This window comes from Rhizobium mongolense USDA 1844 (assembly GCF_000419765.1).
GTDB classification, from domain to species: Bacteria; Pseudomonadota; Alphaproteobacteria; order Rhizobiales; family Rhizobiaceae; genus Rhizobium; species Rhizobium mongolense.
The window spans coordinates 114895-172565 of the sequence record NZ_ATTQ01000011.1; the positions used below are offsets into that span (position 1 = coordinate 114895).

A 57671-nucleotide genomic window follows, 5' to 3' on the forward strand; every position below is an offset into this window, starting at 1 on the left:
GCCAGCCTCGACTTCGAGCGTTTGTCCGTCGATCGTAACGCTAACCATGCTTCCTCCAAGCCCGCCTCAAACGACTCTCAGTGAAACGGGCACCTCCGCTCCTCGATATGGGCGACGAACTCGTCGCGGAAATACTTCAGCGCCGCCCGCAATCCCATCGCGGCACCGTCACCCAGAGCACAAAACGTATTGCCGAAAATGCCTTTGCAGAGCATCTCCAGCTGCTCCAGATCGCCAGGCCCGCCCTCCCCGGCCTCAATGCGGCGCAGTACCTTTACGGCCCAGTTCAATCCTTCCCGGCATGGCGTACACTTGCCGCAGGACTCGTGATGAAAGAACTCGATGATACGGGTGGCGACCTTGACCATGCAGGTCGAGTCGTCGATTACGACAACGCCGGCCGAACCAAGCATCGAGCCGGCGGCAGCAAGCGAGTCGAAATCCATACCGACCTCCAGCCCGCCCTCAGGTATTACCGGCGCCGAGACCCCGCCCGGAATTACAGCCTTGATCCTGCGTCCCGGCAGCGGACCGCCAGCATGCTCCTCGACCAGTTCGCGCAACGGTATGCCCATCGGCAGCTCGTAAAGGCCGGGTTTGCGCACCTGCCCGCTCAGGCAATAGAGCTTCGGGCCGGGGCTCTTATCCGGGCCTATGCCCCGAAACCAGGCTGGCCCGCGCATCACGATATGCGGCACGCAAGCAAGGGTCTCGACATTGTTGATGACGGTGGGGCTGGAGTAGAGCCCGGCCACGGCGGGAAACGGCGGTTTCAATCGCGGCTGCGCCCGCTTGCCCTCGAGCGACTCGAGCATCGCGGTCTCCTCGCCGCAGATATAGGCGCCGGCGCCGCAGTGAACGTGCACGGTGAAATTGAAATCAGAGCCTAGAACACTCGTTCCGAGATAGGACTTTTCGTGAGCCTGGGCGATCGCTTGCTCCAGGCGGCGTATGGCCGTCACATATTCTCCACGGATATAGACATAGGCGGTTTCGGCACCGATCGCGTAGGCGCTTACCGCCAGCCCCTCGATGAGCTGGTGTGGATCGCGCTCCATGATGATCCGGTCCTTGAAGGTCCCGGGCTCGCCCTCATCAGCGTTGCAGCACAGATATTTCGGCTTGCCGGCCCGCTTCGGCACGAAGCTCCATTTCATGCCCGTCGGGAATCCGGCCCCGCCGCGGCCGCGCAGGTTGGACTGTTTGACGAGGTCGACGACCTCGTCCGGCGTATACTCGCGCAGCGTCTTGGCCAGTGCCTGATAGCCGCCGCCGGCCTCATAGGTCGACAGCAAATGACTGTCCGGCACGTCGACATTCTTGAGAAGAACCGACTCGAACATGGCACTACTCTCCCGGCGGCCGCGCAAAGGCTGGCTCAACACTTTCGACCTCGCTCGCCATGGCGCGGAGGCTGTCCAGGAGTGCGTCTATCCGCGCGACATCAAGGTTGCCGTGGTAATCGTCGCCAACCTGCATCACTGGAGCCATCTCGCAGGCACCGAGGCACTCGACGGTCGAAAGCGTGAACAGTCCATCCGGCGTCGTGCCGTCCTTGTTGATCCCCAGCACCTCCTCCAAATGCCTCAGCAGCTCCTCGGAGCCGCGCAGCATGCAGGAAACGTTGTCGCAGAGTTGCAGGTGGAACATGCCCACCGGCTCGATATGGAAGAGTGTGTAGAAGGTCGCCAGTTCGTAGACCCAGATCCGCTCGACACCAAGGATATCGGCGACTTCTTCCAGCACTGGACCAGGCAAATGGCCATGCTCCCTCTGCGCGATCAGAAGCGCGGGCATGATCGCTGAGCGCTGGTCGGGATACCGCGCCGCCGCCGCCTCGATTTGTTCGCGCATGGTCATCGCGTTTGAACCTCCCTGCTACTTGTCCACCTCGGCCATCACCGGGTCGAGGCTGCCGAGCACGGCGATCATGTCCGCCAGATAGCGGGCGTTGGTCACTCCAAAGAGTCCCTGAAGGTTGACGAAGGACGGTGCCCGCACCTTCATGCGGAACGGTTTGGGCGATCCATCGCTGATGATGTAGAAGCCTAGCTCGCCCTTTGGCGCCTCGATCGCCGAATAGACCTCGCCCTTCGGCACCTTGAAGCCGTAGGCCGAGAGGTCGAAATGCTGGATCAAAGCCTCCATCGAGCAGTGCACCCTGTCCTTGTCCACCGGGAAGGCGATTGTCGGCATGTCGATCTGGAACGGCCCCTCGGGCATCTGGTCGAGACATTGCTCAATGATCCGGATGCTCTCGCGCATTTCCTCGACACGGCACTGCCAGCGCGCATAGCAGTCGCCCTCCTTGCGGGTAATGACATTGAAGTCGAGCCGATCGTAGATCTCATAAGGCTCGTCGCGGCGGATGTCCCAATCGACGCCCGAGGCGCGCAGGTTTGGGCCACTCAGGCCGAGATCGATGGCATCCTCGGGGGCGATTACGCCGATCCCTTGCGTACGGTTCAAAAACACCCGGTTGTTCTCGAGCAGCCGGTCATAGTCGCGAATGCGGTTCGGGAAGATGTCACAGAATTCCCGGATTTTGGGGAGGAACCCGTCGGGCAGGTCCTCGCGCACACCGCCGACCCGGCAGTAAGAGGTATGCATCCGCGCCCCGGTAATCATCTCCAACAGATCCATGATCATTTCGCGCTCGCGCATCGCGTAGAGCAAGGCGGTCATGGCGCCAAGGTCCATCGGCAGTGCGCCAGTGATGAGGAGATGGCCCGAGATCCGTGCCAGCTCAGCCATCAACACGCGAATATACTGCGCCCGTACCGGTGCTTCTATGCCGAGGAGTTTCTCCACGGCCAGCGCAAACGCCAGGTTATTCGAAGGTGGGCAGAGATAGTCGAGCCGGTCCGTCAGCGGGAAAATCTGGGTATAGGTGAAGCTCTCCGCCAGTTTTTCGGTGCCGCGGTGGAGATAGCCGATATGCGGGTCCACGCGCTCGACGTACTCGCCGGTCAGTTCGAGGACGAGCCGAAGAACCCCATGAGTGCTGGGGTGCTGCGGGCCGAGATTGAGAAGCACTTCCCTGGTATTGAGCGCTTCGCCTTCAGGCCTGCTGAGTTCGGTGACTTCAGTCATCTCAACTCTCCGGCGCGGAACGGCCTCCTTGCGGAATATCCCTGGTGACGAGGTCCGGCTGTGTCGGCGGGGGGCCTTCGGCTCCAAACGGGTTCAACTTATCCTTGTATCCGCGCAGCGGAAAATCCTTTCGCTGCGGGAAGCCCTCGAATCCCTCCCACATATAGATCCGGCGCAGGTCGGGGTGGCCGTCGAACCTGATCCCGTACATGTCCCAGGCTTCGCGTTCATGCCAGTTGGCGGTGCGCCAGACGCCCGTAACCGAGGAAAGCTGCGGCGGATCGCCAAGCCGGCACTTGATGCGAATCCGCCACCGATTGGGGAGTGAGTAAAGGTGGTATACCGCTTCGAATCGCGGCGTTTCGGGATAGTGATCAACCCCGCAGATGTCGGAGAGGAAGTTGAATCGCAGTGCTGGATGTTCCTTCAGGAACTGGCAGAACTCGACGATCGCCTCGGGAGGAACAGCAAAGACGTGAATGCCGTGCACGGAGCCGAGATCCTCGATTGCTCCGCCGAAACGCTCCATGATCGGACCTTGATCGAGAGGTCGCCCAACACTCATGACGCTGCAACCCGATCCAGAGGCGTCCCGGCCAGCGCGCGGGTCCTCTTGATCTTCTCTTGAAGCAGGAGGAAGCCATGCATCAACGCCTCGGGCCGCGGGGGACAGCCGGGCACATGCACGTCTACGGGCACGAAAGTTTCCGACCCCTGCACCACGGCGTAGGTGTTGTAAACCCCGCCCGAAATGGCGCAGGTGCCCATTGCAATCACCCAGCGCGGTTCCGGCATCTGGTCGTAGAGCCGACGCACCACGGGTGCGAATTTCCGGGTCACGGTGCCGGCGATGATCATCACATCGGACTGACGTGGCGAAGGGCGGAACACCACGCCGAACCGGTCGAGATCATAGCGCGCGCAACCGGCTGAGATCATCTCGATAGCACAGCAGGCAATGCCGAAGGTCTCGGGCCATAGGGCTGACCTCCGGCTCCAGCTGATGATGCTGTCGGCCGTGGTGAACAGAACGCTATCGCGGATCGCGTTGTTTACTCCTCCCATTCCAACGCTCCCTTCAGCCAAGCGTAGGCGAAGCCCACGAGAAGCAGCAACATGAAGGCGAACATCTCAACATAACCAATGAACCCGATCTCTTTCAGAACGACGGCCCAGGGAAAGAGGAACATTGCCTCGACATCGAAGACCACGAGCAGTATCGCAAGGATAAAGAATGGCACTCTGAAGCGGCCCCCGGCGGCCTCGCCCGACGGGTCCATGCCGCATTCGTAGGGCATGTTCTTTGCGGGATAGGAATTGGAGGGGCGCAGCAGCGAGGAAACGAAAAGCGTCGTCATCGCCACCAGAACAATTCCGGCAGCCATGAAGAGAACCGGCAGGAATTCCATTGCAGACATGTCGCATTTCCCCGGTCACCCACCGAGGGCTTGCTCAGGCCGCGACCGGCCCCGTTCGGGCCGGCAATGCGGTCGCCCCAGTAAGTGACTTGGGCGCTCCTTTCTTTAAGTATCAGTGTATTCCCTTGGGGGAACCATTGCAAATCCAATAGATCAGCCTCCAAACACCGCACCTTGAGCAAGCCTCAGAAACCGTTCCGGAAATAGGCCGATTCCGAGAGTGCCGACGGCGGTGAAGGCGAGCGTCGCGCGAACCAGCGGCGTCAGAGCCGGGTCAAAGGCCCTTTGTGGTTCGCGCATGTAGATCACCATGACGATGCGGATATAGAAGTAGGCGGCAACGGCGCTCAGCAGGACTGCGATCACCGCCAGCATGACGAAACCCCGCTCGACCAACGCGACCAGCACGTAGAACTTGGCGAAGAACCCGGCCGTTGGCGGGATGCCGGCCAGCGAGAACAGATAGAGCAGCATCAGAAGCGCCAGCCCGGGATGCGACCTGGCAAAGCCCGCGTAGTCTTCGATAATCTCGCCCGAGAAATCGCCGTTCCGCATCATGATGACGATGCCGAAAATGCCGAGGTTCATCAAAGAATAGATCAGCAGGTAGAGCATCACGCTCGCGATCCCGTCCGCACTGCCGGCCACTACGCCGAAAATGGCGAACCCGGCATGGGCGATGCTGGAATAGGCCAGGAGGCGCTTGAAATTGTCCTGCACCAGTGCCACGAAGCTGCCGAGTGCCATCGTCACCACCGCAATGACTGCGACAACGAGCCAGGCGTCCGAGGCTGCAACCAGCGGGTTGAGGAACACCCGCAGGATCACCGCGAATCCCGCAGCCTTCGGCCCCACAGACATGAAAGCCGTGATCGTCGTCGGCGCGCCCTCGTAGACGTCCGGCACCCACATATGGAACGGCACCGCGCCGACCTTGAAGACCAACCCCGCGACGATGAAGACCACCGCCAGCAGCAATCCGGGATCGAGCGGGTCGCCGGTCACCGCAGCCGTCATGCCGTCCAGTTGCGTCGTGCCGGTGAGCCCGTAAACCAGCGAAACGCCATAGAGGAAGATCGCGGTCGAGACCGCGCCAAGGATCACATATTTCAGTGCCGCTTCGTTCGAACGCGGCTCTCGCCGCAGGAAGCCGGTCAGTACATAGGTGCAGATCACCATCAGTTCGAGGCCCACATAAAGCGACAAGAGATCGGTCGCCGAGGCCATGATCATCATTCCCGAAAGGGCGAAGAGCAGCAGAACATAGTATTCACTACTCCCGATCCCCTCAATGTCGGCATATTTTCGCGACAGGAAGAATGTCAAAACAGTGGCTAAGTAGAACACGAACTTGAAAAAGACCGCAAAGCCGTCGGCGACGAACATGCCCGTGTAGGCCGGCCGCACCTCGCTCGCCAGCATGAATGTCCCCAAGGCGGCAATCAGCACGACGGCGACGGACGCCCAGACAAAGAAATGTTCCTGCCCCTTCCGCACGAGCTGGCCAAAAATCAGCAGGATGCAGGCCCCAGTGATCACCACGATCTCGGGCAGGCTCGCTAGAGCCGACTGGAAAAGCTGGGCGGCGGTCATTGGCCGCTCCCCTTTGTGTGCACGTGCGCCAGCAGATGCTTCACCGAGACGTCGATGATGTTGAGAAAGGGTTTCGGATAGAGCCCGACCCAAAGCACAAAGACGGCCAGCGGCAGGATGGCAGCCATCTCGCGGGCGTTCACGTCGCTTATCTTGAAGCGAGCGCCGATGCCGGCCGGACCAAGTGCTACTCTCCTATACATGCCAAGAAGATAGGCCGCGCTCAGCAAGGCGCCCACGACCGCGGCCGCGCCGGCGGCCAGGTTGGCCGCAAATCCGCCCGACAGCACCAGCAACTCGCCGACGAACGAATTCGTTCCCGGCAGGGCCATCGACGACAAGGTGAACAGCGCCAGAAACCCGGTATAGACCGGCGCCACCTTCATCAGCCCGCCATAGTCGGCGATACTGCGCGTATGCGTCCGCTCGTAGATCAGGCCAACGAAGAGGAACAAAGCGCCCGTCGTTACGCCGTGATTGAACATTTGCAGGACGCCACCCTCGAGCCCGCGGAGGTTCAGCGCAAAAATCCCCAGCGTTACGAAACCCATATGACTGATGCTGGAATAGGCCACCAGCTTCTTCAGGTCGTCCTGCGCCAGAGCAAGCAATCCGCCATAGACGATGGCAAGTGCCGAAAGCCCCAGCATCAGCGTCGAATAATATACCGACGCCTCCGGCAGCATCGGCAGCGAGAACCGCAAGAACCCGTAGGCACCCATCTTCAGGAGCACTCCGGCCAGGATGATGCTGCCAGCCGTAGGCGCCTGCACATGAGCGTCCGGCAGCCAGGTATGAACCGGGACCATCGGCACCTTCACGGCGAAGGCGATCAGGAAGGCGAAGAAAAGCCAGGATTGGACCCAGAACGGCAAATCCTGACCTGTGAGCGCGAGAATGTCGAAGGTCCTGCCGCCGTGGAAATAGAGCACGATGACACCGATCAGGAACAGGAGGCTGCCCGCCAGCGTGTAGAGGAAGAACTTGAACGCGGCATAGACCCGGCCATCGCCGCCCCACACCCCGATGATCAGGTACATCGGGATCAGCATCGCCTCCCAGCAGACATAAAACAGAAACAGGTCGAGGGCGCAGAATACCCCCAGCATCAGCGCCTGCATGACGAGCAGGCTCACCATGAACTCCTTCACCTTGCTGGCAATCGCGACCCACGAGGCGAGCACGCAAATCCACCCCAGCAGTGCGGTCAAGAACACGAAGAGCGCGCTGATCCCATCGATACCGAGCGCGTAGGTGATCCCGAGCGTAGGCACCCACGGGTGTATCTCGGTGAACTGCATCTCGTGAGTCGTCTGGTCGAAGCTGACCAGCATTGCGATGCAGAGAGCCAGGTCGAGGACGGTGATGCCCAGAGCTGTCCAGCGCACCGCATCCTCGCTGCGGAGAAACATTAGAACCACTGCCCCGGCGGCAGGCGTGAATACAATGAGACTGAGGAGCGGCAATCCCATCGCACCCCCTACCGCCATGCCACGGCGAAAACGACGGCGGCCGCGATCAGACCGGCGATCATCGCCAGCACATAGTGGGTGACGACACCGGTCTGGAGCCGCCGCAACGCCGCGCCTGCGCGCAGGATCGAACGAGCGACGCCGTTCACGACGGCGTCCACACCGTTAAGGTCGATCCGCAATCCTTCTCGTGCCGACCCGTGCAGGAAAGGTAGTGCCGTTGTCTCAGACACCTCGCTCACAGTCTTCTCATAGCGCGCCAGCGGTCTTTCGGCGAGCCACATGAAGTACCGCGCACCCTTGCGGTAGAACCAGTCAGTGTCCAGGCTGATTGTATTCTCGGGATCGAGCGCTCGCAGGAACATGACAAAACCCAGTGCCGTGAACATCAGCACGCCGAGGCTCTCCGTAATATGGAGACCGGTATATGGTTCGAAGTCGACCGGATAGGGTAGCAATGCATAAAGCGGCCGCGGGAACACCCCGATCGCAATGCAGAGCACCGCCGCCATACCCATCGCAACCAGCATGTTGGCGGGCGGATCCCTGGCCCTCAGCCCTTGGTCCCTACCGAAGAACATGTAGTACGGGAGCTTGAGTCCGGTGTGCAGGAACGTCCCGGACGATGCCATCGTCAGCGCGAGCACGACCAGCGCGCGATGATCCTGCGCGGCGGCGGCCACCACCATCGACTTGGTGACGAAACCTGAGAAGAACGGAAATGCCGAGATCGCTAAGGCGCCGACCATGTAGAGCGTCAAGGTCAGCGGCATGGTCTTATAGAGCCCGCCGAGTTCGGTGAGCTTACGCCGCCCAGTGACATGAATCACCGCCCCCGCACCCATGAACAAAAGCGCCTTGTAGAGGATATGGGCGAAGGCATGGCTGGTGGCTCCGTTCACTGCCATCTCGGTCCCAATGCCGACGCCCGCCACCATGTACCCCACCTGGCTGACGATGTGATAGGCAAGGAGCCGCCGGCAATCGTTCTCCAGCACCGCGTAGATAACGCCGTAGAGCGCCATCGCGGTGCCGAGCCAGACAAGAAGTTCGGTCCCCGGAAACGCCCGCGCCAACACGTAGACGGCGGTCTTGGTGGTAAAGGCGCTCATGAACACCGCGCCTGTGACGGTCGCCTCCGGATAGGCGTCGGTGAGCCAGGCATTGAGCGGCGGCACTGCGGCGTTGAGGATGAACCCGGCAAGGATCAGGTAGACGGCCACGCCCATTTCTCCCTCGATCGGGCCGAAAAGAGATGAACCTGTGGTGAGCCCGTGGAGAACCACGCCGCCGAGCAGGCAGACCCCGCCGCTGATATGGACCATGAGATACCGAAACCCCGCCCGGATCGCATTGTCGCCTCCCTGGGCAAAGACCAGGTAGGCAGAGGAAAACGCCATGCCTTCCCAGAACAGATAGAGGGTCAGGTAGTCACCGGCGAACACCACGCCGAGTGCGCTGCCGACGTAGATGAATGCGGCCACATGCTGGCCGGTGCGTGTCAGGTGCAACGCGTAGACCATGCCGATCAGCGCCATGACGGTGAAAACGGTGGCGAAGACGATACTCAGCCTGTCGACCTTCGCAATCAGGATTTCCTGCCCGATAAACCTCGCCTCGCCATAACTGCCCGGCTCCATCGTGAGCACGGCAAGGATCGCCAGCGTCGGGATCAGCAGCAGATAGGCCTTTCCGATCGATCCCCTGAGGAACGGTATCGGCAGAGCACCGAGAATGAAAAGCAGAGCCGGATGGATGAAGTCAGTCATAATAGTCCTCGCGCCGCATCAGCCCGATCCGATGACCGAGAAACTTGGAAACGAAGATGAGCAGAACGCAGGAGCCGAAACCGTAGACGGCGGACCAGCCAGGCAGGCGCTCCCAAAGATATTCGGCGTGTTCGCGAGAAACCAGAAAGTCGGCGGCGACGATCAGAACGAGTGCCAGATAGAACAGTCGGCGGCGCTGCCTTGCCCATTCTTCGTCACCAAAGAAGTCGACCAAGCGCTTGATCATCTGACCACTCCGTCCGCCAGAATAAGAAAATAATCGGGGAAGATGCCCATCAGCACCGATAGGATGGCAGTCGCGACAAGCGGGATCGTGATCATCGGAATTTCCCGGACCGTCGTCCGGCTCTCCTGCGGTTCGGTCCCGAAAAAGGCGACATAGCTGACCGGCAGGAAATAGGCGGCGTTCAGGATCGAACTCACCAGGAGTACGACCAGGAATGCGATCTGTCCCGCCTCCACCGACCCCAGCGTCAAATACCATTTGCTGACGAATCCCGCAGTCGGCGGCACCCCGATCATGCTGAGCGAGGCGACGAAGAATGCCCCCATCGTCCAGGGCAGTCGGCGGCCGATGCCGGCCATGTCGCTGATGTTGCGTTTTCCCGACGCGCAGTAGATCGACCCGGCGCAAAAAAACAGCGTGATCTTGGAAAAGGCGTGCGCCGCAATGTGGATGATCCCGCCGACCATTGCGACCGGCGACAACAGGACCGCGCCCAAGACGATGTAGGAGAGCTGGGAAACCGTCGAATAGGCGAGCCTCGCCTTCAGGTCGTCCCGTGTCAGGGCGTAGACCGACGCCATCAGGATCGTGAATGAAACCAGATAGGCCGTGGCGATGCCGAGGCCCAGCTCTCCGACCAGCCCGACGCCGAAGACATGGAACACCACCCGCAGCACACAAAACACACCCATCTTGACGACAGCCACTGCATGCAAGAGCGCGCTGACAGGCGTTGGCGCCACCATGGCGGCCGGCAGCCAGGCGTGCATGGGCATCACCGCAGCCTTGGCGAAGCCGAAAAGATAGCAGAAATAGACGACCGTCAGCAGCGGCGCCGAGGCATTGACACCCTCCAATAGCCCCCCCGCCACAAAGTCGAGCGACCCCGCGATGGAATAGGTCAGGGCCAGCGCGGCAAGCAGCACGCTTTTCGACGCGCCCATCAGATAGACGAGGTACTTGCGGCTTCCCGCCCATCCCTCTTCGTCCTCGTGGTGGTAGACGAGCGGATAGGTAACGAGGCTGAGCACCTCGTAGAAGATCACCAGCGTGAAGAGATTGGCGGCAAAGGCCCCTCCAACGGCCGCCGCGAGGCTGGTGGCGAAACAGGCAAAGAATCGGGTCTGCGCATGCTCGTTCAAGTGCCGCATGTAGCCGACGGAATAGACCGCAGCGACGATCCATAGGAGTGACGAGACGGTAGCGAACACCATGCCGAGCGCATCCGCCCGGAAGGCGAAGTCGGCCCCCGGCAGGATCTCGAACAGGCGCAAATCGACGGTTCCGCCCGCCAACACCGTGGGCGCCATAGAGGCGACAATCGCAAACAGGGCGATCGCGGCCAACGGCGAGACGAGATCGCGGATTTTCTCGCGGTTGTTCAAAAGAAGAACTGCCACGGCGGTCAGGCCCGGGACGGCGACGGCAAGCAGCGGCCTGATCGATATCACCGGGTCCAAGCCGCTATCCTTTCATCATGGTCACGTCGTCGACCTTGAGAGTGGATTTGTTCCTCACAAGAGCGACCAGGATGCCAAGAGCAACGGCAACCTCCGCCGCAGTGATTGCTATGACGAAGATGGCGAAGATCTGCCCGCGCAAGTCGTCGTAGATGCGTCCGAATGCGATGAAATTGATGTTGACCGAGTTTAGCAGCAACTCCAGCGACATCAGCACGACCAGAATATTGCGCCTGAGCAGCACGCCCGCCGCTCCGATCACGAACAGAACCACCCCGAGCAGGATATACCACGACAGCGGAACCATCACCCCCGCTCCTTCCGCGCCAGCACGATGGCGCCGACCAAAGCCACCAACAGGATGACGGAGGCGACCTCAAACGGCAGAAGATAGCCGGCGAAAAGCGTCGTGCTGAGCTGCCTGATCTCATCGCCACCGCCCACAGGGACGGTGACCGAAAAGCGATCGCTCCAGAGCACCAATGCCGACATCTCGATCCCAAGCAGAACGAGCATCACCAGTGCCGGCAGGTTGCCCCCTGGCAAGAACCGCTGCGACATTGCCTCACGCACATCGATCATCATGATCACGAATAGGAACAGGACCATGATCGCGCCGACATATACGAAGATCTGGATGACCGCGAGCAACGGCGCTTCGAGCAGGACGAAGATTGCCGAAATCTGCAGGAAACATGCCATCAGCGCCAATGCGCAGTGAACCGGATTGCGCGCCAGGACCACGGTCAGGGCCGTGATCACGGACACCGTAGCGAACAGAAGAAAGAACCCCTGAGCCATCGACGCGACCCTCCCACGCGAGCTGTCACTCGGCGCGAGACGGCCGGATTTGAAATAGCTCCGCACTTCAGGTGCATTTATAAATTGTGCCCTAGTATCGGATTTTTCACAAGATTATTGTCGTCAGCACACAAACCACTGCGGGTCTGATGTCGCTGAGCCGCTCGCCAAGATCTCGAAGCGCCGCCGCCATGGCAATCCAGACACGCTTGCGTTGCCCGCCGGAAAGCTCGTCCATCGGTCTTTCGGCAAGATCTGAGGTTTGGTGCGACGGGCGCGCCGCCACGGCTTCCTCCCTGGTCTGCGCCGGCCAGCATCAACCGATCTTCTTGGCCGGCCGGCCTTTATGTTCACCCCCGATTTGCTGCCTTCACGAACATCGCCAGTTCGCGCCCAAAGCGGTCGGGTTCCTCGTAAAAGGGCGAAGGGCCGCTGTTGGCAACGATCGACAAGCGGCTGTCCTTGTGGATCGCTTTTACTCGTTCCGACATGGCCGGACGGACAAGCCGATCGTGCTTGCCGTGCGTCAGGAGAATGGGGCCGGAAAAGTCGGTGAACGCAGGCTCAAGATCTGAGGTTGGTTCTTCAAATAACCTTCGTTCCCTGCGCCAGGCGTCATGCCGTTGATGACAAACGCGGGGGTTCCAGGGTGGCGGGGTTCAACCTGGTCGACGCGGTCATCGAGCTGTCGCCGGATCGTCCGACCCGCTGGCGGGAGAATTTACGGGTGCGACGACGTCGCACTCGCGCGCCAGCGACGAAGCCACCGAGCGACCAGTCCACCAGCACCGCGCGACGCAGGTTGGATTCGGCTGTGACGGCAGCGATATCGTCAGCCCAGAGATCGGCGTCGGACACAGGCATCGAGCGCGGAGGGGCTATGCTCCGCAAAAATAGTCTTATCTATCTTTAAGAATCTCGCCGTCTATTTGCGGCATAAGTTCAGGGTCCAAATGAACCTTCATGAAAGTCGAACAAAAAGCCGCGGATTATCCTAGAGCTTTTTGTACTTTCTAACGGATGATAATTTGGATTATCCGCTCGCAGATAATATTTCTTGGCAATCCTACCAATCGAGTGCCAGAGATGTTATGTAATAGTTGCGGCCGCCCTATGCGCCGACCGCAGAAAGATCCTCATGACATTCCGTCCTCTCCACGACCGCGTCGTCATACGGCGCGCGAAAGGTGACCTAATATCCAAGGGCGGGATCATCATTCCCGACACCGCCAAGGAAAAGCCGCAGGAAGGCGAAGTGATCGCCGTTGGGCCGGGCTTGCGCGACGAAAATGGGCGGCTGACGGCGCCCGACGCGGAGACCGGCGATCTGATCGTATTGGGAAAGTGGACGGGAACCGAGATCGGGATCGATGGCGAAGATCTCCTGATCATGAAGGAGTGCGACATCATGGACATCGTCGAAAAGACCGAGGCGACCGCCGACACGACCGCCTGATCCGCCGAATTCCGACCCCGACTCTCAAGACCGAACTGGACCACAGACAATGTCTGCCAAGCAAATCATCTTCTCCACCGACGCACGCGATCGTCTTCTTCGCGGGGTCGAGGTGCTCAACAATGCCGTCAAGGTAACGTTGGGCCCCAAAGGCCGCAACGTCGTCATCGACAAGTCCTATGGCGCGCCACGCATCACCAAGGACGGCGTCGCGGTCGCCAAGGAAATCGAACTTGCGGACAAGTTCGAGAACATGGGCGCACAGATGGTGCGCGAAGTGGCATCCAAGACCAACGATCTTGCGGGCGACGGCACCACAACCGCGACGGTGCTCGCGGCCTCCATCTTTCGCGAAGGCGCCAAACTTGTTGCGGCCGGGATGAACCCCATGGATTTGAGGCGCGGCATCGATCTTGGCGTTGCGGCCGTACTCGCGGAAATCAAAGCGCGCGCCACGAAGGTTAGCTCATCGAGCGAGATCGCCCAGGTCGGCACAATCGCCGCCAATGGCGATGCGACGGTGGGCAAAATGATCGCTGATGCGATGGAAAAGGTTGGCAACGAAGGTGTGATCACAGTCGAGGAGGCCAGGACGGCCGATACTGAACTCGATGTCGTCGAGGGCATGCAGTTCGACCGGGGCTATCTCTCGCCTTACTTCGTAACCAATGCCGAAAAAATGCGCGTGGAGCTGGAGGACCCATATATCCTTGTCTATGAGAAGAAGCTCGGCAATCTGCAGGCAATGCTGCCCATCCTCGAAGCCGTGGTGCAGAGCGGCAAGTCGCTGCTTATTATTTCCGAGGATGTCGAAGGCGAAGCTCTGGCCACGTTGGTCGTCAATAAGTTGCGGGGCGGATTGAAGGTCGCTGCCGTCAAGGCCCCGGGCTTCGGCGATCGCCGCAAGGCCATGCTGGAGGACATCGCCATTCTGACGGCCGGCCAGATGATCTCCGAGGATCTCGGCATCAAGCTGGAAAATGTCACGCTGGATATGCTCGGGCGCACCAAGCGGGCACTGATCGAAAAGGATACCACCACGATCATAGACGGCGCAGGTGCAAAATCTGAGATCGCTCGACGCATCAGCCAGATTAAGGCGCAGATCGAGGAAACCACCTCCGACTACGACAAGGAAAAACTGCAAGAGCGCCTTGCAAAACTCGCCGGCGGCGTTGCGGTGATCCGCGTCGGCGGCTCGACCGAAATTGAAGTCAAGGAGAAAAAGGACCGCATTGACGATGCCCTGAACGCCACCCGTGCGGCGGTCGAGGAGGGTATCGTGCCGGGCGGAGGCGTCGCCCTGTTGCGCGCCAAGTCGGTCCTTGCGGGGCTAACTGCAGAAAACGCCGACGTGACAGCGGGGATTTCGGTCGTGCTGAGGGCGCTGGAAGCCCCGATCCGGCAGATCGCCGATAATGCCGGTGTCGAGGGCTCTATCGTTATTGGCAAACTCGCCGACAGCACGGATTACAACCAGGGGTTCGACGCACAGACGGAGACCTACGTCGATATGATCAAGGCTGGCATTGTCGATCCTGCCAAGGTCGTGCGGACCGCTTTGCAAGACGCCGGCTCGATCGCAGCACTTCTGATCACCGCCGAAGCGGTGATTGCCGATATTCCCGAAAGAGAATCTGCGCTGCCGGCCGGAAGCGCCGACATGAGTAGCATGGGATACTGAGGACAGTGCCTGAACCGCTCGGCCAGGACGGCCGCAGCGGTGAACCAAACAACATTGGCAAGGAGAATTCCAATGGTAATGCCGAGCAGCAGCAAAACATCGATTTCCCAACGTTTCGACAGCTATCAGCCATCGAAGACGATCCTCGTATGGGCTTGTGTCGTCACTGCAGTCGCCACGATCATCGTCGGATTTAACTGGGGGGGCTGGGTGACGGGCAGCACTTCCCTCAAAGCGGCGACGACTGCGGGCGAAACAGCACGTGGAGAACTTGCATCGGCCATATGCGTTGACCGGTTCAACAGTGCGACGGATGCCGCCGCAAAACGAATTGAATTTAAGGCTCTTCCAGACAGCTATAAGAAGCGCCAGTTCATCGAAGCCGGCGGATGGGCAACCATGCCAGGACAAACCTCAGCTGACAGCAAGATCGCCGAAGGCTGCAGCACCGCGCTCTCCGCCTGAAACCTCCTGCCTGAGACTCGCTTGGCGCCCCGATTCAGGGTGCTTCCTCTATCCGCCAACAACAACAGCATATGAAGCGTGATCCGTTTCGAAAAAAAGAAGCCTCCGCCGCTCGCCGAAGGAGATTCACCGATGGAGGCTTCTGGGTTACCTGTCTGCTTCCAAGGTTTGAGATCGTGATCGCCCTACGGTTTAAAGGATGCCGCGCGTCGACGTGCTCGATTGTCATGGAGGCCTCCTGAAACCTACCGCTTGGCTCGGGGTGACCCCGAGAAGGCACGTCATTTGCGGATGTTCCGCTTACGCGCATCATCGCTGAGAGCCGCGCAACTCGTCGGTGTGCGGATGCCCAGTGGAGGCGCTGGCCACCAGTTCCATGCCGCTTGCAAAACAACGACAATTCGATGCCCGCGGGATCTGAACCTGCGGTGGCCCTCCAAGCTAGCGCCTATGGGAGCTAACGGCGCCGTCTCACCATGGTAGCCTCCACAGCACTCAAACCGGAGGAAAGCGCCTTCAGGCCGTCTTCGCCAAGAAGGGACGCTACTTCCGCCGAATAGTTAACGGCGAGCATCGTCAGTTCGCGATAGGCAGTGCTTCCGGCAGCCGTCAACTCAAGATATTCGACGCGGCGGTCGTCCTGGTGCTGCGTTCGCTTCAGCCAGCGGCGTCTCTCAAGTGAAAAAACCGCCCGGCTGACCTTGGTCTTGTGCATCGTCGAATGGACGCCGACCTCCTTTGCCGTCATACGCCCTGAACTCCCAAGCGCTGCCAGCGTGCGCCACTCCGGCCGCGTCAGGCCATATTTGGCCTTGTAGGCGGCGGCAAAGCGCAGGGCGATGAATTCCGCGGCGCGATTGAGGCGAAACGGCAGGAACTGCTCGAGATCGAAATCGCCGGTGTCCATGGCTTCCTTGATAGTTACAAAATCGACAGTTACGTTTGTAACTATATCTGCAGAGGAGGTGCAAGCGATGCTGGACAAGACGAGGAGCACGGCTGCCGATGCCGTCGTCAACAATCCGAAATACATGCCGGGTTTCGGCAATGATTTCGAGACGGAGTCCCTGCCCGGTGCGCTGCCACAGGGCCAGAACAGTCCGCAGAAATGCAATTACGGGCTCTATGCCGAGCAATTGTCAGGCTCGCCTTTTACCGCGCCCCGCGGCACCAACGAACGCTCCTGGCTCTACCGCATTCGCCCGAGTGTGCGCCACACGGGCCGCTTTTCCGACGCCAGTTATCCCTTCTGGAAATCAGCGCCCTGTCTCGATGATCATTCGCTGCCGCTCGGCCAGTTGCGCTGGAACCCGATCCCGGCGCCGGCGGACGAACTCAACTTCCTCGCCGGCATCCGCACGATGACAGCGGCCGGCGATGTCATGACCCAGACCGGCATGGCGGCCCATGCCTATGTCTTCAATGCCGACATGGTTGATGACTACTTCTTCAACGCCGATGGAGAATTGCTGGTCGTGCCGCAGCTTGGCGCCATTTGTGTGTTTACCGAGATGGGCATCATCGACGTCGAGCCTTTGGAGATCTGCCTTATTCCTCGTGGAATGATCTTCAAGGTAGCGCGCCTCGGCGAGGGTCCCGAGTGGCGTGGCTATATTTGCGAGAACTATGGCGCCAAGTTCACGCTGCCGGATCGCGGACCGATCGGCGCCAATTGCCTTGCCAACCCGCGCGACTTCAAGACGCCGGCGGCCGCCTACGAAGACAAGGAAATCCCGTGCCGTCTCCACGTCAAATGGTGCGGCAAGTTCTATGCGACAGGAATCGGCCATTCGCCACTCGACGTGGTCGCCTGGCACGGCAACTATGCGCCGTTCAAGTATGATCTGCGCACTTTCGCGCCCGTCGGCGCAATCCTCTTCGATCATCCGGATCCATCGATCTTCACCGTGCTGACGGCGCCTTCGGGCGAAGAGGGAACGGCCAATGTCGATTTCGTCATCTTTCCACCACGATGGCTGGTGGCAGAACATACATTTCGTCCGCCCTGGTACCACCGTAACATTATGAGCGAGTTCATGGGGCTCATCCATGGTCAATACGATGCCAAGGCGGAGGGGTTCGTGCCGGGCGGGATGAGCCTGCACAACATGATGCTGCCGCATGGGCCAGACTCCATGGGCTTCGAAACGGCATCCAGCGTCGATCTGCAACCCGTGAAGCTCGACCACACGATGGCCTTCATGTTCGAGACCCGCTATCCGCAGCAACTGACACGATACGCAGCCGAGCTTGAGACGCTGCAGGATAACTATCTCGAATGCTGGGACGGTCTGGAGCGCAAATTCGACGGAACGCCCGGCATCAAGTGAAGCCGTTTACCGGCTATTCAAGAAACGGAACTCAAACGCATGAAGCTTGCAACGCTCAAGGACTCCACCCGTGATGGCCGCCTGGTCGTCGTCTCCAAAGACCTCAGCCGATGCTCCGATGTGGGCCATATCGCCCGCACGCTTCAGGCCGCGCTCGACGACTGGGCACACGCCGAGCCACGCCTAGCGGCAGTTGCGGAGGGTCTGGAAACCGGCGCGCAGCCAGCCATGCGATTTCACGAGCACGATGCCGCATCGCCGCTGCCGCGCGCTTATCAATGGGCGGATGGTTCAGCTTACGTCAACCACGTCGAGCTGGTTCGCAAGGCGCGCAACGCCGAGATGCCGGCAACCTTCTGGACCGAGCCTTTGATGTATCAAGGTGGCTCTGACAGCTTTCTTGGGCCGCGCGACGCCATTCTGGTGGCGGACGAATCCTATGGTATCGACATGGAAGCGGAGATCGCTGTCATCGTCGATGACGTGCCAATGGGCTCCACGATCGACGAAGCGCGTTGCGCCATCCGGCTCGTCATGCTCGTCAACGATGTTTCCCTGCGCGGATTGATCCCGGCAGAACTTGCAAAAGGTTTTGGATTCTTCCAGTCAAAACCGTCCTCTGCATTCTCACCAATTGCGGTGACGATAGACGAGCTTGGTGATGCCTGGGATGGCGGCAAACTGCATCTGCCGCTCCTTGTCGACCTCAACGGCCAGCCCTTCGGGCGCGCTAATGCCGGGATCGACATGACATTCGATTTCGGTGAGCTCATCGCCCACGCTGCCAAGACCCGACCGCTCGGCGCCGGCACCATCATCGGCTCCGGGACGGTCTCCAATAAGCTGGACGACGGGCCGGGCAAACCGATCTCCCAAGGCGGCGCCGGCTATTCCTGCATCGCTGAGATCCGCATGATCGAAACGATCGGGACCGGCGCGGCCGCAACACCCTTCATGAGGTTCGGCGATACTGTCCGCATCGAGATGAAGGACGTGCATGGGCGCTCGATCTTCGGAGCCATCGAGCAGGTCGTTGCGAGATACGAAAGGCAGTGAGGTCAGACATGGCGAGCGATGTCGTTCTTTTCGACTACTGGCGCTCTTCGGCAAGCTATCGCGTCCGGATCGCACTCAACATGCTGGCAATCCCTTATCGGTCGGTTCCCGTCGATCTCCTGGCAAGCCAACACAAGCAGGCGCCTCATCTTGCGCGAAATCCCCAGGGCCTGGTGCCTGTGCTTGCCATCGACGGCGAGATGCTGACTCAGTCGCTCGCCATCATCGAGTATCTTTCGGAAACGCGGCCGAACGCAGGCCTGCTGCCCTCGGATGCTTTGGGTCGCCAGCGCGTTAGGGCCCTTTCATATGCCATCGCAATGGACATTCATCCTATCTGCAATCTGAGCGTCGTTTCCCACGTCATGCAGCAATCGGGCGATCCGCACGCTGCCCGGCTGGCATGGATGGGCAAATTCATCCGCGAGGGTCTTGACGCCTTCGAGCGTATGTTGAGGGCGCCGGAGGCTGGTGAGTTCTGCCATGCAGATCAGCCCACCATGGCTGACCTTTGCCTCGTGCCGCAGATCTACAATGCCCGGCGATGGAACGTCGATCTTTCCGCCTACCCGCGCGCGGCGGCCATCGCAGAAAAATGCGAAAGGCTGCCTGCTTTTGCTGCGGCTCATCCCGATCGGGCGGCGGGCCCGAACTCTCCGGCCGAATAGACAAAGCACTTATTCATTCTTGAATACCAGGCACACGCCGCCGCGCTTGCGCACCTCGGTGCAGACCTGATTTGCCTCCGTCCTCGTTTGGCGCGCAACGCGAGCGACATAGCGCGGCCGATAACCGAAGCTGCGGTCACGCTGGCGTAAAATTAGCGGTTTTTCGGCGTTCAGAGGCGCCGGCAACTTGTAAACGTCTTCCAGAAAAAGACTGCGCGCTTCCGCAGGATCGAAGTGCGCGGAGAGTTGCGCGCCCCAGGGCGCCCACTCGCCTTCGGGCTGCCAAGGTGCATTCTTTAAACGGCGGCTTTCGGCAAGAGCAGTACAAGCCTCCAGGAACGTCTTGTCCTTATCGAGTTCCAGTGCTGCTTTGTCGGGCGGGCTGTTCTTCCATTCTTCAACGCTGTGTGCGGTTATCGCCGTGACATAGCTTCGTGTTTCGAAAGGCAACGTGCCATGTTCGAGGAATGACGAAAGGCCGTTTTCGCCGGCATTATAGGCTGCTGCCGCAAGCCCCAAATTGCCGAAACGGTTACGCAAATCGTTAAGATAGGACGCCGATGCCTGCAGCGCGCTGAGCGCATCATAGCTGTTTTCCAGGCCGCGCAATTTGGCAGTGTCCGGCATGAATTGCGCAATCCCTTCAGCGCCTTTCGGACTGAGCGCATCGGGGCGAAAACGGCTTTCTCGCCAGATGAGCCGTGCAAAATAATCAGGAGGAAGTCGGTTAGCGCGCGCAAGATGATCGATGGCCGTGCAAATGTCGGCGCTGAAGCTTTCCTTTCTGACGCAAAGGGCCGGCCCGCCTGCCGAAGCCTCTAGAGAATAAAGACATGTCGGCGGCGCGGCACTCCACTCGGGCTGGGAATGTGCAAGGTGGCTGCCAAAAACAGTGGCAATGAACGCGCCTGCGATCGGCGCAAGTCTTTCGGCTGCCTTCCCTATGGAGCGCCTCATCGGTGCCCTCTCCCCCTACTCCATCGGATCGTCGGGGCGAGACTATCACAAAATTGCGTGCAAGCCGCCTATCGCAGACGCTCGTGCAACTGCGAGATCACGCCAACGTCGGCATTGGCGAAGGCAAGCCGGAGATAATCCTCCTGGCCCTCGCCGAAATAGCTTCCGGGGATACAGATCACTCCAGCTTCCTTCGCCAGCTTTTCCGCCACTTCGGCGGAAGGTGTGTTGCCGTAAGGATGCCGGATGAAGGCAAAGTAGGCGCCGACGGCGGCGATCGACCAGCCGTCCGTTGCTGCCATGACCGCTTTCAGCGCATCGGCGCGGCGGGAGATTTCCAGCCGATTTGCCACGCGCCATTCCGCCAGAATTGGAAGCGCTGCCGCCACGGCGACCTGAGCCGCCCGCGGGGCGCAGATCTGCATGTTGTCCATGATCTTAGTGATCTCGCCGACGATGCGCGGACCTGCTGTGATCGCCCCCAATCGATGTCCCGGAATACAGAAGGATTTGGAGAAACTGTAGAGGAGAACGAGCGTCTCTTCCCAGCCCTTGATGGAGAGCAGGTCGTGCGGCGCTCCGGCATCGGTCGGCAGAAAGTCCCGATAGGTTTCGTCCAGGATCAGCCACGCTCCATATTTTTGGCAGAGCTGAAAGAGTTCGCGAAGCAGCCCCGGCGGGTAGACAGCACCGGTCGGATTGTTCGGCGAAACGACCGCAAGGCCACGCACTCCCGACAACAGGGCCTTTTCTGCCGAGACCAGGCTCGGCAGAAAGCCTTTTGCGGCATCACAATCTACGAGAACACGTCCGATCCCCAGCATCGAAAGCGTGGTTTCGTGGTTGAAATAGAAGGGATTGGTGAGCCCCATCGTCTCGCCCGACTTGGCAAGCGCGATGGTGCTGCACATGAAGGCCTGGTTGCAACCGGAGGTAATATGGATGTTGGCGGCGGAAACGCTCGCGCCATAGACCGCCGACACATGTGTCGCATAAGCCTTTCTGAGCACCTCCTCCCCCTCGATCGCCCCATAGCTGGTCATGGCCGGAGAGGCGGCCGCCTCGCCGAGGAGCCGCAGCATCTCGGGATGCGCCGGATAGCCGGGTACAGCTTGGGACAGATCAATCAGCGGCCCTTTGGCACCATCATAGTCACCCGCCCAGGCAAGTACGGAGGGGATGGGCGGCGGCGACAAACGGGCGACCAGCGGATTTGGGTGAGCAAGCGGCATTCCAGGGCTTTCCTTGAGAGATCGATCAGGATTTCAAACGTCGCTTGACGGGCCGTTGTGCCGCAGCGCGCGCGCGGGAGACAGGGGTGAAGCTTTCAGCCGCCCCCGCCAAGGCGTCAACGCGTCCGCGCCCGCGGATCGCACGCCGGGCGGACGCCTGCGGTTCTGCTCCGCGGTCGCTTTCGAGCGCTGAGAAGAACCAGTCGACAAAGACCTTGACGATCGGCGCGGAGCGCACTTCGTTTCGGCAGGCGACATAAAAGGCATCATTGGCCGGAACGGAGAGATCGAAGGGCACGACGAGTTCGCCTTGGGCAATCAGGCTACCGGCGGTAATCGTATCGCCGAGTGCGACCCCCTGCCCGCTCAAGGCCGCCTCCGTCGAAAGCCGCGCATCGCTCATGAAGTGCTGCCTGCCCCGCGGCATGTCCAGCGCGTCAGCTGCCGCCAGCCACGTGTTCCATTCGCGTCCATCGTCGCCGTGAAGCAGAACATGGTCGCGCAGATCGCGCACCGAACGCACTGCCCGGCTATTCATCAGGGTTGGGCTGACGACCGGAAAAAGCTGCAGGTTGCTCCAAAGACGCGCCCAGCAGTCCAGCCAGGTCCCATCACCATAGAGAATACAGACATCGATATCCGGCGAGTAAAGCAGCTCAGGATCATTGGAGGCGACGAGCGTCAGGCTGATATCGGGAAACTGTTCGCTGAACTGGTGCATGCGCGGGATCAGCCAGAAGGACAGCAAAGCCGGAACGCATGAAATTCTAAGGCTCCCGCTTGTCGACGGACGGGTCACCAGGGCCGTTGCCGCCGCAATGTTCTCGAATGCATGTGTCAGAGCCGGCAACAGCAGGGCAGCCTGCGGCGTAAGCTTCAGCCGTTTGCCATTGCGCTCAAATAGCGGCGTGCCGAAGACCGCCTCCAGCGCCTTGATCTGATGGCTGACGGCACCATGCGTAACATTGAGCTCGCGCGCAGCCGCCGAGACCGAGCCCCGGCGGGCAGCTGCCTCGAAAGCACGCAGAGAATTCAGAGGCGGCAGTCGATTGAACATGGCAATCTGTATGTGAGTAAATCTCACGCTTACTGCTATAACAATGTGAGTTGCATTTCCAACCTTTTTGTTGGGTAATGCAGAAAAAGCAAGAACGACGAGGGGAATGACGTGACGCCGCAGCAAGGTTCCGCTTCCCCGCCGTTAAAGACAAGAGGTGAACCGGAATGGCCTGGAATCAGACGAAGCTCGAAGAACTGCGCGCAAAATTTGCCGACAGCCACGGCGGCGAGATATTCGATCCCGACTTTCGCAAGGTAGCCGACAAGATCTTTTCAAAAAGCGGCACGCGCCTTGCGCCCTATGCCGGCGTTCCGACATTCCTCAGCGCACCCTATATGCAGGTTGCCGCCGACGAGCCGGATTTCGGCAATCTGCAGGTTGCAATCACCGGCGTTCCGATGGATCTCGGCGTCACCAACCGTCCGGGATCGCGCTTCGGACCGCGGGCACTGCGCGCAATCGAGCGCATTGGTCCTTATAACCATGTGCTGGGTACGGCGCCGCTGTTTGATTTGCGCGTAGCCGATATCGGCGACGTCCCCTTCCAGAGCCGTTACCGACTGGAGCTCAGCCATGACGACATCGAAAAACGCATCGGCCAGATGGTCGATGCAGGCGTGGCACCGCTTTGCGTCGGCGGCGATCACTCGATGACTCACCCGATCCTCAAGGCAGTCGGCAAGAAGCAGCCGGTCGGCATGATCCACATCGATGCGCATTGTGATACCGGCGGTGCCTTCGACCAGACAAAATTCCACCACGGCGGTCCATTCCGCAATGCCGTTCTCGACGGCGTGCTCGATCCGACACGCACGGTGCAGATCGGCATCCGCGGTTCGGCAGAATATCTCTGGGAGTTTTCCTACGAATCCGGAATGACCGTGATCCACGCCGAGGAGGTGACTGGCATGGGCATGTCCGCGATCATCGAGAGAGCAAAGGAAATCGTCGGCGACGCGCCGACCTATCTTTCCTTCGATGTCGACAGCCTCGATCCGAGCTTTGCGCCCGGCACCGGCACGCCGGAAGTCGGCGGCTTGACGACGCGGGAAGTTCTGCAATTGATCCGCGGCCTGAAAGGGATCAATCTTGTCGGCGGAGATGTTGTCGAGGTGGCCCCGCAATATGACGCGACGACGAATACCGCCCATGCCGGCGCCCAGGTCTTGTTCGAAATCCTGAGCCTGATGGTCTTTAGCCCGTCCATCGGCAGCAAGGCCGGCTAAAAATCGGCAACGACCGGAAACTGCAACATGACAGACCAAACAAAAGAGGGAACAAAGCCATGAAAACCATTCTCGACAAGGCGGTCAGCCGCCGAAACCTGCTGGCAACCGGCCTCGCCGCCACCAGCATGCTCGCCATGCCCTCCATTCTGCGCGCGCAGGACAAGTCGCTGAAAGTCGGCGTCTATGGCGGCTACTTCAAGGATTCATTCGACAAGAACGTCTTCCCGGAATTCACCAAGGCAACCGGCATTACCGTCGAATCGGTTGCCGAACCCACGGGCGAGGCCTGGCTGGTGCAGCTGGAACAGGCTGCCAAGGCCGGCCAGGCGCCTGCCGACCTTTCGATGATGTCGCAGGTCGCAATGCTCAAGGGCCAGGCGACCGAGCTGTGGACGCCGATCGACACAGCAAAGCTCAAGAACGCCTCCGGCCTCATCGACCGCTTCGTCAACAAATATCCGGATGGCCGTGTTGCCGGCGTCGGGGCCGTTGCGTGGTACATCACGCTCGTCACCAATACCGATGTCTTTAAGGAAGCGCCGACCTCCTGGAATGCCCTTTGGGACCCGGCAAATGCCGACAAACTCGGCTTGCTTGCCCTTGTATCCAACTCGTTCCTGCTGGAAGTGACGGCCAAGACGCATTTCGGCGGCACGAACGCACTCGATACCGAAGAGGGTCTTCTGAAGGCGTTCGGAAAGCTCGCCGAGGTGAAGCCGAATGTCCGCCTGTGGTATCGCGACGAGGCACAGTTCGAGCAGGCGCTGAAGTCCGGTGAGATCCCGATGGGACAGTATTATCACGACGTCACCGGCCTTGCGGCCGCCGACGGTTTCCCGGTCCGCTCAACTTTCCCCAAGGAAGGCGGCATCCAGGATTCCGGCTGCTGGGCGTTGTCGCGTGCCTCCAAGAAGGCGGAAGAGGCACATATCTTCATCGACTACATGTGCCAGCCGGCCATCCAGGCACTGATGTCGCGCAAGGTAGGCACCGCGCCAACGATCAAGCGCGAGTTGCTTGACCTGACCGACAAGGAGTTTGCAGCCGTCGCCTCCGACATCGAGCCGATTACGCCGCGCTACGATCTTTATCAGACCAAATCCGATTGGCTGAACCAGAAGTGGACGGAACTCATCGTCGGTTGAGTTTTCGAGACTGAACGCCCCATGACAATGCATGCGCCTTGCGCCTTTGACGGCCAAGGCTCATGCGGGGGCAGTCGTCCTATGCACGTGGCCCATGCGGGGGATTTATGTCCGGACTGACACTCAACAATATCACCAAACAATTCGGCGCCTTCACCGCCGTCGACAATGTGCAGCTCAACGTTCCGCATGGCACGTTCGTCTGCCTGCTCGGACCCTCCGGCTGCGGCAAGACAACGCTGCTGCGCATGATAGCCGGTCTCGACATGCCGACGAGCGGCGCCATTGTGCTCGACGGCAACGACATTACGGCCGTCCCGACACACAAGCGCGACCTGGGGATGGTGTTTCAGTCCCTCGCGCTTTTCCCTCACCTGACCGTCGGCGAAAACATCGCTTATCCGCTGCGAATCCGTGGCACGGCCAAGGAAGCCCAGAAGAAGCGTGTCGATGAGCTGCTGTCGCTGATCCATTTGCCCGGCTATGCAGACCGGCCGGTGAGCAAGCTTTCCGGCGGCCAGCGCCAGCGTGTCGCAATTGCCCGTGCACTGACGATTTCGCCGAAGCTCTTCCTGCTCGACGAACCCCTGTCGGCCCTCGATGCAAAACTACGCGAGGCGATGCAGGTGGAACTCCGGCAACTGCAGCAGACGCTTGGCATCACGACAATCGTCGTGACCCACGACCAGCGCGAAGCAATGACGATGGCAGATACCGTCGTCGTCATGAACAGTGGCGAACTGCGCCAGGCAGCAAGCCCGATCGAGATCTACCGCCGTCCCGCCGACCGCTTCGTCGCCGATTTCATCGGCTCGACCAACCTGCTCACGACAGAAGCTGACAGCGCCGGCCGCGCAACGGTCTTCGGCAAGGTCATCGAAGGCGTTCTGCTTCCTCCCGGCCTTAACAGGGCAACGATCTCGGTGCGGCCGGAGGACGTGCATCTGACAGCGCCAGGCGGCGGCACTATCGCTGGCAAGGTAACCTTCATTCGCGATCTCGGCGGCACGATCGAGACCTTCCTCGATTTATCCGGAACACAGGTCGTCGCCGTTTCGACACCACGCGAAAGGCCGGCCGTCACCGTGGGCCAGGAGGTCGGCGTCAAGCTCTCGCCGGAAGTCTGCGTGGTACTGCAGAAATGAGGCGTGAACCACCGCAAAAAATTGCCGATTACTGGCCGCTTGCCTTCCCGGCCGGAATGCTGACGGTCTTCTTCGTCATTCCTTTCGCAACGATGATTGCCGTCAGCTTTTTCCAGCGACAGCAGGGCGGCTTTTACACGCCGGCCTTCGTATTCGACAATTACGCCCGCTTCGTCAGTCTGTTTTTCGGCAGGGTGCTGGGCTTTTCGCTGATGCTTGCAATCGCCGTCGCGATCTGCTGCATCGTGCTTGGCATTCCATTCACCTATCTGCTGACGCGCATGGGACGCAAAGCTCAGGTGATTTGGCTGGTGGCGATGCTGGCGATCCTTTCGCTCTCCGAAGTCATCATCGGCTTTGCGTGGTCGACGTTGTTCTCACGCACCGCCGGCATCACCAATCTGCTTGTCATGGCAGGCCTCATGCAGCAGCCCGTGGCTCTGACGCCGAGCTTCGGCGCAGTGCTGGCCGGCATGGTCTATCAGGCCCTGCCTTACACGATCCTGATCCTCTATCCCGCCCTCGTTCGGCTTGACCCAACCTTGACGGAAGCGGCGCGCACGCTCGGCGCATCGCCGGTCAAGGCATTTTTCACGGTCGTCCTACCGACATTGCGCAACACCATTATCGCAACGCTCATCATGGTCTTCATTTTTGCGCTCGGCTCCTATCTGCTGCCACAGATTCTCGGCCGTCCGTCGCACTGGACCTTGTCTGTGCTGATCACCGATCAGGCCGTCTATCAGTCGAACATGCCCTTCGCCGCCGCAATGGCCGTCTTTCTGGTGCTGGTGACGCTTGCCATGGTCGGGCTGACGGTGCTGATCGGCCGGAAGGGAGATGCGGCATGAACACGCTGCTGCGCCGTCTTTATTTTTCGCTCATCGGACTTTTCCTGGCGGCACCCATGATCGTCGTTGCCGGGGTCTCGGTAAATGCGAAACAGAGCCTCACCTTCCCGCCCCAGGGCTTTTCGCTTGGCTGGTACGGTGAGGTATTCACCAATCCGGAATGGCGCAACGCGCTTTTTGCGTCGCTCACGCTTGCGGTTCTGTCCGCAGCACTTGCAGTACTCATCGCTTTGCCGCTTGCCTGGTTCTTGTGGCGGAGAATTGCGCCATGGGCGAACATCTTCCAGCTTTTGGGCATCGCGCCTTTCACCCTGCCACCCGTCATTACCGCACTCGGCCTTTTGACTTTCTGGGCGACGACCGGCTTTTACGGCGCACCGTGGACCGCTGTGATCAGCCACGCGATCTTCTTCGTCACATTGCCACTGGTGACGCTGTCTCTCGGCTTCACCGCAATCGATCGCTCCTTCGTCGAAGCGGCGGCGACGATGGGGGCGAATGAGAGGACGATATTTACGACGGTCGTCTTGCCGCTGATCCGGCCCTACCTGATTTCGGGTTACGCCTTTGCGTTTGTGCTTTCGCTGAACGAATACATCGTCGCCTACATGACTGTCGGCTTTACCATGGAAACCTTGCCGATCAAGATCTTCAACGCGTTGCGCTATGGCTATACGCCGACCATGGCTTCGGTGACGGTCCTCTTTGTCGCAATCGCAGCGCTCGTCTTCAGCGTCATCGCGCGCTTCGGCGATCTTCCGAAGTTGCTGGGTGCGATGGCGGCGGAAAAATGAATGACAATAACCGCCCCCGATTTCATCGCATCGTCAAGCGGCCATCAGCGGCATATTGGCTACCGGTACCGTACGAGGCGTCGCCAAAAAGTAGAGCCGCCTCCCCGGCCGATCCGATACGACCGAGGGGCACAGCACATTGCTGAGTAGCTCGTCTTCAAACCGTGCTCGCAAGTCCCTTGCACGGGAACCCCTGCGGGAAATGCCCTGCTTGCCTGCGCAAGGTGATCGTCACTGACACCCGTCACGCAGACGCTACCGGCTTCGGCGGCAATTGTCCTTGCTCCGGCAAGTCCGATGCGCATGTACCTCCGGTGACAACGATGCGCTTGACCGTTAAAAAACGGCCCGTGAGAAGACCGCTTGGCCGGGCTGACTGTCGAAGCAGTGAAAGCGTCAGCGCGCATCTGATGGGCTTGGGCCTGGAACACGAAACTCATCATCGCCGGGCGCAGCCGGTGTTCGTCATGTCTCAGCCGAGATTTTCTCGGATCATCGATCAGGATCAGGACGTCAGGCAGGTACCGATGAGAACGTCGCCCAGTTTTAGGCGACACTCTCCCGGGCGACGCGGTCCGTCGGAGCGAGGCGCGCCATTGCCGCGAGAAGATCGGTCTGCGAGATCAGCCCGATGATCTGCCACGCCTGATCGATCACGACAACGGCGTGTGTTTTCCCGTCCGTCAGGACTGGCAAAAGGCCGAGCGCAGGCGCGTCAGCCGAAGTTGTCGCCGATGGCGCCATAAGAGCCTCAACCGGGCCGGCCGCAAAAGCGAGTTCTCGAAGTCCGACGCTGCCTACGAGCTTGCCGTCAGGCAGTTTGACCGGCAGTGTGCGGACATTGTGTCGGATCAGCAGCGCATGCGCCACCTCAACAGTGGTGTCGGGGCTGACTGCAATGACATCACGCGACATGATGTCTGCGCATTTCAGGTCCTTGTTGGACCGAACCGTCGCTTGAATTTCGACTTCTCGCAAAAGCCGGCTCAGATCTGCACGATCGATGTCGAACGTTTCCTTCAGCACCTGGAGCGCCGCATCGACGTCCTCCTCACGAAATCCGACCCGCAGGTTTGCGGGCGGATCCTTCGTATGATGCGTGTTGGTCGCGCTGACGACAACATGCGGATAATTGTGCCGGGACAGCTTGTGAAACAGAAGCCCAAGTGCCACCAGGATGCACGAATTCAAGCCCACCGGCACGAACGGGAAGAGCAAACCCCAACTTGCGACGGGCGCACCGCCGAGGACAGCGGTCAAGGCCGCCGCTCCGCCGGGCGGATGCAGGCAGCGGGTGAACGACATCGCCGCAATCGCAAGCGAAACGCCCACGCCAATTGCGATGATTGGGTCATGAATTAGATTTGCGGCAATAACCCCCATGAAAGCAGAAATCGTGTTTCCACCGATAATCGGCCAAGGCTGCGCCAATGGGCTTGACGGAACAGCAAAGAGCAGCACAGCCGAAGCCCCCATCGGCGCGACAATCAGCGGAAGGTGAGGACCCTCGCCGAGGAGGCCGCCGCAAATGAGGCCCGTCAGGGCGATGCATGCAAGCGCACCCACACATGAAACCAGTCGCTCGCGAAGTGTCGCACCGGCAAGGATGGGGGCAAACAGACGAAAACGCCAGCCGGACAAGGCTTCACGATGTGGGAAACGCATAGATCACCTGTGGATTTGTCAATGAGATGTGGCCACACCCGACAAAGGATCGGGCGATGGCAACGGTTATGAACTTGCCCCACCAGCGGAAAGAAGGGCCGTTCGAAACGTATCCAGCTCTGAAGACCCCGCATTCTTACGTGTGAGAAACGAGGTTTGCGCTGAACCCGCAACAACCGTCTGGATCATGTCACGGGACACCTGCAGCTGCGACAGGATCGACGCTGGAACGACACCAACGGCGCCTCCTGCAAGGACACTCGCAACCACGGCGTGGTAAGATGACATCTCGATCGTCATGAACGGCGGAAGACGGCCAAGCCAATCCTCGGCCATGCGCCGATAGGTGCATCCGGCCTCAAGGGCCGCGAGTGTGCCAACGGTGATGTCCGCGGCATTACGAACTGGCGGATGATCCGGAGGAAGAATGATCAGAACCTCCTCGCTCCAGAGCGGCGCGAGCTCAAGCTGGCAAAAATCAACGTCGGCAAGCCAGGCGGCTGCATGCTTGCCGATCGGCAATGCGATCAAGGCACAGTCGAGTTCCTCTGCCAAAACGGCACGGGCGAGATCCCGCGTCGCACCCATTGTCAGCCGAAGAGAAATATGAGGAGCAACTGTTCCGAAGCGTGGCAGAATGTGCGGTAGCCGGCTTGCCGCCGTGCTCTCCATTGTACCGACACGCAAAGTCGCCGGCCGGCCGGAGGCCGACAACGAATGGCGCGCCTCGTCAGCCAATGCCGCCATTCGCTTCGCGTAAGACAAAAACAGCCGCCCTTCGCGGGTGAGGGTCATCTGCTTTCCATCCCGATTGAAGAGCAAGACACCGAGATCCTCCTCCAGCTGCTGGATTCGCGTCGTAACATTCGAAGCGACGCGCCCAAGCGCCGCGGCAGCGCGCGTCACGCTTCGATGTTCGGCGACGGACAGAAAGACACGGAGCGACGGAAAATCCACGTAAAGTCTCGATTTCAGAATATCGAGCCGATATTATTCTCATAAACAGAATACGATCAAGTCGCTGTAGAGAACGGATTTTTCAAAGTTTCAGCCGCTACTGAGAAGGAAATTGCGCAACTTGCCGAAATGCTCGCAGCTTGTGACGATGCCAGCCGCGGCGGTCGACCTCGCTTGGGCGCCGGTCGCGATGCATTTCGCGGTCAGCGGCACGCAAGGAACTCATTCGCCAGTGAGCGGATCCTGCATGCTCATTGGGCATTGAGCGCAATATATCGGCAGCGCCGGCATGACGCCCGTGAGCAGCGCACGGCAAACAAATGGCACGCCGCTTGCTTTGCCATGGGCGCGTTCTTTTTGAGAGGTACCGGTCGATGGTATTGCCTTTTGTTTTTCTGAGCATCGCAATCGGCTTCAGCGTGAGGGGATGCTTGCCGGCTTTCGCCGCGTATCCCGAGATGGCTCCACGGAAAATCACGCTCACTATGCTGGCGACAGCCATCTGCATCTCAGCCCTCGCTCTGGCCTTTTCCGGCCGCGGCGTCTTGCTGGGAGGCGCGATTTTGGCGTCCGGGCTCGCTGTTGCTTCGGTCGCAAGAACAATTCTTCGCCCGGCCACCATGGTCGCAATCGCGGCAACCTGCCTCGTTATTTATCTTTATCTGTCGCCTGCGCAGATCATATGAGAAAAACCGTAAAACGTCCTGAGGCGCGAAGCTTCAACCCAATCGTGATCCCCACGCGCGGGCCTGCGGTTTTGGAACTTTCGCCTTTCTGGGAGAGATCACGAGGCAAGTGGCCGATCCGGCAGGCTGAAGGCGAAGCCGGCGACAAGCCTCGCCGGCTTAAACGCGCTGTCCGAAGGGCGTCGCTTGCGCGCTAGGCTGCCTGCACCTTCTTGGCTGTTCTCGCCCAGGCCGGCAGCCAGTCACCGTGGGTGGAAAGAAGATCGTCGACGAGCGACCAGATCTGGTCGAGGTCGAGTTCAGCCGCCGTATGCGGATCCATCATCGCAGCGTGGTAGATGTGTTCGCGATCTTCCGTCATCAGTGCCTGGACGGTCAGCTCCTGAACATTGATGTTGGTGCGGATGAGCGCTGTCAGCTGCGGCGGCAGGTTGCCGATGAAGGTTGGCTGAATGCCCGAGGCGTCGACCAGGCAAGGCACTTCGGCGGCGCAGTTTGGCGGCAGCGAGGTGATGCAGCCGTTGTTGCGGACATTGCCGTAGACGACCGACGGTTCGCCAGTCCAGACGGAGTTGATGATGGAGGAAGCATATTCCTTCGATTGTTCGACCTCGATCTTCTCGGCCGAGCGGTAGGCTTCGGCCTGTCCTTTCCAACGTTCGATCTGCTCGATGCAGCGCTTCGGATATTCGTCGAGCGGAATGCCGAACTTCTCGATCAGGTCCTCTCGGCCCTCTTTGATGAAGTAGGGCGTGTATTCGGCAAAGTGCTCCGAGCTCTCGGTGACGAAATAGCCAAGGCGTGTCAGCATCTCGTAGCGCACCTTGTTGGGGCAGCGCGGGTTCCAGCCAGGCTTCGGGGCACGGCCTTCACGATAGGCGCGGACAAGATCGGGATAGAGATTCTTGTAGGAACCATCCGCTTGCCGGTGCTCGAACGTCAGATAGAAGGCCATATGGTTGATGCCGGCCGAGCGGTAGCGGATTTCCTCGTAAGGAATGTCAAGGTCATGGGCCAGCTCCATGGCCGTGCCCTGGACGGAGTGGCAGAGACCGACCTGCTTGATTGCCGGATATTTTTCCGCAATCGCCCAGGTGTTGATGGCCATCGGATTTACATATTGCAGCATGATCGCCTCCGGGCAGACGGCGAGCATGTCCTCGCATATCTTCCAAAGGTGCGGCACGGTTCTAAGCCCGCGCATGATGCCGCCAACGCCGAGTGTGTCGGCAATGGTCTGGCGCAGACCGTATTTCTTCGGCACTTCGAAATCGGTGACGGTACAGGGCTCATAGCCGCCGATCTGGAAGGCGACGACGACGAAGTCTGCGCCTGTCAGCGCCTTGCGCTGATCGGAGTAAGTTTCAGCCTTGGCCTTTGCGCCCAGCGTCGAAATCAGCTTGTTGACAACGACGGCGCTTTCTTCGAGACGCTGCGGATTGATGTCCATCAGCGCGATCGTGGCGCCCGACAGCGCCGGACGCTGCAAGACATCGCCGACGATGTTCTTCATGAAGACGGTGGAGCCCGCTCCGATAAACGTGATCTTGGGATTTCGTGCCATTATAACCTCCGGCATTCGGCAATCATGCTACCTCGAAAGCGGCTTTCACCAGCCGTTCCGTGTAGGCGGTCTTGGGATTGGATAGAACTTCGTTGACGGACCCCTCTTCCATGATGCGGCCATGCTGCATGACGATCACCCGGTGGCACAGCGCCCGCACGACCTTGAGATCGTGCGAGATGAAGAGGTAGCTCAGGCCCCGCTCGTCCTGCAGCCTGCGCAAGAGCTCGATGATCTGCGCCTGGACGGAAAGATCGAGCGCCGACGTCGGCTCATCGAGCAAGATAAATTCAGGTTCGAGGGCGATAGCGCGGGCGATGGCGATGCGCTGGCGCTGGCCGCCGGAGAATTCATGCGGGAAGCGAGAGAGAATATGGCCCGGCATGCCGGCCGCAATCAACGCCTCGCGCACCCGGTGCATGCGCTCGGCTTTAGTCGCACCTAGCCTGTTGACGACCAGCCCCTCCTCGATGATCTGGCCGATTGTCATGCGCGGATTGAGCGACGAGAACGGATCCTGGAAGACGATCTGCATGCGCGATCGTAGCGGCCTCATCTCAGCGCGCGAGCGGCCGTGGATGGGCTGGCGATCGAAATAGATCTCCCCGCCGTCCGGATCGTTCAACCGGACCAGCGCCTGACCGAAGGTCGTTTTGCCGGAACCGGATTCGCCGACGAGACCAAGCGTCTCATGACGGCGAAGCGTGAGACTCAGGCTGTCGACAGCGACAAGTTCCTTCATTTCCGGCTTGAAGAACGTGCCGTGGCGCAGCATGAAGGAAACGCGCACCCCTCTGGCATCAAGAATGATCTCGGAATTTTCCGGCAATGGTTTGGCCTGACCGCGTGGCTCGGAGCCGAGCAGATGCTTCGTGTAAGGGTGCTGAGGATTGGCAAAGAGCCTTTCGGTCGTGTTGTGCTCCCGCATCTCGCCATGCTGCATCACATAGACATAGTCCGAGAACTGCCGGACGACCGTGAGGTCGTGGGTGATCAGGATCACCGCCATGCGCAGTTCCTTCTGCAGGTTGCGGATAAGGTTCAGGATCTGTGCCTGCACGGTGACGTCAAGCGCTGTCGTCGGCTCGTCGGCGATCAGGACGTCCGGATCGTTGGCGAGCGCCATGGCAATCATCACGCGCTGGCGCTGGCCGCCTGACAGCTGATGCGGATATTGCTTCAGCCGGGCTTCGGGATCGGGAATTTGCACATGCTTCAAAAGCTCCAGCGCCCGCGCTTCCGCCTGCCGGCGGCCGAACTTCTGGTGTACACGGATTGCCTCGACGATCTGACTGCCGACCGTATAGATCGGGTTAAGCGAGCTCATCGGCTCTTGGAAAATCATCGAGATGCGGTTACCGCGCAACTTGCGCCGGGCGCTTTCGGAAAATTTCAGGATATTGGCGCCATCATAGTCGATGGCCGATTTCGGCGAGACAACGGCGCGCTTCGAAAGAAGCCCCATCACCGTGCGCGCGGTTACCGATTTTCCGGATCCGGACTCACCGACGATCGCGATCGTCTCTCCGCGATAGAGCTGAAACGAGATATCCTTGACCGCCTCGACGAAACCGTCTTCGACCTTGAAGTTCACCGCGACATTGCGCGCGTCGATGATTGGACTTTCCTTGCGGCCATCGTGATCATGGCGAACGGGCGGCGCAAAGGAATTGACGAGAGAAAGGGCCATCTTCACCACCTCAATAAGGATCGACTGCGTCGCGCAGGCCATCGCCCAGCGCATTGAAGGCAAAGACGGTCACAAGCACAAAGCCGACAGGGGCAAGGATCCAAGGGTAGGTGCCGATGACGGAGTAATTCGCCGTATCCTGCAGCATGAGACCCCACGAGATCAGTGGCGGCTTCACCGCAAAGCCTAAGAAACCGAGGAAGGATTCGAGCAGCACGACGCTCGGGATGTGCAGTGTCACCGATACGATCACGTGGCTCATCACGTTCGGAAAGATGTGCTGGAAGATGATGCGCCGGTCAGTCGCGCCGACGGCCATCGCCGCCCGCACATAGTCGATGCGCGCCAATGCCAGCGTCTTGCCGCGAACCTCCCGCGACATCTGCGCCCAGCCGAGTGCCGACATGACGACGATGACGAAGGCAAGGAAGACGTTAGTCGGAGCCGTCACCGGGATAAGCGACGTCAGCGCCAGATAAAGCGGCAGTTGAGGAAATGCGAGAACCAGTTCGACGAAGCGCTGAACCCAGACGTCGAATGTGCCGCCGAAGTAACCGGAGACCATACCGACGGTCGTGCCGACGAGCGTGACGATAAAGACGACGGTGAGAGCGATCACCAGCGAAATGCGCGAGCCGATGATCGCGCGCGAAAGCACGTCGCGTCCAAATTTGTCGGTGCCGAGAAAATGCACCGGCTGGCCATCTGTCGAACCGAAGAAATGCCGGTTCGCCGGGATGAGGCCGAAAAGCTTGTAGCCCGCCCCTTTCACGAAGAAGCCGAGGTAGCGGGGATTGTCATAATCCGGACCGACGATCGGCTGGAAGGTGACGGGGTCGAGTTCTTCGGAATCGGCGAGCGCATAGACGCGCGGCTGAAAGACGAAGTTGCCATCCTTGTCGTGGAAGCTGATGGCCTGCGGCGGCGCGAAGCCGACATCGGTTGCCTTCGGATCCATCGGCGCGAAGAAATCCGCAAAGACGGCCATGATGATCAGCAGCCCGACGAGGATGAGGCCTATCATGCCTGTCCAGGAGCGCTTCAGACGGCGCCACACGAGCGCGATGTAGCTTTCGTTGCCGTGCGGCGGCTTCTTGATGGCTTCTTCGTGCGGTGGTGGCAGGGAGGAGTCGAAGGCGAACATATCAGGCTCCTACAGACTGACGGACACGCGGGTCGAGCAGGGCAAGCAGCATATCGGCGATGATGTTGCCGACAATCAGTGTTGCCGACAGCACCATCATGAAGGTCGCGGTAACATAGACATCGCCAATCGCCATGGAGCCGACGATGGCAGGACCGACGGTCGGCAGGGCGAAAATGATCGCCGTCTCGATTTCTCCCGTCAGCATGTAGGGAAGCACGACGCCCTGGTACATGACGAGTGGATGCAGCGCGTTGGGCACCGCATGGCGCATGACGACCGCGCTGCCGGTCAACCCTTTCGCCTTGGCCGTTTCGACGTATTGCGCGTTCAGCGTATCAAGGAGATTGCCGCGCATGACGCGCATATTGTAGGCGAGTCCCCCGAATGTGGCGATCGCAACGACTGGCCAGACATGACTGACCAGATCGACGAACTTCGCCCACGACCATGGCGCGCCGCCATATTGCGGCGAAAAGAAGCTGCCGATCTCGGAAATGTTGAACTGGAAAACCAGCAGGTAGACGATGATCAGCGCCATCAAGAAGCGCGGCACCGTCATGCCGAGAAATGAAATGCCGGAAAGAAGGCTGTCGATCCAGGAATATTGGCGTGTCGCCGCCCAGATGCCGAAACTGATGCCGAGCACGGAGGCAAAGAGATGGCACACGAGGGCCAAGAGCAGCGTGCGCGGCAGGCGCTCTCCGACGACGTCGGCAACCGGCTTGTTATAGTACATGCTGTAGCCGAAATCGCCGCGGGTGACGATACCGCCGATCCAGTTGAAGTATTGGATGACCATCGGTTGATCAAGGCCGTGCTCGACGCGGTAGGCCTGGGCCTGGGCCTCCGCCTGCGCATAGGAGGCTCCGCTCTGGTTGATGAGCTGGGAGCGAATGTAATCGGAGTAATCGCCAGGCGGTGCCTGAATGATCGCGAAGGTCACCACGCTGAGGATGAGGAGCACAGGGATCGCTGAGGCTATGCGCACGAGCAGGAATCGTAACATCGGACGGTTCGCTTCTCCTTGCCGCCAGTCGCTCTTCGGCAGCGCGGCCGGCTTGTTGGTTATGACCGGCCGCGCGCCACGCGCGGCCGGAAGCTCACTTTCATTTGGGAGGGAGCTCTAGTTCAGCGGACCCTTTTCTCCCGGCTTGCCGGGAAGTTGCTCGGGGAAAAGTTCATATTTCTGCTGCTTGTCGGCAGCCACCCACAGGCGTTCGCGGATGACGGAATCTTCAGCCCAGTTGAACATGAAGATCGGTGTGCCCTGCGGGATGTTCGAGAAGCGCTTGTTGATGATCAGTGCCCCCGGATATTCCGTGAGGCCGACGGTGTTCACGTGCTCCGTCGAAAGCTTCTGATACTCTTTCATCAGCCTGACCCGCTCGTCATTGTCCTGGCTTGTCCTGAATTTGTTGACGATATCGACAAGCTCTTTCTCGAAGGGCATCAGGTCGAGCTGGTCGTCCTTGCCGGCACGGTGATGCCAGCTGGTGCGCGGGCCGACAGGCGCGAGTTGCTCTGTATTTTGCACGACCGAAGCCAGTTCCGTGGTGTTGCGCTGGATCAGCCAGTCGAAGCGGCCGGCATAGTGCGCATCATCGCGCTTCGGTCCGTCGAGCGCATTGATAATGATCTTGAGGCCCAGCTTCTCCATCTGGCCGACGACGCCTTCTGCGAGGCTCTTGTCGGTGGCATAGTCGTTGTTGACGAGCACCACGATTTCGACGTTCTTTCCGCCCGCCTGCCCGGCGGGGAAGTTCACGAAGCCGTCACCATCCGTATCCTTCAGGCCCGCCTTGGCAAGTCCGGCCTTCGCGCCCTCAAGGTCGTATGGATAGTAGAGCGTCGATTGCCGATCGTAGAAACTCGTGCCGGAGGACAAGCCGCCGGCGTAGATGGCCGTGAAAGGTCCCTTGACGAGCGAATCGCCGATGGCTTTGCGGTCGAACGCCATCGTGACAGCCTTGCGGAAATCCTCGTTGCGGTTCAGCTCGCGGATCGCCTGACCACGCCCATCCGGATCGCCCCAACCGTTCGCCGAGAAATTCATGCGCAGGTTATAGCCAATCAACCGGGGGCCGAAGGCGAGACGGGCGGGTGCCGTTTTTTCGGCAGCACGTTTCAGCGAAGCAACGAAATTCTCAGGCTGTTCGAGGTTCGAGAAGTCGCCCGAGCCCGCGACCGCCTGAACGTCACGGTCCGCCCAGGTCGAAAGCTTGTAATGCAGCTCGTTGAGATAGGGGAGTTGGTTGCCCTTTTCGTCAACCTTCCAATAATAGGGATTGCGGCGTAGGACGATGATGTCGTCCGGGCGGTATTCGACAGGCACCCAGGCGCCCATCACCGGCATATTCATATATTCTGGCGGGAACGCATTCTTGAACTGGTCGTACGTGTTCTTCGAATATTTGGGATGCTGCGGCTTCAGGAGATGCGATGGACCCGGGCAGAAGTTGGGATAGGCCATCGTGTAGAGATATTGTTTCGGGAAGGCCTCCTTGAAGGTCCATTCGACGGTATAATCATCGATCTTCTTCAGGGTCGTGCCGGTGCCGAAGGCTTCCGGCGATGCGCCCCCGCCGAGAGGCGAGACGTTCGGGTCGATAACCTCGTCTTCCCAGTAGAACATGATGTCATCGGCGTTGAAGGGGGCACCGTCTGACCACTTCGCACCTTCGATCAGATGCATCGTCAGCTTGTGGCCGTCCTCGGACCACTCCCAGCTCTTGGCAAGGTTCGGAAGCGGCTCGGTATCCTTGGCCTCCACCTGGAAAAGCGGTGCGGTGCGCGTCAGGCATTCCGAAAGGCCGATATCGATACCGCCCCAGCCCTGCGTCTGGCCCGCGCCGTAGTTCCACCCTTCCGGCCGCCCGCCGATGACATGGCGCATCGTATCGCCGTAGGCGCCGATGCCATCGGGCATGTTTTCGGTCTTGAAGACCAGCGGCTCCTTTGGAAGCCGATCCTTGACCGGCGGAAGCTTGCCGGTATCGACAAAATTCTTCTTCACCCAGTCGGGTTCGTTATATTCCGGCAACGCCTTGAACTCCAAAATGGAGTCGCGTGCAACGTATTTGATCTTGCCTTCAGCCGGAAACGGCGCCGGCTCCGGCGGAATGGTCGGTTCGGATGCATAGGCATTCAAGGCCGCGGCCGAGACGCTCAGCGTCAGTCCGGCGAGAATGCCAATTTTGCGAAAATGTCTCATCGTCTCTCCCTCTTGTTCGGAGCGCTTGCGCTCTCCGGTTCTCCTCTAGCGGCGTGAAATCAGGTCTGAGGCGACGGCTTTTCCTCCCGGAAAACCGCCGCAACCCGCCTCCACGAAGTTCAAACGGCCTGTTTCAAGGCCGCCTTTTCGGCGCGCAGCTCCTCGATCGAGCGCACGCTGCGGCGTGCAGCGCCGGCCCAATCACGCGTCTTCACGCTCGATTTCGACAGACGCTCCTGCGCAGCCGGCACGGCGTCGGCATATTGCGGCAGCCAGCTGGCCTGAGCCACGACCATTTCATCGACCATCTGCCAGACCTCTTCGGGCGTCGAGACGGCACCGACCAAGGGGTCGTGCAGCACCGCAAGCTTCAAAAGTTCGATATCGCCGCTGAGCGCCGCATGGACGGACATGCGCTGAACGTTGATCGACGAGATGCACGTTGCCGCACAGGCTTCCGGAAGGGTGATTCCGGAGACCATGTTGATGCCGAAGCGATCGACGAAACCGGGCGACTCGATGACGGCGTCGGCCGGCAAGTTGGTAATGATGCCATTGTTCTTGACGTTGAAGTGGCCGCGATAGACCCGATTGGTCTCCAACGCCTCAAGGATATGGCTTGCATGCTCGTTGGAGCGCCTGGACGGATCAATTGGCTTCGACGCCGATTCAAGAAACTGCGGGAACTCCGTCTCGAACCAGTTGCGCGTTTCCGTCGAGTGACGGAGGTAGCCGCCGGTCTCACCGTGGATCCAGTCGGACATGTCGATCCACTTGGTGATTTCCTCCGGACGCTTGCGATACCACGGCAGATATTCGGAAAGGTGCCCGTTGCTTTCCGTCGAATAGACGCCGAAGCGCTTCAAGACATCGATGCGCAGCTTCTCCTGCTGCGAATAGACCGGATGCGCTTCGAAGGCCGCAAAAAGCTCGTCCTTGCCGATCTTGCGGCCGTTGAGACGCAGGTCAATGAACCAGGTCTGATGATTGATGCCGGAGCAGACGTAATCGAGATCGGAAAGCGACCTTGCGCCGAGAACCTCGGCAATCTGTTCGGCCCCATGCTGCACGCCGTGGCACAGACCGACGGTATCGACCTTGCCATATTCGATCGCGGCCCACGTATTCATCGCCATCGGGTTTGCATAATTCAGGAATTTTGCCCCGGGTTCAGCGACTTCGCGGATGTCCCTGCAAAAATCGAGAATGACGGGAATGTTGCGCTGCCCATAAAGGATGCCACCGGCGCAGATCGTATCGCCGACGCATTGGTCGATTCCATATTTCAGCGGAATACGGATATCGTCGGCATAGGCTTCGAGACCCCCGACGCGCACGCAGCTGATGATGTAGCGAGCGCCTTCGAGCGCCTTGCGGCGGTCGGTCGTTGCCGTGACCCTGGTCGGCAGCTTGTTCGATTGAACGATCTTGTCGAGGATCGCCTTGATCATCTGAAGGTTATGTTCGCTGAGATCCGTCAGCGCGAATTCGACATCCTTGAACTCGGGAACGCACAAGATGTCCGTAAACAGCTTCTTGGTGAAGCCGACGCTGCCTGCCCCGATGATAGCGATTTTGAAACTCATAATCTTCACCTCAATCTGATCAGATGCTAGGTAAAAGGCGGCCAGGAGAGGAAAGACCACATGGCGGCGCATGCAGTCCAAAAAATCATAAATAACGCCTATATTTCCTCCCGGCCGTTCTCTCGACCGCGATCTCTTCCTCTTATGAAGGGGGATTATGCGGATATTCGCGGAGGTGGCCAGAGAAGGATTATGCTTTCGAGGGTAATTTTGTGCTGCGGGATTTGATCGCCAACGGCAAGTCCATGAGGACAATCTCTCTGCCGCGCGGGCGCCAGCGCCTGCACGCCATGCCGACGAGTGCTGGCTATGAGGTGCGGGAAAATGAAGTCTACGACTGGGACGGCAGGCGGCGCGGCCAGACTCCCTTTACCGTTCTGCAGCACACAATCAGCGGCACGGGCCGCCTGCGCTACCAGAACCGCAATTACAGGCTCCAAAGCGGCGATACGCTTTTGGTTCTCGTGCCGCACAATCACCGCTACTGGCTCGAAAAGGGCGACCGTTGGGAATATTTCTGGATATCGATGCACGGCGAGGAGACGCTGAGAATCCACAAGATGGTACTTGGGCTTGCCGGTCCGGTTCTAAGGCTCAAGCCATCGACCATTGATCATCTCGCCGATTGCGGCCTTCGCCTTGTCAAGGGTGCTTCAACGCCCGGAGCAGCGTCGGCAATCGCTTATGAAGCGGCCATGGCGCTTTATGACGACGTCTTCGGTTCTCCCGCTTTTGCGGCAGACCTCAGCGCCATGCAGCCGGTGATCGATCATATCCACGCCAATCTCGACCAGCCATTGCCGGTGAGCGAACTTGCGGGCATCGTCGGTCTCAGCCGCGCGCATTTTTCCCGCAGTTTTGCCGAAAGCGAAGGCATGCCGCCTGCCGAATATGTGCTGCAACAAAGGCTGCAGCGTGCAGCAAAACTTTTGACGAAGGCCGACTTCCTGCCGGTCAAGGAAGTCTCGATCATGTGCGGCTTCGAAGATTCCAACTATTTTTCCAAGGTCTTCCGCCGCGTTTACGGCATCACGCCCACAGAGTTTCGAACCACCGGCATGTATGCAAGCATCGGCAACGCCAGACATCGATCGGCATGATCAGGCCCCGGCTGACATCTCAGCGCGTCGCCGCCGGAAATGACACAGGGAAATTTCCGTATTGCCTGCTTGCTCGTAAAGACATTGGAGCCAGAGCCTTTTTTAATCCGGAGGACCCGACAGAAGCGATATTTTTTGACCAATGTTCCAGCCCGAGCCAACCTTGACACCAAATGAATGTGACTTAATCTATTTCGCGGATCAGAGCGTTGTTGGAGGCAGCGGCTCAAATCAGATCCTGACCCGGGAGGAGACACTCGTGAGGAATACAGCACTCATTCTTGCACTGGCGGCGACGACTTTCTTAGCCGCGCCGCATGACAGCCCGGCACAAGAGGCCATCACGGGCGACATCGTCGGAAAGCCCGACGCACCCAACAAGCTGGTTTTCCGGATGACCACGGATGGTCCGCGCAACAACGAGCCGGCTTACGCACAAGGCTACAGCAAGCTGTTCGACGACTTCATCGGCAAGCATTCCGACTGGCAGATCGAGTTGCAGATGATGTCGGGGGATATCGGACAGGAACAAGCGCGCATGCTCGAGCAGGCCAAATCGGGATCGGCCCCCGATTGTGCAGCCGTCGATTCCTTCGTGTTGCCGCTCTTCAAGAAAGCCGGCGTCTTGCAGTCCTTCTCACCTTACTTCACCAAAGAGGAAATTGACCAGCTCTTTCCCTTCATCCGCGAGGGAATAACTGGGTCGGACGGCAACATCTACGCATGGTGGTGGTCGACGGACCTTCGCGTCCTTTACCGCAACAAGGAAATTGTTCCTGATGCGCCACAGACCTGGGACGACTTGAAGAAGGCAGCCCTTTCCTCGGTCGAACAGGGAATGGAAGGCGTTCTGTTCAACGGCGGCCGCTATGAAGGAACAACATTCGACTGGCTCGCCAATTTCTGGGCCCAAGGCGGCAAATTGGTGGATGACAATGGCAAGCCGATCTTTGGCGAGGGAGAAAACCGCGACAAATTCATCAAAGCCGTCAACTATTACCGCGATCTCGTTGAGTCCGGAGCCGCTCCGAAACGTGTGGCGACCATTGGCAACTATGACGACTTCAATGCAGCGGCTGCGGCCGGCACGACGGCGCTGTTCGTCGGCGGCAACTGGCAATACGCACAGCTCAAAGCAGCGCTTGATGCTGACGAATTCGCCAAATGGACTTTCTCCCCGCTTCCTGGCCCGGCATCGGACCAGCGCTCAACGGGCACCGGCGGCTGGACGGTGGCGGCTTTCAGCAAGGACACTGAAAAGGTGAAGCTGTGCGCAGAACTTGCCCGCGACATCTATATGGGACCTGCCAACGCGCTGCAGGAACAGCTTCCGACCCGCGCCGATCTCTATGACAAATACGAAGTGTTTTCCTCAGACGCCAACAAGACCTTTGCGGCAGCGCTGAAGTTCGGGCAGGCAAGGCCCGGCGCACCCGTCTATCCTGAAATCTCAAATCAGATTCAGATCATGATGGGCAAGGTCCTGACGGGCGTCCAGCCGACCGAGGCCGCCGTCGACGAGGCATTCGGCGCTTCTCTTAGCGCCTTCAAACGCAGCTGAACACCATCTGGCGGCGCGGGCCGAAAACGCCTCGTGCCGCCAGGAAGCCTGTGCAACCGCTGCCTAACGATGAAATGGCCGGATCGGACCGATGATGGATGCAAGCATTGCCGCCAGGGGCCCCCAGAGGATCGGCAGGAGAGCCGCCGGACGGCATAGTCCCTCCCCGCTGCCTTGGCTTATACCGCTCATTCTTGTCCTTGGCGTCTTTTATCTTTACCCCTTGCTGGACGTCTTTCGCTTTGCGTTCACCAACGTCTCGCTGCTTGGCACGGACGAAGAATATACGCTGCAGACGATCGTCACCACATTGTCAAAACCCGAGCTCTTGCAAATCCTGTGGGTGACATTCGTCTTCACGGCGTCAAGCGTCGTCGTGCAGCAATTCTTCGGGCTTTTCATCGCCTTGCTTGTTTTGCACAGCGAAAAGCGCCGGCTCTTCGGCTCGACGATCGTGCGAACAACAGCCCTTGTCGCCTGGGTTGTTCCGGGCATCGCCGGCGGCATCATCTGGAAAATGCTTTTCAACGAAGCGCCGTTTGGCGGATTGAACAGTCTCTTGCGCCTGATCGGTGTTCCGGCTGTGCAGTGGTTGTCGGATCCGCACATGGTCATGTGGTCGGTCGTGATTTCCAATGTCTGGCGCGGCACGGCGTTCTCGATGGTTGTGATGTATGCGGCGAGCAAGGCCATCGATCCTGTTCTTTACGAGGCTGCCGAAGTTGACGGCGCAAATCCGTGGCAACGGCTGATCTATATCACTCTACCCCAGCTGCGGACCGCTATCCTCGTCAACATGATCCTCATCACGATCCAGACCCTGAACACGTTTGACGCAATCATTTCGCTCACCGGCGGCGGCCCCGGCCGCGCGACCGAGGTTCTCTCGCTATACACCTTCAACGTCGTGTTCCGAAATTACGACCTTGCGGCCGGCGCGGTCTTATCGATCCTGATGCTTACAATCAGCCTTGGCCTTGCACTCGTCTATGCTCGTTTTCTGCCAAGAGGAGAACCGAATTGAGGCCTCTCAGACAAGATCGCATTGGCGATGCGCTAAGCTATCTGTTCCTTGCCATAACGTTTCTTTTCTTCGCCTGGCCGTTGCTTTGGCTGCTGTCGCTTGCGCTAAGAACGCGCAAGGAAATCTTTCTGGGCGTGAGCCGTCTCATCCCCAAAGCGCCAACTTTGGAAAATTTCGCCGCCATCTTATCCTCCGACAAGTTCGCAGGATATCTTTGGAATGCGTTGATCCTGTCCTCGTGCAGCGCAATCGGCTGCCTGATCGTGGCGCTGCCTGCAGCTTATGCCTTCTCCCGATTTCCGTTTCGCGGCAAGGGAGCTTGGATGATGGTCCTGCTTGCCTTTCAGATGATTTCACCGCTTGTTATCATGGTGCCGCTCTACCGTTACATGGCAGCAATTCACCTTACCGACAGCCATTTCGGTGCAACAATGGTCTATATTGCACTCGCGGTACCAATGGTGACGTGGATATTGAAGGGCTCAATCGACGGCATTCCGAAAAGCCTCGACGAAGCTGCAGTCATTGACGGCTGCGGTCATTTTAGCGTCTTTTGGCGCATCATCCTTCCCTTGTCGGCACCAGGCATCGCCTCAGCCTTCATCATCTCGGTCATCGCCGGCTGGTCGCAGTTTCTCGTCCCATTTCTTCTCATCAGCAAGGAATCGCTCATGCCCATTGGCGTGGGGATATTCCAGTATGCCGGAACACAAAACGACTCCTCCCTCCAGTTGCTGGCAGCGGCCTGCCTTGTATCGGTCGTTCCAGCCATTGTTGCCTTTCTCGCCCTCCAGCGGCTCATCCTCGGCGCCATGACGGAGGGCGCCGTCAAGGGCTGACATTGCATTCACATCTCAGGATCTCATCATGACGCTTACTCTGACCCAACGCCTCGACCGCATTCGCGTCCGTATCGCAGAGCTGGAACATTGGCGTTCGCGCGAAACAATTGAGATAGACAGCTGGACCTTTGAAGGAGAGCCAATCGCATTGGGCGACTCATGGCCACGCAAAGACGGCACGGTGCGCTTTTCCGGCGCAATCACCTTGCCCGGCCATTGGCCCCTTGACGACGCTCGGCTCGTGCTTGACCTTGGCGGCGAAAGCCTGATCACGATCGCCGACGAGACGGGCAATGAGACACGGCTCGGCCTCGATCCCTATCACCGGGAATTCCTTGTCCCTTCGCGCAGCATCCGCATCTCTTCCGAAACTGTCGCGCGCCTGCCCTTTGGAGAACCTGTGCGGCACCCGAGGTTGGAACGTGGTGCAGTCATCTGGCTAGACACTGCCGTTGACAGGCTCTGGCTGCTCTTGCGGCAGATCACGGAGGCGGCCGAAATCCTCGACGGTCACGAGGTCATTCCGCATCTCCTGGATGTCGCCGAACACGCCATGCGCGGCCTCGACTGGCCGTCGGCTACCGCAGCCTATGTCGCGCGTACGGCGCCCTCGCCGGTCCAGCAGAAGATCTGGCAGTTGCCGCCACTTGAGGTTTCACCTGAAGGTCTTAACCAGAGCCAGCGGGCCAGTGTGCTCGAAGCCTACGAAGCACTTGTTGTACAGCTTAAGCAACTGCGCGAGCGTTTTCCGCCGCAAGGCGAGATCGCACTGACCGGGCATGCGCATATCGATCTTGCATGGCTTTGGCCCTACAGCGAAACCCGGCGGAAGATGCGCCGTACATTCCACACGGCGTTGTCGCTCATGGAGCAATCGTCCGATTTCCGCTTTAATCAGTCCACAGCCCACTACTATGCGCAGATTGCCGAAGACGATCCAGGCTTGCTGGCGCGCATCATCGAACGGGCAAAGGCAGGCCAATGGGAAACGCTTGGTGGCATGTGGGTCGAACCCGACACCAACATGCCGACCGGCGAGAGCCTCAGCAGGCAGATCCTTTATGGCCAGCGCTATTTCGAAAAGACCTTCGGGGTTCGCCATACCGTCTGCTGGCTGCCCGATTGCTTTGGTTTTTCCGGCGCCCTGCCCCAGCTTCTGCGTCAGGGCGGCATGAACAGCTTCTTCACAATTAAGGTCAACTGGTCGGAAACCAATCAGTTCCCGGCCGACCTCTTCTGGTGGGAAGGGCTCGATGGCAGCAGGGTCCTTGCCCACACATTCGACAATCCGATGCAGGGCTACAATGGCTTCGTGCGCCCGGATTGTTTCGTTCCGACCTGGAAGAACTTCCGCCAGAAGGACAAGCACGAAACCACGCTGCTTGCCGTGGGCTACGGCGATGGCGGCGGCGGCGTGACGCCGGAAATGATTATGCGAGAAGAGCAGCTGCGCTTCTTCCCGGCTTTGCCGCAAGCACGCTGGACACGGGTCCACGACTTCTTCAAGAATGCGCATGACACGGCAGCCAAGAAGGACCTGACGGTCTGGCAAGGGGAGATCTATCTCGAACTGCACCGCGCAACGCTCACAAGTCAGAGTGCCGTCAAGCGGCTGCACCGAAAAGCAGAGCGCAGTCTGGTTACCGCCGAGACGCTGGCCGGCCTTGCTTATCTCCTGGGGGGCGAGCAGCCGGCATCGATGGAGCGCTCATGGCGTGTCGTCTTAAAGAACGAGTTTCATGACATCCTGCCCGGCTCCTCGATTGCCGAGGTCTATGTCGATGCCGCCAACGAACTCGACGCAGTCGTGGCAGAGGCTCGCTCAACTCAAATGGCGGCGATGAAATCGATAGCGGCGCAACTGCCGGTTGGAGAAGGCAACAATGTTCTGGTGGTCAATCCGTCGCTTTCCGAGCGTCCCATCCGCTTGACGCTATCGGACGGCAGCACGATCTCGGCCGATGGACAGATCGCGCCGCTTGGGCTTGCTGTTCTGGCGAGCAAAGCACTCCAGCCAAAGACCGGCCTTTCGGCCGGGCGCGACTATCTGGAAAACGCTGTCCTGAAAGTGAGGCTTGCCAACGACGGCTCGATCGCCAGCATTTTGCACAAGCCAACAGGACGTGAGGCGCTTGAGGGCTGCGGCAATCGCCTTTTCGTCTATCCCGCCGACAAGCCGCGCAATTGGGACGCCTGGGATGTCGAAGAAGACTACGTGGCTCGTGGCGAAGAGATCACTCATCTCGACAGCCTTGAACTGATTGAGAACGGCCCCCACCGGGCGGCGATCAAGATCGTTCGAACCTGGCGCCACTCGCGCATTACGCAGGTTCTGTCGCTCGGTGCCAACGCGCGGCGGCTGGACATACAGACAGAACTCGACTGGCATGACCGGCGTGTCTTCCTTCGCACGCTGACGGGCGTTGCCGTGCGTCACGCGAGGGCAACCTGCGAATGCGCCTACGGGGTCGTGGAACGTCCGACCCATTCGAACACGTCCTGGGACGCTGCGATGTTCGAAGCGCCTGCCCACCGCTTTGCCGATCTTTCGGAGCCCGGCTTTGGCGTTGCCATCCTCAATGACGCAAAGTATGGCCACAGCGTGCGTGGCAATGTCCTGGGCCTCTCCCTCCTGCGCGCGCCGGTCTATCCCGATCCGCTTGCCGACGAAGGCATCCAGACTTTTACCTATTCACTGATGCCACATGAGGGCTCGTGGTACGAAGGGGGTGTGAGGGAGGAGGCCGAAGATCTAAACCAACCTCTGTTGGCCGTCGCCGTCGCAGATCGCGCAACGGGCAGATGGCAGCCGCTCGCCGCGGTCGGGATTGATGCGGCACTTTCCGCTGTCAAGCCCTCGGAGGACGGCGATGGCCTCATCGTGCGCGTGTACGAGCCTGCCGGGCGGCGCGGGAACTTTGAATTGCGCCTTCCGCCGCGTTGGCAGAACATGGGCGTCGTCAGTATCCTCGAAGAGCCGATGGAGAAGGTGCCGAATGCCGGTTTGCGCCCCTTTGAGGTCAAGAGCTGGCGAATAGCCAGGACGTGATCCGATACGGCTCGATGCAACACCGCTCTTGGGGCGCTTTTCGCATCCACGACAATCGCCTAGTTTGCGTTGAGATTAGGTCACGGCGAAGGGATACCGGGATTGATACTGTCGGGCTCGAATACGGAGCAGGCTGCGGCGGCCAATCGGGCCATGATTCTCGCCGCAATTCACCGCGGCGCCCCGATCTCGCGCACGGAGCTTGCCCACCAATCGCGGCTGACGAAACAGGCCGTCACCCGCATCGTGGATCGATTGCTCGATGAAGGACTCGTTATGGAGGCGCGCCGCAGGCACGGCCTGCGCGGACAACCTGCCATCGAGCTGGAGATCGATCCCGAAGGCGTGTTTTCGGTCGGCGCGAATATTGATCGCGATCACCTCACGATCGTCGCTGTGGATGCAGCCGGCACGGTGCGCGGACGCATCCATCACGAAAGGCGCTTTCTGCTACCGGACGACTTCGCGGGCTTGATGGCAGACGCGCTATCTTCCTTCAGACGCCGCAGGGTCATCGAAGAAGCTCGTCTGGCGGGGATTGGCCTTGCTATTCCTGACTGGCTCGGAGAGGTTAAAGTCGTCGGCTTTCCATCAGAATACCGGCGATGGAATGGCTATGACGTGCGCGGTGCGCTGGAGGCAATTTCCGATCATCCGGTGTTCATCGACAACGACGCCAACGCTGCTGCGCTCGGTGAAATCGAGTATGGCCTCGGCACGGAAATCGGCAGTTTCTTTTACATCCTCGCCAATGCCTGTCTCGGCGGCAGCCTCGTCATAGATGGGGTCCGTCATAAGGGCGCCAGCGGAATCGGCGGAGAAATTGGCTGGCTGCCGGTCGTCTTTGATGATGGCCCGTTGGCCGGTAGCACCCAACCACTCGGCGAAATGTTCTCGCTGTTCATCCTGTTTGACTATCTTGAGCGCAACGGCATCAAAGCGACAACCCCGGGAGATCTTCTCAACCTCGACGATGCGGGACGCAGCCGCGTCAGCAGGTGGCTGCGCAAGATCAGCATCAAGCTTGCCCAAGCAATTGTCGATATCGGCATGATCGTTGATCCGGAAGGTGTTCTCATCGGTGGTCGCTTTCCTGTCCGTCTAATTGATGAACTGCTTGTCTACGTCCACGAGGAGATTACCCGGCTTGGCGCACGAGCGCCGTTCCTTCACCGGGCGGCCGGCTCGGAAGATGCCGCGGCTCTGGGTGCCGCCGCAATCCCGCTTGCCCATCGCCTGGGGTTGCCATCCGCCGAACCGGGTCAGAGGTTTCGAAATCCAATCAGCAGCCGACAGTCCCAGGACCCGGCAGCGTGACAGTTGGCAGGGCGCGTCAAGCGATCATGGACGGTCATCGGGCAAAAGTGTCTCGGAGAACGGTCGCAATGCGGCGCCGACAGCGACCCCTGCCCACGGAAAGGACGCCCGCCGCACGGATGGTATCCAAGGCGCAATCACGAGATCGCGAATTTTGTCGTCCCGTTCGCGCGACAGGCGCGCAATGATTGCCTCGAAAACATCGTCGGGCAGAGCACCACCGATGAGGATGGCGCCCGGAGCGATAAATCCTGAAATCGCCAGGACCGCCTCATGAAGATGGCGCGCAGCAATCGCCACCCAGCCATCGGTTGCGCCCGGGTGGGCTGCAAGGTACGCTTTGAGCGAGGGCAAGGTCGCGACTTCGTTCAGGCTTGCACCATCAACACCCGAGCGCATGTCGCCGATCTGGCCAGCCAATCCGTGAACACCCCGAAACGGCCGCCCGCCGATCAAAAGCCCGGCGCGCACAGTCTCGTCGACGATGACGATCACCAGACCGCCTTCGCGGTCACCTATGCCCAACATACGCTCGGCATTGACCGCCGCCTCGGTGTCATCAAGAAAAAAGAGCGGGCCAGCGTCCAATTCAAGGCTAGCCTCGATGGCTTTCCGATCGAGCGGCAACCCGGCCGAGAGAGCGATGCCGCATCCCAGCAGTTTGCCAGAGAGGCCAGCGGCATGGCGGATGTGCAAAACAGCCTCCTTGATTTCTTCGGATTTTGTGAAAGCGCGCTGTTGAGGGATCCTGCCGGCAAGATCCATGACGACAGCTTCGCCGCCATGCGCACCGAGGCGGATTCCCAAGGAATATGCGGCGTCGGCTCGCAACGAGAACTCGAGCGCCGTGTAGTGCGCAGTTGTGGGACGCTTTTTCCCGCTGACCAGGCCCGCATCGGCCAGGCGGCGCATAATCCCCGTTATAGCCGGCTCCGTGAGCCCAAGATGCCTGGAAAGCTCCTGGCGGGTAAGCGGCCCAAAGCGGCGCAGGAGCCCCATGGCCGTGCGGGAATTGTGATCTGCAATGTCGACCGGGCTGATGCCTGGACGATCATCGTTGCGATCCCGCCCCCTCGATGCGCCAGATATCGAAAGCCGCCGTCCTGTTTTCAAATCAAGCCATTCCCGCTACGATCGACAATGCAATACCGGGTCTTCGCCTGCATCAAAATGAAAAAATGCGCTTACGGGCAAACTGAAGGAATGGCGCCGCCCTCAAACGGCAGCCGGAACAGGCGAACCGCCCGAGCGCGCCGGTCATTCCCTGTACACGTTTCAGAACAGGCGTGACGCTTTCATCATTCAATCACGCCTGTCCTTAGCGCCGCGGCCACCAGAGCCGTGTCTTTGTAGACTGCAAATGTATCCTTCAGCGCTTCGATATGCGTTCGCACGGTATGCACCGAGCACCCGAGGATGATCGCAATCTCCTGCGCGCTCTTTCCGTCGCACATGAGCGTCAGGATTTCCCTCTCTCGCTTGGTGATGTGGATCTCGTTCAAGTTCTTCCTCTTCGCTTACCGCATTGCGTGGCTCCTAATAGATATAGGTGCGTCGTGGGCTCGCCGGAGGCAGAACGAACCCGTTTTCGAGAATTCTGGGTGCACCTCGTGCAACAATGCGTCACCGCTACCCGGTCTGAGCATTGCGGCGGTCTCGACCGCACCCTTTGTTCAGTTCAAACCGGCATCGAACGGTTACGGCTCGCAGCATCTCCGTCAGTCTCCAGCTCGCGCGTTCTCTCAATGGCAGAACCTGCGGCCTTATATAAGCACTTGCGGAGCGAAGCACGACGGCAATCATGCCGGAAGTGTCGGCGTGTTTGCACGCGCAGAAGCGATCGCGACACGACCTGGTTGAGCAATTTCGCAGAAAAGCCATTGCGATTGCGTCCGACGCACTTTACGGTTGTGTTTTGTGTCACCTGCTGCAAAGGTAGATTATGCTTAGTTCCTTCCGTATTCTGGAGATTATGCAGCAGGGTGTCGCGCTGCTGGATGCAGACTTGCGGGTTGTGGTTTTCAACGATCGGATAGGCAAACTGTTGCAGGCCCCCAAAGGGGCTATTGACGTCGGCGTCAGCGCGACAAGGATGGCTGCTCAGATTCCGATCCTTGGCCGGACGCAGCAATCCGACGACAGTCAAGAGAGCTGGCTCACGCATCTCCTCACACGTTCAACCTTGTTCTATCAGGAGATCTCAGTCGGTGACCGGATCGTCTCGCTGACCTCCACGCCGGTGGACGATGGCGGATGGTTGATCAGCTGTGATGACATTTCGGCGCTGGCCAGCATAAGAAGGGATATGGCCGATCAGAACCGCCGCTTCGATGCGGCACTGGCAAACATGCCGCACGGTCTGTGCATGTTCGATGCTGACAAGAACCTGTTGCTGTGCAACGCAGGCTATTGTCGCTTGTACGACCTGCCCGAAACCTTGACACGGCCGGGAACGCCTCTTTGGCAAATCCTCGACTATCGGCAAACAGCTGGAAACGCACCGGTTCAGCAGGAGGCGTATTTCGATGTTGTCGTCGAAGCCGCGCTAAAGGGTTCCGCTGCCAGTGAGAATATCGTCTTGATGGACGGCAGGGTGATAAAGATCACACATAACCCGATGGAAAATGGCGGCTACGTCGCAACCCATGAAGACGTCACCGAATCCGTGCGCGCCGAAGAACAGATCAAACACATGGCTGGTCACGACCCGCTGACTGGCCTGCCCAATCGCACGCTCCTACGTGAGAAGCTTGAAAAGGAATTGGCCCTTGGTAACGGGGGCAAGCGCAGCGCGCTATTATGCCTGGATCTGGACCACTTCAAACATGCGAATGATACATTGGGGCATGCCGTCGGCGACCTCCTGCTTAAGGCCGTAACCGACAGGCTGAAGACATGCCTGGGTGAGGGCGATAGCATTGCCCGGCTGGGCGGCGACGAATTCGTCGTCTTTCAGGAGGAGGTCCAAACGAAGGAACGCGCCGCGGCACTTGCCCAAAGACTTGTCAATGCCATCGGCGAAACGTTTATCGTCGAGGGGCAGCCTATTCAAATCGGGGTAAGCATCGGCATTGCGATTGCTCCTGACGACGGCGACACGGCAGATGGTGTGCTGAAGAATGCCGACACCGCTCTCTACAAAGCAAAAACGGGCGGCAGAGGCACCTATTGTTTCTTCGAGCCTGCATGGATGCCGGCATCCAGAAGCGGCGCAAACTCGACGCCGACCTTCGGCAGGCTATCGCAGGCGGCCAGTTCGAGATCTACTATCAGCCGCAGGTCAATGCAGGAACCGAAGAGGTTGTCGGCTTCGAAGCACTCTTGCGTTGGCACCATCCCGAGCGGGGCCTGGTTTCACCGGATGAATTCATCCCGCTGGCGGAAGAAACCGGCTTGATCGTGCCACTCGGAGAATGGGTGTTGCGCCAGGCCTGCAAAGATGCCGCAAACTGGCCGGGGCATGTAAGGGTTGCGGTGAACCTTTCACCAGTCCAGTTCAGAAGCCCCTCGCTTACCCATACGGTTATTTCTGCCCTTGCTGATTCCGGTCTGTCGGCTTTTCAGCTTGAACTCGAAATCACCGAATCCGTCCTCCTCACTGACAGCGAGACGGCCCTAGCAACCCTGCACCACATCAAGGGGCTTGGAGTGCGGATTGCGATGGACGACTTCGGTACCGGATATTCCTCCTTGAGCTATCTGAGGCTTTTCCCGTTTGACAAGATCAAGATCGATCAATCATTCATCCGTGAACTTGGAGATTCCAAGGATTGCGCTGCCATCGTGAAGGCGGTGGTTGATTTGGGATCCAGCCTCGGTATCACGACCACTGCCGAAGGCGTCGAAACGACCAACCAGCTCGATCAAGTGAGGGAGCACGGCTGCACCGAAATTCAGGGATATTTCTTCGGAAAACCTCTGCCTTTCAGTCATGTCGAGAAACTCTTGCGTAAAGGCTCGCCTTCCCAGTCGCGCTGAGAAGCCTTCGGAAGCCAAGCCGCCTGGCCGCTTCTTGTCTGACCAAAACGCGGCAGACCATCGCAGTGAATAGGCTTCGCCGCAGCATTCCCTCAAAGCACGACCAGGCGCCAGCGCAGATGGAAGAACGCTACTCCTTGTGCCTTAGGAAGACCGTCGCGAGCGGCGGCAATGTCAGAAGGACGGAATACTGCTTGCCGTTACTTGGCTGGCGTTCTGCCCGGACCTCAGTCTGGCCAAGATTGGCCCCCCCGTAGATCGCCGCGTCGGTATTGAATACCACCTGCCAGCGGCCCTCCGTGGGCACACCGACCCGGTAACCGTACCGCGGAACAGGGGTAAGATTGGACATAATCAGCATGAGCGACGAGCGGTCGGGCGAACTGCGAAGCATGCCGTAGACGGAGTTTTCCGCGTCGTCTGCGACCGCCCATTCGAAGCCAGCGGCATGAAGGTCGCTGAACTGTAGCGCCGGCTCTTGCGCATAGAGCCTGTTGAGGTCACGGATCAACCGCTGAATACCTGCATGAGCGGGACTGTCGAGCAGGTCCCAACGAACGGAGCCATCGTGGTCCCATTCACTCTCCTGGGCAAGCTCGCACCCCATGAAAATGAGTTTCTTGCCTGGATGCCCCCACATGAAGCCGTAATAGGCGCGCAGATTAGCAAGCCGCTGCCAGTGATCGCCGGGCATCTTTGCGAAAAGCGAACCCTTGCCGTGCACAACCTCGTCGTGGGAAAGCGGCAGCATGAAGTGTTCGGAATAAGCATAGATCATGCCGAACGTCATCGCCGAATGATGGTATTTGCGGTGAACTGGATCCTCCTGCATGTAGTGCAGGGTGTCATGCATCCAGCCCATGTTCCACTTGAAATCAAAGCCGAGGCCGCCGTCCTCGGGACGCGTCGTGACCCCTGGCCAGGCGGTCGACTCTTCGGCAGCCGTAAAGGCATGCGGGCACCGATGATGGATGATGCTATTCAGGTGCTTGAAGAATTCGACCGCCTCCAGATTCTCGCGTCCGCCATGGACGTTGGGGATCCATTCGCCCTCGTTGCGGCTGTAGTCGCGGTAAAGCATTGAGGCGACCGCATCGACGCGCAGACCGTCGACGTGATAGTGCTCCAGCCATTCAAGGGCACTGGCGATCAGAAACCCTTTCACCTCGTTGCGCCCGAGATTGTAGATCAGAGTGTTCCAGTCCTTGTGGAAGCCCTCGCGCGGGTCTTCGTGCTCGTAAAGCGCGGTGCCATCGAAGCGGGCAAGTCCCCAGACATCGGTTGGAAAATGCGCCGGCACCCAATCGAGAATGACGCCAATGCCGGCAGCATGGCAGCGATCGACGAAATAGGCAAAGTCATCCGGGAGGCCGTAACGGCCGGTCGGGGCAAAAAGGCCAAGTGGCTGGTAGCCCCAGGAGCCGCCGAACGGATGTTCCATGATCGGCAACAGTTCGATATGCGTAAAGCCGAGATCTTGGACATAGGGAACCAGCCTCTGGCTGAATTCGACCCAGTCGAGGGGCCGGTTTGCCTCCTCGGCAATCCGAAGCCAGGAGCCAAGATGCACCTCGTAAACTGACATTGCGCCTTCGAGCGCGCGCTCGGCGCTGTGAGCACGCATCCAGTCTTCATCGCTCCAGCGGAAGGGTTTTGAGGGCGCGACGATCGAAGCCGTAGAGGGTGCAGCCTCGCTGGCACGGGCAACCGGGTCGGCCTTTTGCGGCAGGAGATTGCCGTTGGCATCAATGAGTTCGAACTTGTAGCGTTCTCCATGCGTCAGGCGCGGGATGAAGAGTTCCCATACGCCGGCTGAAGGACGCAGTCGCATCGGATGCCGGCGACCATCCCAACTGTTAAAGTCGCCAACCACGGAAACCCGCCGCGCATTGGGTGCCCACAGACAAAATCGCACGCCCTGTATGCCATCGATCTCCATCGGAATGGCGCCGAGCGTGCGGCCGAGATCATAGTGGGTGCCCTGAGAAATCAGATGCAGGTCAAGCTCACCGAGCAGCAATCCAAAAATATAGGGATCCTCCGTCTCCTGCACGGCATCCGGCCAGTTGATGCGAAAGAGATAATTCGTCGTGCTGCCGATTGCCCCGGCAAACAGGCCACCTTCGTGAATCGTCTCCAGTCTGGTCAGCACGCGGCCGGTGTCAGCCTCGACGACGTCGACGGACGCTGCCCCGGGCAACAAGGCTCTTACGACGGTAAAATCGCCATACTGGTGGCGTCCGAGGATCGAGAATGGATCACCGTGACGGCCTTCGACGAGAGCCTGAAGGCCCTCCTGCACAGTGCCGATCATCAAGTCTGTGCGCTCGTATCTCATGCGACTTTCTCCAGCAGTCTCGATGCGATGGCCGAGAGACCGCCAAGCGGCAGCGCCAGCCAGTGGGGTCGGTTGCGCGCTTCATAGGCGATCTCGTAAGCGGCTTTCTCCAGTAAGAACAGATCGAGGATGCGACTGCGCGAATTGGTCGGAATATTGAGTTCGCGCACGCCTTCAATCACTCCGAAATAAGCACCGAGGAATGCCTGCTCGGCCAAGTCGGTGAAGCGCCCAACGAGTGCGCCGTGTCTTTGATCTTCCACCTCACTTACCCGTTCCAGGTCAAGATCGGCGGATGCCGCCAGGTAGCTAAACGACCTCAGGAGGCCTGCGACATCTCGCAGGGGATTGGTCTTTGCGCGTCGTTCGGCAAGATCGCGTGCGGGCTCTCCCTCAAAATCGATGATGTAGGCATCCCCTTCCGCAACCAGGACCTGGCCGAGATGGAAATCGCCGTGATTTCGGATCATCAGCGTACCGACTGCAGCCTTGGCGAGATCGTCAACAGCGTTCAAGAGATCCTCGCGCTTTTGGACGAGAAAGACGATCTGCTGCGCCAGCGCCGGCGCAAGACTGTCGCCGCTTGCCTTAAGCATGTCGAGGCTGCCGCGAATTTGCTCCCTTACAGCGTTTGCCCAGCGAGCGGCGTCCTCATCGGTGATGCGGACGGGCTTGAAGGCTACGTCTTCGGTCGGGCGCGCCAACGCCGCATGCAATTCGCCGAGCCGCTTGCCAACGGTCGCAGCGAACTCGACGAGCGGCTTGAAATGCTCGTCGGCCGCCTTGCCGTCGACGCCGGTCACCACGACCTCGTCGGTCGAGCGACGCAGATTGGCCAGCATCCAGTTCCACGCATCGCCCTGATTGCGAATGGCTCTTTGCACGATAATCAGCGTGTAGCGGCTGCCATCGGGCGTGATATGAACGACTTCTCCGAGCAGGTGCGCGGTATTGGCATATCCGACGCTGGTCAGCCGGCGCGTCATCTCCACTTCCGGATGGACACCGGGGAAGATATGGCGGATGAGTTTTACCATCGCCATATCGCCGACGATAAGCGAGCTGTTGGATTGCTCGGCAGAGAGCCAGTGCACTTGTATGTCATCATCGACGCTCATGCAGTCGAGCTGCGCGGTCCCTACAAACTCGATCTTGCCAGCGCGACCGGCGATGACGGCACGGTCACAGAGACCTCGTATGACGCCGCGTGCAAGACCTTCCATCGCAAATCCGTCAGTCAGGAAGCCGACGCGACGGCCCTGGCGGAGACGGGCAAGGGCAAGCTGCTGGGCCAGAGCGCTGGGCTGGCTGTCATCCCACGACACGGCAAGCGGCAGCAGGTATCTCTCATTGCGAGCTTCCAGCTCGGCTTCCAGTTCCGCAAACAAGATGTTGCCGGCGAACGGAAACGGCATGGCGGAAATCAGGGACGCACGCTTTAACCTCTCGCCCTTGGCGGCGAACCAGCGCCGCTTGCCAAGATAGGCCGGCAGCACCTCGCTCGAAAGCGTACCTGAAAGCCGGGGCTCATCGAGCAGTTCCTGCAGGTCGCGACGCACGACCATGGTCACCATGTCCTGCATCTGCTCGGGAGGCTCGGCGCGCCATGCGGGGCCATCAGTCTCCTGACTGAGCTGGAACCAGAAAAAACCATAAGGGGGCAGCGTGAGCAGATAGGTGAGTTGACCGATCGGCGGGAAAGGAGACATGCCCGTCAGCTCAATCGGGACGTAACCGGCAAAATTGGCAAGATCCAGCTCGACGGCTTGCGGCAGGCGCGACAGGTTGGCGACGCAAAGGATCGTTTCGCCTTGGTATTCCCTAAGATAAGCAAGGATCTTCCTGTTGCCGGGCGACAGGAACCGTAAGGAACCGCGCCCAAATGCAGTATGCTTGTTGCGCAAGGCAAGCATGTGCCGTGTCCAGTTGAGCAACGAATGGGCATCGGCCCCCTGCGCTTCGACATTGAGCGCTTCGTAGCCGTAAAGCGGATCCATGATGGGCGGCAGAACGAGGCGGGCGGGGTTTGCC

49 protein-coding genes and 2 pseudogenes (2 of these 51 only partly in view) are annotated in these 57671 nt (G+C 59.5%); 20 read left to right on the forward strand and 31 right to left on the reverse strand.

All coding sequences use genetic code 11. The features are described from left to right. From nuoG to A3C3_RS45405, 15 genes and pseudogenes are all read right to left on the reverse strand, one after another. On the reverse strand, window positions 1-48 hold the 5' portion of the coding sequence (nuoG, locus tag A3C3_RS0121725) for an NADH-quinone oxidoreductase subunit NuoG (RefSeq protein WP_022716693.1). It extends 2571 nt beyond the left edge of the window; the window shows 48 of its 2619 coding nt (coding positions 1-48); its start codon is at window positions 46-48; its stop codon lies off the left edge, out of view. 29 nt (window positions 49-77) lie between these two features. Beyond that, window positions 78-1343 (reverse strand): NADH-quinone oxidoreductase subunit NuoF, encoded by a 1266-nt coding sequence (gene nuoF / locus A3C3_RS0121730; RefSeq protein ID WP_022716694.1) that lies wholly within the window; start codon window positions 1341-1343, stop codon window positions 78-80. 4 nt (window positions 1344-1347) lie between these two features. Further along, window positions 1348-1860 (reverse strand): NADH-quinone oxidoreductase subunit NuoE family protein, encoded by a 513-nt coding sequence (locus A3C3_RS0121735; RefSeq protein WP_022716695.1) that lies wholly within the window; start codon window positions 1858-1860, stop codon window positions 1348-1350. Window positions 1861-1878: 18 nt separating this feature from the next. Beyond that, window positions 1879-3093: an NADH dehydrogenase (quinone) subunit D gene (nuoD, locus tag A3C3_RS0121740; protein WP_022716696.1), complete on the reverse strand. Its 1215-nt coding sequence runs from the start codon at window positions 3091-3093 to the stop codon at window positions 1879-1881. A gap of 1 nt (window position 3094) precedes the next feature. Beyond that, complete coding sequence (locus tag A3C3_RS0121745; RefSeq protein ID WP_022716697.1) at window positions 3095-3658, reverse strand: NADH-quinone oxidoreductase subunit C; 564 nt, start codon at window positions 3656-3658, stop codon at window positions 3095-3097. Next, window positions 3655-4158: a NuoB/complex I 20 kDa subunit family protein gene (locus tag A3C3_RS0121750; RefSeq protein WP_022716698.1), complete on the reverse strand. Its 504-nt coding sequence runs from the start codon at window positions 4156-4158 to the stop codon at window positions 3655-3657. Before A3C3_RS0121750 ends, A3C3_RS0121745 begins: the two co-directional genes overlap by 4 nt. Continuing rightward, a complete protein-coding gene (locus tag A3C3_RS0121755) occupies window positions 4146-4511 on the reverse strand; it encodes an NADH-quinone oxidoreductase subunit A (protein WP_022716699.1) in 366 nt (121 codons plus the stop codon). The genes A3C3_RS0121750 and A3C3_RS0121755 overlap by 13 nt, the downstream gene beginning before the upstream one ends. A gap of 153 nt (window positions 4512-4664) precedes the next feature. Beyond that, entirely contained in the window at window positions 4665-6104 is a 1440-nt protein-coding gene (locus tag A3C3_RS0121760) for an NADH-quinone oxidoreductase subunit N (RefSeq protein WP_022716700.1), read from the reverse strand. Further along, window positions 6101-7576 (reverse strand): NADH-quinone oxidoreductase subunit M, encoded by a 1476-nt coding sequence (locus tag A3C3_RS0121765; RefSeq protein ID WP_022716701.1) that lies wholly within the window; start codon window positions 7574-7576, stop codon window positions 6101-6103. Before A3C3_RS0121765 ends, A3C3_RS0121760 begins: the two co-directional genes overlap by 4 nt. An 8-nt stretch (window positions 7577-7584) precedes the next feature. Further along, entirely contained in the window at window positions 7585-9345 is a 1761-nt protein-coding gene (locus A3C3_RS0121770) for a Na(+)/H(+) antiporter subunit D (protein WP_022716702.1), read from the reverse strand. Next, window positions 9338-9592: a hypothetical protein gene (locus A3C3_RS0121775; RefSeq protein ID WP_022716703.1), complete on the reverse strand. Its 255-nt coding sequence runs from the start codon at window positions 9590-9592 to the stop codon at window positions 9338-9340. Before A3C3_RS0121775 ends, A3C3_RS0121770 begins: the two co-directional genes overlap by 8 nt. After that, window positions 9589-11052: a monovalent cation/H+ antiporter subunit D family protein gene (locus A3C3_RS0121780; RefSeq protein ID WP_022716704.1), complete on the reverse strand. Its 1464-nt coding sequence runs from the start codon at window positions 11050-11052 to the stop codon at window positions 9589-9591. The genes A3C3_RS0121775 and A3C3_RS0121780 overlap by 4 nt, the downstream gene beginning before the upstream one ends. Window positions 11053-11056: 4 nt before the next feature. Next, on the reverse strand, window positions 11057-11359 hold the full coding sequence (nuoK, locus tag A3C3_RS0121785) for an NADH-quinone oxidoreductase subunit NuoK (protein ID WP_022716705.1): 303 nt from the start codon (window positions 11357-11359) through the stop codon (window positions 11057-11059). Continuing rightward, window positions 11359-11853 carry an NADH-quinone oxidoreductase subunit J gene (locus A3C3_RS0121790; RefSeq protein ID WP_022716706.1) on the reverse strand — a complete coding sequence of 165 codons (495 nt, stop codon included), beginning with the start codon at window positions 11851-11853 and terminating at the stop codon, window positions 11359-11361. Before A3C3_RS0121790 ends, nuoK begins: the two co-directional genes overlap by 1 nt. A 181-nt stretch (window positions 11854-12034) precedes the next feature. After that, window positions 12035-12115 (reverse strand): annotated as a pseudogene (locus A3C3_RS45405) (ABC transporter ATP-binding protein); the annotation flags it as partial. 876 nt (window positions 12116-12991) lie between these two features. Between A3C3_RS45405 and A3C3_RS0121805 the strand changes: the two are divergent. The 3 genes from A3C3_RS0121805 to A3C3_RS0121815 all read left to right on the forward strand — a co-directional run bounded on the left by A3C3_RS0121805 (window position 12992) and on the right by A3C3_RS0121815 (window position 15458). Then, the gene (locus A3C3_RS0121805) at window positions 12992-13309 is read left to right on the forward strand and encodes a co-chaperone GroES (RefSeq protein ID WP_022716709.1); all 318 of its coding nucleotides are present in this window, start codon (window positions 12992-12994) and stop codon (window positions 13307-13309) included. A 49-nt stretch (window positions 13310-13358) separates the two neighbouring features. After that, window positions 13359-14993: a chaperonin GroEL gene (gene groL / locus A3C3_RS0121810; protein ID WP_022716710.1), complete on the forward strand. Its 1635-nt coding sequence runs from the start codon at window positions 13359-13361 to the stop codon at window positions 14991-14993. 72 nt (window positions 14994-15065) lie between these two features. Next, a complete protein-coding gene (locus A3C3_RS0121815; protein WP_022716711.1) occupies window positions 15066-15458 on the forward strand; it encodes a hypothetical protein in 393 nt (130 codons plus the stop codon). A 457-nt stretch (window positions 15459-15915) separates the two neighbouring features. Here the strand turns inward: A3C3_RS0121815 and A3C3_RS0121820 are convergent, their stop codons facing one another. Continuing rightward, window positions 15916-16365 (reverse strand): MarR family winged helix-turn-helix transcriptional regulator, encoded by a 450-nt coding sequence (locus tag A3C3_RS0121820; protein ID WP_022716712.1) that lies wholly within the window; start codon window positions 16363-16365, stop codon window positions 15916-15918. Between the two features lie 67 nt (window positions 16366-16432). Here A3C3_RS0121820 and hmgA point away from each other — a divergent pair, with 67 nt between their 5' ends. The 3 genes from hmgA to maiA are packed head-to-tail and all read left to right on the forward strand — an operon-like array spanning window position 16433 to window position 19512. Further along, complete coding sequence (hmgA, locus tag A3C3_RS0121825) at window positions 16433-17788, forward strand: homogentisate 1,2-dioxygenase (protein WP_022716713.1); 1356 nt, start codon at window positions 16433-16435, stop codon at window positions 17786-17788. Between the two features lie 39 nt (window positions 17789-17827). Next, a complete protein-coding gene (locus tag A3C3_RS0121830; protein WP_022716714.1) occupies window positions 17828-18844 on the forward strand; it encodes a fumarylacetoacetate hydrolase family protein in 1017 nt (338 codons plus the stop codon). An 8-nt stretch (window positions 18845-18852) separates the two neighbouring features. After that, the gene (maiA, locus tag A3C3_RS0121835) at window positions 18853-19512 is read left to right on the forward strand and encodes a maleylacetoacetate isomerase (protein WP_022716715.1); all 660 of its coding nucleotides are present in this window, start codon (window positions 18853-18855) and stop codon (window positions 19510-19512) included. 9 nt (window positions 19513-19521) lie between these two features. Here maiA and A3C3_RS0121840 read toward each other — a convergent pair whose 3' ends face one another. The 3 genes from A3C3_RS0121840 to A3C3_RS0121850 all read right to left on the reverse strand — a co-directional run bounded on the left by A3C3_RS0121840 (window position 19522) and on the right by A3C3_RS0121850 (window position 22758). Next, window positions 19522-20469: a lytic transglycosylase domain-containing protein gene (locus A3C3_RS0121840; protein WP_022716716.1), complete on the reverse strand. Its 948-nt coding sequence runs from the start codon at window positions 20467-20469 to the stop codon at window positions 19522-19524. 68 nt (window positions 20470-20537) lie between these two features. Then, a complete protein-coding gene (locus tag A3C3_RS0121845; protein ID WP_022716717.1) occupies window positions 20538-21701 on the reverse strand; it encodes an aminotransferase in 1164 nt (387 codons plus the stop codon). A gap of 25 nt (window positions 21702-21726) precedes the next feature. After that, window positions 21727-22758, reverse strand: coding sequence for a LysR substrate-binding domain-containing protein (locus A3C3_RS0121850; protein ID WP_022716718.1), 1032 nt, complete (start codon window positions 22756-22758; stop codon window positions 21727-21729). A gap of 167 nt (window positions 22759-22925) precedes the next feature. Between A3C3_RS0121850 and speB the strand changes: the two genes are divergently transcribed. The 5 genes from speB (at window position 22926) to A3C3_RS0121875 (ending at window position 27925) form a co-directional block, all read left to right on the forward strand. After that, window positions 22926-23987: an agmatinase gene (gene speB, locus A3C3_RS0121855; protein WP_022716719.1), complete on the forward strand. Its 1062-nt coding sequence runs from the start codon at window positions 22926-22928 to the stop codon at window positions 23985-23987. Window positions 23988-24046: 59 nt separating this feature from the next. Next, window positions 24047-25135 carry an ABC transporter substrate-binding protein gene (locus tag A3C3_RS0121860; protein ID WP_022716720.1) on the forward strand — a complete coding sequence of 363 codons (1089 nt, stop codon included), beginning with the start codon at window positions 24047-24049 and terminating at the stop codon, window positions 25133-25135. A gap of 107 nt (window positions 25136-25242) precedes the next feature. Next, window positions 25243-26280 (forward strand): ABC transporter ATP-binding protein, encoded by a 1038-nt coding sequence (locus A3C3_RS0121865; RefSeq protein WP_022716721.1) that lies wholly within the window; start codon window positions 25243-25245, stop codon window positions 26278-26280. After that, window positions 26277-27131 carry an ABC transporter permease gene (locus A3C3_RS0121870; protein WP_022716722.1) on the forward strand — a complete coding sequence of 285 codons (855 nt, stop codon included), beginning with the start codon at window positions 26277-26279 and terminating at the stop codon, window positions 27129-27131. The genes A3C3_RS0121865 and A3C3_RS0121870 overlap by 4 nt, the downstream gene beginning before the upstream one ends. After that, window positions 27128-27925 (forward strand): ABC transporter permease, encoded by a 798-nt coding sequence (locus A3C3_RS0121875; protein WP_022716723.1) that lies wholly within the window; start codon window positions 27128-27130, stop codon window positions 27923-27925. Before A3C3_RS0121870 ends, A3C3_RS0121875 begins: the two co-directional genes overlap by 4 nt. A 546-nt stretch (window positions 27926-28471) precedes the next feature. On the opposite strand, the gene A3C3_RS0121880 is transcribed toward A3C3_RS0121875, so the two are convergent. From A3C3_RS0121880 to melA (A3C3_RS0121925), 9 genes are all read right to left on the reverse strand, one after another. Continuing rightward, window positions 28472-29590, reverse strand: coding sequence for an HPP family protein (locus tag A3C3_RS0121880; protein ID WP_028739883.1), 1119 nt, complete (start codon window positions 29588-29590; stop codon window positions 28472-28474). Between the two features lie 66 nt (window positions 29591-29656). Beyond that, on the reverse strand, window positions 29657-30547 hold the full coding sequence (locus A3C3_RS0121885; RefSeq protein WP_022716725.1) for a LysR family transcriptional regulator: 891 nt from the start codon (window positions 30545-30547) through the stop codon (window positions 29657-29659). A 97-nt stretch (window positions 30548-30644) separates the two neighbouring features. Next, entirely contained in the window at window positions 30645-31049 is a 405-nt protein-coding gene (locus A3C3_RS45410; RefSeq protein ID WP_145611730.1) for a hypothetical protein, read from the reverse strand. Window positions 31050-31426: 377 nt separating this feature from the next. Further along, window positions 31427-32797 carry an alpha-glucosidase/alpha-galactosidase gene (gene melA / locus A3C3_RS0121900; RefSeq protein ID WP_022716728.1) on the reverse strand — a complete coding sequence of 457 codons (1371 nt, stop codon included), beginning with the start codon at window positions 32795-32797 and terminating at the stop codon, window positions 31427-31429. Between the two features lie 22 nt (window positions 32798-32819). Next, window positions 32820-34487, reverse strand: coding sequence for an ABC transporter ATP-binding protein (locus A3C3_RS0121905; protein ID WP_028739885.1), 1668 nt, complete (start codon window positions 34485-34487; stop codon window positions 32820-32822). 10 nt (window positions 34488-34497) lie between these two features. Further along, complete coding sequence (locus A3C3_RS0121910) at window positions 34498-35631, reverse strand: ABC transporter permease (RefSeq protein WP_022716731.1); 1134 nt, start codon at window positions 35629-35631, stop codon at window positions 34498-34500. A 1-nt stretch (window position 35632) separates the two neighbouring features. Then, on the reverse strand, window positions 35633-36640 hold the full coding sequence (locus A3C3_RS0121915) for an ABC transporter permease (protein ID WP_022716732.1): 1008 nt from the start codon (window positions 36638-36640) through the stop codon (window positions 35633-35635). A 117-nt stretch (window positions 36641-36757) separates the two neighbouring features. After that, window positions 36758-38845: an ABC transporter substrate-binding protein gene (locus tag A3C3_RS0121920; protein ID WP_022716733.1), complete on the reverse strand. Its 2088-nt coding sequence runs from the start codon at window positions 38843-38845 to the stop codon at window positions 36758-36760. 119 nt (window positions 38846-38964) lie between these two features. Continuing rightward, the gene (gene melA / locus A3C3_RS0121925; RefSeq protein WP_028739886.1) at window positions 38965-40431 is read right to left on the reverse strand and encodes an alpha-glucosidase/alpha-galactosidase; all 1467 of its coding nucleotides are present in this window, start codon (window positions 40429-40431) and stop codon (window positions 38965-38967) included. A gap of 212 nt (window positions 40432-40643) precedes the next feature. On the opposite strand from melA (A3C3_RS0121925), the gene A3C3_RS0121930 reads away from it, so the two are divergent. From A3C3_RS0121930 to A3C3_RS48975, 7 genes are all read left to right on the forward strand, one after another. Next, window positions 40644-41531, forward strand: coding sequence for an AraC family transcriptional regulator (locus A3C3_RS0121930; protein WP_022716735.1), 888 nt, complete (start codon window positions 40644-40646; stop codon window positions 41529-41531). 277 nt (window positions 41532-41808) lie between these two features. Then, entirely contained in the window at window positions 41809-43092 is a 1284-nt protein-coding gene (locus A3C3_RS0121935) for an extracellular solute-binding protein (RefSeq protein ID WP_376774871.1), read from the forward strand. A 91-nt stretch (window positions 43093-43183) separates the two neighbouring features. Further along, complete coding sequence (locus A3C3_RS0121940) at window positions 43184-44116, forward strand: carbohydrate ABC transporter permease (protein WP_022716737.1); 933 nt, start codon at window positions 43184-43186, stop codon at window positions 44114-44116. Further along, window positions 44113-44955, forward strand: a complete 843-nt coding sequence (locus tag A3C3_RS0121945; RefSeq protein WP_022716738.1) for a carbohydrate ABC transporter permease — start codon at window positions 44113-44115, stop codon at window positions 44953-44955. The genes A3C3_RS0121940 and A3C3_RS0121945 overlap by 4 nt, the downstream gene beginning before the upstream one ends. Window positions 44956-44983: 28 nt before the next feature. Further along, a complete protein-coding gene (locus A3C3_RS0121950) occupies window positions 44984-48007 on the forward strand; it encodes an alpha-mannosidase (RefSeq protein ID WP_022716739.1) in 3024 nt (1007 codons plus the stop codon). 153 nt (window positions 48008-48160) lie between these two features. Then, complete coding sequence (locus tag A3C3_RS0121955) at window positions 48161-49324, forward strand: ROK family transcriptional regulator (RefSeq protein ID WP_084797003.1); 1164 nt, start codon at window positions 48161-48163, stop codon at window positions 49322-49324. A 273-nt stretch (window positions 49325-49597) separates the two neighbouring features. After that, window positions 49598-50614: a hypothetical protein gene (locus A3C3_RS48975; protein WP_483414371.1), complete on the forward strand. Its 1017-nt coding sequence runs from the start codon at window positions 49598-49600 to the stop codon at window positions 50612-50614. A gap of 8 nt (window positions 50615-50622) precedes the next feature. Here A3C3_RS48975 and A3C3_RS0121965 read toward each other — a convergent pair whose 3' ends face one another. Further along, on the reverse strand, window positions 50623-50826 hold the full coding sequence (locus A3C3_RS0121965) for a response regulator transcription factor (protein ID WP_022716742.1): 204 nt from the start codon (window positions 50824-50826) through the stop codon (window positions 50623-50625). A gap of 470 nt (window positions 50827-51296) precedes the next feature. Here A3C3_RS0121965 and A3C3_RS41685 point away from each other — a divergent pair. Together A3C3_RS41685 and A3C3_RS42695 are read left to right on the forward strand one after the other, a co-directional pair. After that, window positions 51297-52484: pseudogene (locus tag A3C3_RS41685) on the forward strand (PAS-domain containing protein); the annotation flags it as partial. A gap of 26 nt (window positions 52485-52510) precedes the next feature. Further along, on the forward strand, window positions 52511-53302 hold the full coding sequence (locus A3C3_RS42695; RefSeq protein WP_084797004.1) for a putative bifunctional diguanylate cyclase/phosphodiesterase: 792 nt from the start codon (window positions 52511-52513) through the stop codon (window positions 53300-53302). Window positions 53303-53432: 130 nt separating this feature from the next. On the opposite strand, the gene glgB is transcribed toward A3C3_RS42695, so the two are convergent. Both glgB and treS read right to left on the reverse strand, forming a co-directional pair. After that, window positions 53433-55640 (reverse strand): 1,4-alpha-glucan branching protein GlgB, encoded by a 2208-nt coding sequence (glgB, locus tag A3C3_RS0121975; RefSeq protein WP_022716743.1) that lies wholly within the window; start codon window positions 55638-55640, stop codon window positions 53433-53435. After that, on the reverse strand, window positions 55637-57671 hold the 3' portion of the coding sequence (gene treS / locus A3C3_RS0121980; RefSeq protein ID WP_022716744.1) for a maltose alpha-D-glucosyltransferase. Its footprint extends 1283 nt past the window's final position; only the last 2035 of its 3318 coding nucleotides appear in the window; its start codon lies beyond the right edge, outside the window; it ends in the stop codon at window positions 55637-55639. Before treS ends, glgB begins: the two co-directional genes overlap by 4 nt.

Excerpts from the sequence above, each read along its gene's own strand:
- A3C3_RS0121775 (WP_022716703.1), bottom strand. The coding sequence starts at position 9,592 with ATGATCAAGCGCTTGGTCGACTTCTTTGGTGACGAAGAATGGGCAAGG.
- A3C3_RS0121915 (WP_022716732.1), bottom strand. The coding sequence starts at position 36,640 with ATGTTACGATTCCTGCTCGTGCGCATAGCCTCAGCGATCCCTGTGCTC.
- A3C3_RS0121830 (WP_022716714.1), top strand. The coding sequence starts at position 17,828 with ATGAAGCTTGCAACGCTCAAGGACTCCACCCGTGATGGCCGCCTGGTC.
- A3C3_RS0121950 (WP_022716739.1), top strand. The coding sequence starts at position 44,984 with ATGACGCTTACTCTGACCCAACGCCTCGACCGCATTCGCGTCCGTATC.
- A3C3_RS0121955 (WP_084797003.1), top strand. The coding sequence starts at position 48,161 with ATGATTCTCGCCGCAATTCACCGCGGCGCCCCGATCTCGCGCACGGAG.
- A3C3_RS0121815 (WP_022716711.1), top strand. The coding sequence starts at position 15,066 with ATGGTAATGCCGAGCAGCAGCAAAACATCGATTTCCCAACGTTTCGAC.
- nuoF (WP_022716694.1), bottom strand. The coding sequence starts at position 1,343 with ATGTTCGAGTCGGTTCTTCTCAAGAATGTCGACGTGCCGGACAGTCAT.
- A3C3_RS0121870 (WP_022716722.1), top strand. The coding sequence starts at position 26,277 with ATGAGGCGTGAACCACCGCAAAAAATTGCCGATTACTGGCCGCTTGCC.
- A3C3_RS0121805 (WP_022716709.1), top strand. The coding sequence starts at position 12,992 with ATGACATTCCGTCCTCTCCACGACCGCGTCGTCATACGGCGCGCGAAA.
- nuoD (WP_022716696.1), bottom strand. The coding sequence starts at position 3,093 with ATGACTGAAGTCACCGAACTCAGCAGGCCTGAAGGCGAAGCGCTCAAT.
- A3C3_RS0121865 (WP_022716721.1), top strand. The coding sequence starts at position 25,243 with ATGTCCGGACTGACACTCAACAATATCACCAAACAATTCGGCGCCTTC.
- A3C3_RS0121735 (WP_022716695.1), bottom strand. The coding sequence starts at position 1,860 with ATGACCATGCGCGAACAAATCGAGGCGGCGGCGGCGCGGTATCCCGAC.
- A3C3_RS42695 (WP_084797004.1), top strand. The coding sequence starts at position 52,511 with ATGGATGCCGGCATCCAGAAGCGGCGCAAACTCGACGCCGACCTTCGG.
- A3C3_RS0121765 (WP_022716701.1), bottom strand. The coding sequence starts at position 7,576 with ATGGGATTGCCGCTCCTCAGTCTCATTGTATTCACGCCTGCCGCCGGG.
- A3C3_RS0121940 (WP_022716737.1), top strand. The coding sequence starts at position 43,184 with ATGATGGATGCAAGCATTGCCGCCAGGGGCCCCCAGAGGATCGGCAGG.
- melA (WP_022716728.1), bottom strand. The coding sequence starts at position 32,797 with ATGGCACGAAATCCCAAGATCACGTTTATCGGAGCGGGCTCCACCGTC.
- glgB (WP_022716743.1), bottom strand. The coding sequence starts at position 55,640 with ATGAGATACGAGCGCACAGACTTGATGATCGGCACTGTGCAGGAGGGC.
- A3C3_RS48975 (WP_483414371.1), top strand. The coding sequence starts at position 49,598 with ATGAAGATGGCGCGCAGCAATCGCCACCCAGCCATCGGTTGCGCCCGG.
- A3C3_RS0121790 (WP_022716706.1), bottom strand. The coding sequence starts at position 11,853 with ATGGCTCAGGGGTTCTTTCTTCTGTTCGCTACGGTGTCCGTGATCACG.
- A3C3_RS0121920 (WP_022716733.1), bottom strand. The coding sequence starts at position 38,845 with ATGAGACATTTTCGCAAAATTGGCATTCTCGCCGGACTGACGCTGAGC.
- hmgA (WP_022716713.1), top strand. The coding sequence starts at position 16,433 with ATGCTGGACAAGACGAGGAGCACGGCTGCCGATGCCGTCGTCAACAAT.
- A3C3_RS0121770 (WP_022716702.1), bottom strand. The coding sequence starts at position 9,345 with ATGACTGACTTCATCCATCCGGCTCTGCTTTTCATTCTCGGTGCTCTG.
- groL (WP_022716710.1), top strand. The coding sequence starts at position 13,359 with ATGTCTGCCAAGCAAATCATCTTCTCCACCGACGCACGCGATCGTCTT.
- A3C3_RS0121875 (WP_022716723.1), top strand. The coding sequence starts at position 27,128 with ATGAACACGCTGCTGCGCCGTCTTTATTTTTCGCTCATCGGACTTTTC.
- A3C3_RS0121760 (WP_022716700.1), bottom strand. The coding sequence starts at position 6,104 with ATGACCGCCGCCCAGCTTTTCCAGTCGGCTCTAGCGAGCCTGCCCGAG.
- A3C3_RS0121840 (WP_022716716.1), bottom strand. The coding sequence starts at position 20,469 with ATGAGGCGCTCCATAGGGAAGGCAGCCGAAAGACTTGCGCCGATCGCA.
- speB (WP_022716719.1), top strand. The coding sequence starts at position 22,926 with ATGGCCTGGAATCAGACGAAGCTCGAAGAACTGCGCGCAAAATTTGCC.
- maiA (WP_022716715.1), top strand. The coding sequence starts at position 18,853 with ATGGCGAGCGATGTCGTTCTTTTCGACTACTGGCGCTCTTCGGCAAGC.
- A3C3_RS0121755 (WP_022716699.1), bottom strand. The coding sequence starts at position 4,511 with ATGTCTGCAATGGAATTCCTGCCGGTTCTCTTCATGGCTGCCGGAATT.
- A3C3_RS0121860 (WP_022716720.1), top strand. The coding sequence starts at position 24,047 with ATGAAAACCATTCTCGACAAGGCGGTCAGCCGCCGAAACCTGCTGGCA.
- A3C3_RS0121745 (WP_022716697.1), bottom strand. The coding sequence starts at position 3,658 with ATGAGTGTTGGGCGACCTCTCGATCAAGGTCCGATCATGGAGCGTTTC.
- A3C3_RS0121880 (WP_028739883.1), bottom strand. The coding sequence starts at position 29,590 with ATGCGTTTCCCACATCGTGAAGCCTTGTCCGGCTGGCGTTTTCGTCTG.
- A3C3_RS45410 (WP_145611730.1), bottom strand. The coding sequence starts at position 31,049 with ATGGCTGTCGCCAGCATAGTGAGCGTGATTTTCCGTGGAGCCATCTCG.
- A3C3_RS0121850 (WP_022716718.1), bottom strand. The coding sequence starts at position 22,758 with ATGTTCAATCGACTGCCGCCTCTGAATTCTCTGCGTGCTTTCGAGGCA.
- nuoK (WP_022716705.1), bottom strand. The coding sequence starts at position 11,359 with ATGGTTCCGCTGTCGTGGTATATCCTGCTCGGGGTGGTTCTGTTCGTG.
- A3C3_RS0121905 (WP_028739885.1), bottom strand. The coding sequence starts at position 34,487 with ATGGCCCTTTCTCTCGTCAATTCCTTTGCGCCGCCCGTTCGCCATGAT.
- A3C3_RS0121910 (WP_022716731.1), bottom strand. The coding sequence starts at position 35,631 with ATGTTCGCCTTCGACTCCTCCCTGCCACCACCGCACGAAGAAGCCATC.
- A3C3_RS0121750 (WP_022716698.1), bottom strand. The coding sequence starts at position 4,158 with ATGGGAGGAGTAAACAACGCGATCCGCGATAGCGTTCTGTTCACCACG.
- A3C3_RS0121820 (WP_022716712.1), bottom strand. The coding sequence starts at position 16,365 with ATGGACACCGGCGATTTCGATCTCGAGCAGTTCCTGCCGTTTCGCCTC.
- A3C3_RS0121845 (WP_022716717.1), bottom strand. The coding sequence starts at position 21,701 with ATGCCGCTTGCTCACCCAAATCCGCTGGTCGCCCGTTTGTCGCCGCCG.
- melA (WP_028739886.1), bottom strand. The coding sequence starts at position 40,431 with ATGAGTTTCAAAATCGCTATCATCGGGGCAGGCAGCGTCGGCTTCACC.